The organism is Planctomycetia bacterium (assembly GCA_015200345.1).
In the GTDB taxonomy this organism is placed as follows: Bacteria; Planctomycetota; Phycisphaerae; order UBA1845; family UTPLA1; genus PLA3.
Window position 1 is genome coordinate 461,128 of record CP054187.1, and the last position, 57,671, is coordinate 518,798.

Below are 57,671 nucleotides of genomic sequence, written 5' to 3' on the forward strand. Positions count from 1 at the left end.
CGAAGACCTGTGGGAAGTTGTCACGAAGCGCCGGCCCACCGATTCTGAAATGTCAGATTTGAGATTGGCTTGGCTCATCGCCAAGCACACCAAGTCCAACGCGATCAGCCTCTGCAAGGACGGCATGCTGATCGGCAACGGCGCGGGGCAGATGAGCCGTATCATGAGCTGCCGCATCGCCACGTGGCTGGCCCGTGAGAATGGTCACGCCGACAAGCTCGCAGGCAGCGTGGCGGCTTCCGATGCCTTTTTCCCCTTCGCTGACGGGCCGAACATTCTGATCGATGCCGGCGTGACGGCAATCATCCAGCCCGGCGGTTCGAAACGCGATGAGGACGTCATCCATGCCTGCGACGAGCGCGGCGTCGCGATGATCTTCACCGGCACGCGGCACTTCAAGCATTAACGCGCGGGGATGTCCCGCCGCGTCCACGCAAGCAAGCCGCCCATCCAGAACGCTGCCGCGACAGATAACAGGATCGCAATCTCACGCACCTGCCACGATCCGGCGCGGACGATCGGCAGCGGCCGGTAGTAATGCAGGAAGCTCGTCCACGAAATTCGCTTGGCCGGTTCCCACAGCTCCGCCAGGAAGTTAATCACAAAGCAATAAAAGATGGCCACGAAGCAGATACCCGCCGCCACCCCGCGCCGATTGCACATCGCCGAGACCGCGAGACAACACGCTGATAGTGCTACATACACGACATAAAGATGCCCTCCCACGATCGCCAGCCGCCAGAACTCAATGTCCTTTTGCGGCTTGATGACCAGCCCCAATCGAATGCCCGTGAGGATGGCGGCGATGAATGGAACCCCCAGCGCGACCAGCACCACCGTGTGCGAGCCGTACTGCCTCGCCCGCGAGATCGGCAATGACGCGAGCAGGTCCATCGTGCCGCGGTCCACTTCGCCGGCCATCACGCCGGTGGAAACCGTGATCAGCGTCGCCACGACCAGCGTCCACATCAACGGATGCACGAAGAAAAACGCCGTGACCCCGTTCGGCGTGAACTGCGAGCCGACATCGCTCCCCAGCAGCGCCGCGAGCAGGCTGCGCACCCACTCCAGGTTCAGCATCTCCAGGCTGCGCTCGATCGGCACCGATGCCGTCACAACCATGTACAACGCCGCGAACACGCACAGCAGCAGGTGCGCCCCCACGATCACCACGGCGTAGCCTCGAAGCGTCTTGCCTGTCAACGGAAGACTGATCATGCTCGCGGAGCCTCCTCGTAGTACGTCGCGAACAAGTCTTCCAAATCCGGTGCGCCGATCGTGACATCAGCCACGTCCAGTGTCGACAACCAGCGAAGCAGTTCCTCCACGGACCCCGCCCAGCTTCCGCAAATCACGCCATCGACCGACGGACGCGGTGTGAACCCGTGCGGTATCAAGTCTTCACGAAGCGCGCCTTGTTTCAATCGCAGCTCCACGCGGCGCAGCGCGCGCTGTCGTAATTCGCTGATCGAACTGTCTTCGATGATCCGCCCGGCGCGGATGATCGCGACGCGATCGCAGAGCAGCTCCACTTCGCTCAACGTGTGACTGGAAAACAGCACCGTGCGCCCCTCTCCCGCCGCCGCACGCAATTCCTCATACACCGTCTGCTGCACCAGCGGATCAAGTGCCGTCGTCGGCTCGTCGAGAATCAACACCTCCGGCCGATGCATCAGCGCCTGGATCACGCCGAGCTTCTGTTTCATCCCGCGCGAGTAATCACGAATGCGGCGCGAGAGATCAAGATGAAACCGATCACACAAGCGGCGAATCTCGGCCTCACAGCCGCCGCCTCGCGCCCGATTGCAGAAACTCAAAAATGTGCGCCCGCGCATCCAGTCGTAGAACCGAACATCGCCGGGCAGATACCCGACGTGCCGGCGAATCTCGGTGCTTTGTCGCCATGCGTCCAGCCCGAGCACGCGCGCCGAGCCATCGGTCGCCCGAAGCAATCCGAGCAAAATTCGAATCGTCGTCGTCTTGCCCGCGCCGTTCGGTCCGAGAAAGCCGAAGATCGAACCGGCCTCGACGCGCAGATTCACACCCGCTACGGCCCGAAGCGCGCCGTAGGATTTCACGAGACCCTGAACATCGATCGTCGGGTTGGCGGCGTGAGGATTCGCAGAGGGCATGGCGTTAACGGCTCGCTGGCCTCGACTGTTCGTCAGATGACGAGGTCGGCGTCTTCGTCGCTGATTTCGCGCCGGGCACGGTGCAGCAAGGGGCGATGCGGAAACAGGTGAATGAACGCCATGCCACCGACAAAGCCGCCCAGGTGCGCCAGGTACGCCACCGCGCTCGTGCTGCCTCCCGAACTGACGAAACCACCCAGCACCGGGAAGGCGTTTTGAAGCACAACGTACACACCGAGGAATATCCACGCCGGAAGCTTGACGGTGAACCAATACCACCCTGCCGGCACCAGCGCCAGCACCCGCGCATGGGGGAACAACAACAGGTATCCGCCCATCAGGCCGCTGATCGCCCCGCTCGCGCCGACCAGCGGGACAACGCCGGAGTCGAATAGCGTGTGCGCCAAATTACCGACGAGGCCTGTGGCCAGATAGAAAACGAGGAACAACAGCGGGCCGAGGCGATCCTCAACATTGTTGCCAAAGATCCACAGATACAGCATGTTGCCCAGCAAGTGCCCCCAACCGCCGTGCAAAAACATACATGTGAAGATATTCATCCACGCCGGCAGCGCCGTCGCCTCGTCGAACGGAAGCGGCACACGCCGCGCCAGCGGCCGACCGAACGGATCGACCAGGCGATGGCCGAATTGATCTGTTGCAGGCTGGAGCGGCGCGTCCTCGATCATCGCGCGTCGCAAATCCGTGCGCGATTCCGTCAGTTCCGCCGGAACATAGCCGTATTTCCAGATGAACTCCTGCATCCGCTGCCCTTGACCCAGCTCGACGAAGAACACGAGCACGTTGATGACGATCAGGGCAATCGTCATCACCGGCGTGCCCGCGGTCGGATTGTCATCTCGAATCGGGATCATTCATGGCCCTGCGCAGGCGCGGAACAGTCCGTGACCGTACGGGTGAGAACCCCCAGCGCATGGCGGATGGCCGGCCCGACCAGCTCCAGTCCCATGCGCACGCCGCTGACGCTGCCCGGGAGCATGACTACAAGTGTCTGACCAATCACCCCGGCCCCCCCGCGCGACAGGATCGACAGCGGTGTGCGATCAAACATGGGCGTCTTGGCGTACCCCCCCGTACGCATGATCTCGCCAAAACCAGGCAACTCCCGATCCAACAGCGGACCTATGGCTTCAGGCGTCACGTCGCGCGGGCCGATCCCCGTCCCACCGGTCGTAACGATCAGATTGACCCGGCCGATCAGGGATCGGATGCAATCAGCGATTTGCTCCGCCTCATCCGGGGTCAATCGCCTCTCAACGACCTCGACGCCGAGTGACGAGATCACTTCGGCCGCAGCCGGACCGCTGCGATCTTCCTTTGATCCCGCGGATCGACTGTCCGAAATCGTGACCACCGCCGCCTTGAACATGGTCGGATCGTAGCACGCGCGCTCATCGCCTGCAAAACCCTGAACGAGCCGCTGTCGCGTTGACCGGTTCACACCGCCACGGCCGCCACCGGCACGGTGAAGCTGACGCGCGTGAAGCGGCCTTCTTCACTGGCGATGGAGACCTCGCCGCCCATGCCGTGAACCGCGTGCTTGACGATGGCAAGCCCCAGACCGGTGCCGCCGATGCCGACGCGGCGGGACTTGTCGACCTGATAGAACCGCTCGAAGACGCGATCCAGATCGCCGGCAGGAATGCCACAGCCATTGTCTTCAACCTCCAGCCGGGCCATGCCGCCTTCGTGACGACATCGAATCTCGATCCGGCCGCCGATCCCGACGAACTTGACGGCGTTGTCCACGAGATTCTTCAGCACCAGCTCGAGCCAGCGCGGGTCGGTCTCCAGCGCTTCGACCTCGTTGACAATCTCAAGCCGCACGCTCTTCTGACGCAATGCCTCGGCAAACACCGAGCGAACCGACGCGAAGACTTCGTCTGGCCTAAACCGCCGAACGGAGAGGTCGGGCGACTCGGACTCGACGCGGTTCAGATCCATCAGGTCTTCGGTGAGATTCTGGAGCCGCTCGACGTTGCGCGCGATCACGGACATGAACCGCTGCGTCATCTCGCGGTCCAGCCCGTCGGCATTGAGCGTCTCCACGGCCGCGCGAATGCTGGCCACTGGCGTGCGCAACTCGTGCGACGCGTTCGCCACAAACTCCGTCTTCATCGCCGCCGATTGCGCCAACGCCGTGATGTCGCGAATGCATATCAGCCACGCGATCGGCGTCGATGGCTCGGTCACCCGAATGATCGTGACGCTTAATTGCGCTGCGCCCCTCACTTTGCTTCGCTTCAGTTCTCGGTGCAGTTCATTGCGACCGGCCGCCTGGGCCTCGTTCCACATCTGCTGCAAGGCCTCATCGGTAACCTGCTCCGTCAGTAGGCGGCCCACCAGTGGGGAATCCACCGCGAGCAATCTTCGCGCCGCATCGTTGGCCGTCAGGACCAGCCCTGCACGATCGACGGTGATGATCCCCTCCTCCAGGTGACTGACCGTGACCTCCAGGTCCTTCCGCTGCTGCTGAACTTCATGCACCCGCGCGAGCAGATTCTCCCGCATGGTCTCCAACGACTCGGCCACCTGCCAGATCTCGTCGTCCCCGCCTACCTCCACCCGTTCCTGCAAATCACCGGTCGACAACCGCCGCGCCAGGATGCTCACCCGTTGCACCGGCTGCGCCAACGCCTTCGACAACACCCACGCCCCAAGCAGTGCCAGTGGAATGGCGATTGCCAGACCGATCGTGATCCACTTAATCAAGGCTTCTTCGCGCCGCTTGATGTCCGCCGCCGGCGCCGCCACGCGAACGACGGCCGCCAGCCGACCGCTTTCGATTAACGGCACCGCGATATAGACAAAATTCTCTCCAACCGAACTGCTCCGGCGAAGGTCCTGACCCATGCGGCCCGCCAGCGCCGCAGCCATCTCCGGCCGCTTCGCGTGATTCTCCATCTCCGACGGATTCGCGTTCGAATCCGCCAGCACGCGACCATCCGGCGCCATCACGGTGAGACGAAGCCCCGTAAGCTCGTGCATGTGGTCGCATTCGCGCTGCAACGCGGGTTCGTCGAGCGGCCATTGCCGGTCAATCGTCAACTTCGCAAGGTGCGCCTGCTTGATGATCTGGTCCTGCGTGTAGCCGGCCAGCCAGCGGTGCATGATCTGCCAGGTCACCGCGCAAACCAGCAGCATGCCCAGGCACAGGAGGGCCCCCAGGCGCAAGAAAACGCGCTTGAAGAATCGCCCCTGCCAGTGCATCTCGGAGTTTCGCGGCACAATAAGAATTCTACGCGATCAGGCCGCGGCGATCACGTGGATCAGCCAATTCGTGAATTCGCCTGAAATGCGCCCTCGCTTCGAGCCGGTTCAACATTCAACCGGCTCGCCTTGCCAGACGTCGGCGAACCGATAGCCGACGCCCCGCACCGTTTCCACCAGATCGCGGCAGGAACCGAGTTTACGACGCAATGACGTGATGTGAACGTCGATCGTCCGATCCGTAACCGCGATGTCCGGGCCCATGACCTTGGCCATGAGTTGATCGCGCGACAAGACCCGCGCCCGCGCCGCGATCAGCGCCTCGAGCAGGCGAAACTCGGTTAGCGTCACCGCGATCGGCTGACCCTCGACTTCGACGACATGACGAGCCCGATCCAGCGTCACCGCGCCGGCGCGCAACACCGTCTCGTTCTCGGTCACGCCCGCCCGCCGCCGCAGAACCGCCGCCACCCGCGCCATCAACACTTCCATGCTGAACGGCTTCGTCACGTAATCGTCAGCGCCGATTTGAAGCCCGGTCACGATGTCATGCTCCGCCGTCAGCGCCGTTAGCATGATGATCGGAATGTGCCTCGTCGCGGAATCCGCGCGAAGCAGCGAGGCCACCTCGCGCCCATTGCGTTGCGGAAGCATCAGGTCCAGAACGATAAGGTCCGGTTTCTCACGACGAGCCAGCTCCAGCGCCGTGTTGCCATCGTGGCAACTCATGGGAACCAGTTGGTTCCGCTTCAGGTTGAAGCAAATCAGTTCGACCAGATCGCGCTCGTCATCGACAACCAATACTCGTGATTGCGTCATGTGTTCGCTCCGCCGCTCCCCCGACCTCCGTGTGCACCCTGAATCGTTGCCCAGCACCGGCTGCCGTTGTTCACCGGTACGCCGCCAAGACCAGCATTATAAACCCGCCGAAGCAACTCCTGCACCGACGTTCGCTGTGAAAGCTTTGTTAATTCGCGCTGCAAAAACAATCGCTGGTGCGATCCAACCGCACTCCACCCACGGCACAAAGCGGTTTTTGCGGACGCGTGTTAATTGTTTCTTAATAATCAGTGAATGAGGGCTTCACAATGCGCAACCTCCGTTAGGAGCCTTTGTTACTCCTTCGTACCATGCCTTCGAATGATCACCTCATGAGACCTTAATGCTCTGAACGCTTGCGACACCGGACGCGCCGGGTATGATGCAGCCGTCAGCTGGTCAAGACGACCCAGCCCCAGATAGCCAGGCACGATTCGGCAGGCGCGGATCAGGAGCAGAATCCCCGTGTTCTCGATCATTCCTCGCGATACGGTTTTCTTCGACATGTTTGAGCAGTCAGCCGATTTTGTCGCACGAGCAGCCGTGATTTATTGCGAGTTGATGGCGGATTTTCCCCGGCGCGACGATCACATCAAGCGCATCCGCCAAGCCGAGCATGACAACGATGAAATCGTGCACAAGGCGCTGGCCAGGATGGACACGGTGTTCATCACGCCGTTCGATCGCGAAGACATCCACATACTGCTGAAAAACATGGACGACGTGATCGACGAAATCGACGCAGCGGCCAAACGGCTTGCCATCTACAAGATTGATGCGCCGGACAAATGGCTCACCAAGCAGTCACAGCTTCTGGTCAAGTCAACCGCGCTCCTTCGGGATGCCGTCAATCGGCTGCGCGACCTGAAGCGGCCCAACGGCCTGCAACAGAAGCTCGTTGAGATTCATCTGATTGAGAACGAGGGCGACGAAAACAACCATGCCGCCGTCGCGGAGCTTTTTGAGAACGCCAGCGATCCGCTTCGCGTCATCAAGATGAAAGAAATCTACGATTTCACCGAGCGTGCGATCGACAGTTGCGAAGACACCGCGGACATCATCGAAGCCATTGTTCTGAAGAACACGTGAGATCCTCCGCGGCATGGTGACCTACGTCATCATCATCGTCCTCATCGCCCTGCTGTTCGACTTCAGCAACGGCTTCAACGACGCGGCCAATTCCGTCGCGACCATTGTCGCGACGCGCGTTCTTTCTCCCCGCGCGGCGGTCCTGTGGGCCGCTTTTTTTAATTTTATCGCCGCCTTCGGATTCGAGACTCACGTCGCCGCGACCATCGGCAAGGGACTCGTCGCGCCGTCCATCATCAATCCCGACATGATCCTCGCGACGCTCATTGCCGCCATCTCCTGGACGGTTATCTGTACACAAAAGGGATTGCCCATCAGCGTCTCACATGCCCTCATCGGCTCGCTGGCAGGCGCTGCCATCTGCCGCGGCGGTCTTGACGCGCTCCAGTGGGGAGTCATCGGCAAAACCGCGATCTTCATCGTTCTGTCGCCCATCATCGGCTTGGTCATCGCATGGATCCTCATGATCATCAACCTGTGGATCGTGCGCTATCGAAATCCACACCGCGTCGATCGTGCTTTCCGACTCCTTCAGCTTGTCTCCGCCGCCATCTACAGCCTCTCGCACGGCCTGAACGACGCACAGAAAACCATGGGCATCATCATGGCCGTGATGATCGCCGAGCCGGCCCTCGCCCAGTATGCCACGCACTCCGGGGACCCGGCTTCTGGTGAGCCGGCTTTTTGGATCATTCTTTCCTGCCATCTTGCCATCGCGATGGGAACCTATCTGGGCGGATGGAAAGTCGTGAAAACACTCGGCCACCGCGTCACGAAGCTTCAGCCCATCGGCGGTTTCTGCGCAGAGACCGGCGGCGGCGCGACCATCCTCGCCCTCTCGCAGTTTGGAATCCCAGTCAGCACGACGCACACCATCACCGGCGCCATCTTCGGCGTCGGCCTGACGCATCGCGTCTCGGCCATTCGCTGGAGCGTCGGATCGGAGATCGTGACTGCGTGGGTCTTGACGCTGCCCTGTTCTGCCTTAATTTCTTCAGTAGTCTACTTTATAGTTGCAAAGGTTGCGGGCTTGTTCGGCTGACGCAGGGCATCAGCGCCCGCCACGGCTCCGCCGCAATACCGAATCCAATTCCAAAAATCGAAAGTTGATTAACTGCACGATCACGCCGATGCTCGCGGCGATCAGGCTCATGGCCAGCAGCGTGAACGTCGCCACGATGAACAGCGTCCGTCGCGTCGAATCGGCGCCGGCCTCCCCAAACAACACCCACGCGCCGCATGCCATGCTCAACGCCATCAGCGCAAGACCCATTCCACCGAAAAACGTCAGCGGTTTGTAAGAGCGAAACAAACTCAAAATGCGAAAGATTACGCGAAACCCGTCGCGGAACGTGCTAAGCTTCGACACGCTCCCTTCCGGCCTTTCGCGATACGCTATCGGCACTTCGCGCAAGACCCACTTGCGATACAGGCACTGCACCGTCATTTCCGTCTCAATGTCAAAACCATACGCCATGATCGGCAGGCTCCGCGCCACCTCACGCGTGAAGGCCCGATACCCGCTCAAGATGTCCGTCAGCCTGGCACGAAAGATCATGTTGATCATCGTTCGCACAAGCCAGTTACCGAAAACATGAAACCGCCGATACGCAGCCGCCTCGTTCACCGCCTCGCGCCGGCCGACGACCATGTCGGCCTGACCGTTCAGCACCGGCGCGAGCACGTCGCGAACGCGCTCCGCCGGATACGTGTCATCGCCATCGACCATGACGTAGCAGTCCGCGTCTACTTTTTCCAGCATGGCCGCTACGACGAAACCCTTGCCCTGTCGTTTCTCTTGCACCACCACCGCGCCCGCGTTCCGCGCCAGCTCGCCCGTGCCGTCCGTGCTGTTGTTGTCAAACACATAAACGGTCGCCTCGGGCAGCTCGCGACGGAAGTCCGACACGACCTTCCCAATCGTCGCGGCTTCGTTGTAACACGGCACCAGAACGGCGATTCGCACTGCGTTGCCGCTCACGGGCCTTTCTGGATTGGCTGACTCCATCAATGAACGTCTCCCGGGGTTATGCGGTGCACGGCGGACAACTCACATGAAGAACCTTCACGCAACGTCTCGGCAGTTTAAGGGCAGCAAGCCTTTGCGCCACGTCGAGCAGGCGGGTACAATCACACGGATGAAATTCGCCGGTTCCTGGATTGTCTTGCTGTTCCTCGTGGCGCTGACAAGCTGCACCGACCGCGCCGGAAACCGCGTCGCTACGGACGACTGGTTTCACGGTCGGTCCGCGCATTCCACCCCGGACGATATCGACGCGACGAATCCCGATGCGACCTCATCGCATACAGCGGCTCCTGGACATTCTTCGCTCCACGATCTACCGGCGGATGCCACGCCCGCTCAACAAAGAAAAGCCGACCGCGCCTTGGCCGCCGAGTTTGCCAACGCCGCTCCCGCACCACCACCCGGCGCTGTGCTGCCCGATGTTCTCGTCGTCGATGACGAGCGAATCAGCGTCACCGACATCCTCGAGCCGATCGAGCACCGCCTGGAGGAATTGGCGCGCTCCCTCCCGGCGTCGAACTATTTTGACGAAGCGGCCAAGCTCGTGCGTGCGCAAATCGTCGAACACGTCGCACAGCACCTGATCTGGCGGCGAGCCAAGACGCATCTCACCGAGGAAATGGAACCCCAAGTCGACAAAGCAGTGGGCAAGATGGAGAAGGACCGCATCAATCGCGAGTTCGGCGGCCGTGAGACGCTTTACGAAAAGTACCTCGCCAAACACGGCAAATCCCGCGACGACGTCAGGAAGCGCCTGCGAAAAATCGTGTTGATCGACAGCTACCTGCGCGATCGCCTCCTGCCGCAGATCAACTCACCGCGCAAGCAGGAACTGATGGCGTACTTCAACCAGCATCGAGCGGACTTCTCGCGCCCCGAGCGACGCGAAATGTTCCTGATCGACGTCCCGGTCAACGCTTTTCTCGATACGCGACGCTGGCCGACGCGCCAGGAACAGCAAGAGGCCGAAGCCAAAGCTCGCATCGAGATCGAAGCCGCCCAGGCGGCCTTGCAGCGCGGCGAACCGTTTGAAGACGTAGCCCGTAAATATTCACGTGGTCTGCACACCGAATCCGGCGGCAACTGGGGCCTGATCACGAAACCGGCCGGCAACGAATCCGCTCTCCAAGGGCATTGGGAAGTGCCGTCACGCCGGCTGTTCGAATTGCAGCCCGGGGAGACGAGCGAAATCATTCACGCGGCCAATAGCTTTTTCATCGTTCGCGTCGGGCACATTGATCCCGCCGAAGAAATGACGTTCCAGCAGGCACAGCCGAAGATCGTGGACACCCTTCGGCAGGAGCGATTCATTCGCCTGCGCACCGAGTTTCTCCAGGCGGAACTGGAAAAAGCCACCATCGGCTCGCTGGAGGACTTCGTCACGCGTGTCATGCGGGGGATTCCCAAGCCGGCCCGCTGAACCCTGCACAATCCCGTCTCGTTCGCCTCGGTCCGACCGCCCAGTCGGCTTTCTTTGACAGGAACATGCCGCCTGATTCGTCTTATGGGTACATGCGGCGGTGAGGATTCCCGTTCAAATAGCCGTCGATCCACGTTCCAGGGGAGCGGTTTATGGCAAGCGCCTCCATCATGCGTCATTTGACTGCATCAACGCTTCTGGTTCTTTTCTTTTCGGTGTATTCAGCAAGCGCGGATGAAAAGAAACCTACAGCGTCGCGACCGGCCCCGAAGGGCTGGAACATCGAGTTCACCCGGAATCCCAAATTACCGCCCATGTTCCGGCAATTGGATGCACGCCGCGCGGACGGTAGCAACCTGTCAATCTACCTGGGCGATTTTGACAACGGCCTCGCGAGCAAGAAGCCCCTCCTCGTTTTCGTCGAAGGCTCCGGCGCCCACTCGCAATTCATGGTTCGTGACGGAAAAGTCGTCTACGGTCTGTTCGGCTTCATCGCCGACCGCTTCCGGAACGATTTTCACGTCACCACAGCCGAAAAGCGCGGCATCGAGTTCGGGTATTTCCCGAAAGAACACTTCGGCTCGGCCGAGGACGCTCCCGAGGAATACCAGCATCACGCGACGTACGAAGGTCGAACAGGCGACGTGTGCCTGCTGATTGACACGCTTCTGAAGCAGCCCAACGTCGATGCGAATCGCGTCGTGTTGATGGGCATGTCCGAGGGGGCGGACGTGGCCGCGCACGCCGCGGCGCGCGACCCGCGCGTGACGCACGTCATCTTCATGTCCGGCGGAGGGCCGACCCAATTCTTCGACCTCGTGACACTTCGCCGAAAAGCCATGGCCAGGGACGGCGTCTCCGCCGAGGAGATTGACTCGGCCGTGCGCGAGATGGAGACCGAATACCGCGACATCATGGCCCGCCCCGACGCGATTGATAAGTTCTTCGCCGGGCACGCCTACAAGCGATGGGCCTCGTTCTGCGCTCATCCACCCGTGGAAAGCCTCGCAACGAGCCGCGCCAAGCTGTTCCTTGCTCACGGAACCGAGGATCTCTCCGTGCCCATCGAGTCGTTTGATTTCACCGTCAGCGATCTGATCCGCCGCGGCCGAAAGAACGTAACGGTACGCCGCTTCCCCGGCCGCGATCACAGCCTCGGCGACCCCAAGGCAGAACAAAAAGGACCGCCCATGGTCGACGTGATCGACGAGGCCGTCCGTTGGACTCGGCAATAACGCGCGACCGCGAGTGACAAAAAAACCCCTCCCGCAACTACGGCGTAGACCGAAGTCGCAGGAGGGGTTTGAAACCGACAAGAGTCGTTCAGTCGCCCCGTGTCACGGACCGACGAGCAACTGCACGAACGGATCGACGTCAGCCAACTCCACGGTCCCATTGGCTGACACGTCTGCCGCGCACCGTTCGGCCGGTGTCGCACTCGGAGGATCGAGCAACACACGGATGAAATCGCCGATGTCGCCACCGTCAACCAGGGTATTCTGGTTCACGTCGCCAGGCGTCGTCCCCAGACAGGGTGAGGGAACCAGGCCCCAGATCTCGACGTCGTCGATGTTCCAGCCCTGGTACGTGACCGACGAATCGGTCACGCCCATGCCCCATCGAATGTATACAGTCGGCTGATTGTCAGCCGCCGGCACATCGTAACTCTGCGACGTCCACGCCTGCTCGGTGAAGGACCCGCCCGAGTGCGTCCAGACGGGCGTCCAGGTGGTTCCGTTCGTCGAGACCTCGATGTAAGCCTTGTCGAACGTCGCCGATTCGATGCCCAGCCATCGCTTGAACCGCAGCTGCACTTGAGTGATGTTGGAACAATCAATCGCCGTGGTCGTCAACCAGCGCGTCGGCGTCAGGTTGTTCGTGTAGCAGCCGATCAGGTTGTAGCCGTACACGTTCGATCCGGTGAACCCGCTGGTCGGATTCGCGCGACCGGTACCACAGCTTCCGCCGCTGTTGTTCGGCACGCCCCAGGCCCAGCCATTGCCGTTTGGCCCGCTGCCGCCCGGCCCGGCATCGCCGATCCAGCCCGGATCGGTGTCCAAATTGAAGACATGCACTGGTTGCGGGCCACCCACGGTGATCGTCACCGTCGCCGTATTGGACGCACCACCATCAGGCGCAACACCGCCGTCATTGGCTTGGAACTGGAGACTGTCCAACCCGTTGAACCAGCTCATCGGCTGGTAGTTCACGATATTCCCGCCACTCGCGAGGGTGTACGGCACGGCCGCGATCGCCCCGGCGTTTGGATCCGACAAAGTTCCGTTTGTCGGCAGCGACGTGATGATGTAATCCAGCGCGGCCGGCGGATCCGGCAACCCGTCGTCCGATGCCAGCAACGTGACGAGGACAGATGTATTCATGGCAGTCGTGGCAACGCCATTCGCGGCCGACGGCGGGCGCGGTCCGCACGCGCCATGGGCCGAGAGATCGTCCTCGAAGAAATCCGGTGACAGGCTCGTGCTGCCGGAAAGCCCTGCGAGACCGTCCGTCGCGCTGATCGCCAGCCAAGTGATCTGAATTCGTCCGTCAAAGTACATCTCAATCTGGAACGAATTCGCTCCGCCGGCATTGTGCTCCGGAACGTTCTGATACGTCACGACGGCTCGATCGGCCAGTTGCTTGTGACTGATGGTCCCGCCCTGCGACGGGTTCAAGTCGTCGAACAACGCCGAGATGCGCGGCCGATTGAAATGCGCCGTCAAGCTCTCGGTGTAGGTTCCATCCGATGCCGTGAACGTCAGATTGCCGTTGGAGTTGAGGAAGTACGATCCATACGACGCACCATACAACTTCACGGTTGATCCGCCGGTCAACGTAACCTGAATAGTTCCGTCATCCGACAACGTAACGGGCGTACCACCCGCCGGATCGGTCGGGAAACTTGTGTTGGGATACGAACAGGCCGAGTAGAAATCAATCGAGCCGTTCGGCACAAAGAGAATCGTCCGATTGTCCAGATCATTATCGCCCGACTCAAAAATCTCCGTGAAGAGATTTGGTATCTGCGGCGTGTTAAACGTGTAACACGAACCGCCGTTATCATCGCTTCCGGCATTTCCTGCCAGATCGCTCGCATCGACCGCGAAGTAATAGGTGCTGCTGGGATTCAGCATCGTCAGATCGATGCTGTGCGAAGTCGGCGTGCCTGCGCCGGGAACCGTATTCGTCAGCGCGCCGCAACTGGTTCCCCAGCGGACCGCACCTTGAGCGGCCTCATCGGTGGTAAACGTAACCGTGGCAGTGCGGGCCCCGATGTTGATGACTTGCACGTTCGAGATCACCGGCGGAGAGCAGTCCACCGTCGCGTTGGCGGTCACGTTGACGTTGAAGCCGCCGTTGCCGTCGTCGGCGTCGACGTAGGTCGCCGTCACCGTATCGCCGTTCGCTATGTGCAGCACGCCGGCCGAGTCGCTCGTCGCGAGGTTGATGCTGCCCACGAACGTCGCCGATTCGGCGGCCGTCTCGGTCAGCGTCACCGTCTCGCCGCCCGGTTCGGTCGTCGAGGCGATGCTCACATTCACCGTCTGCACCGAACCGTCGTCGGTGTTCAGATCGCAGTCCACCACCCGCAGCGTCGCCGTGCTGGCACACGCGTACTTCGTCCGATCCAGCGACATCGTCCCCTGGCTCGAGCAGTTCACCAGCAGCGGCGAGGCGCACAGCGAAAACGGCTGCGGACCCTGCGGCACATTGAACCCGTGTACCTCCACCCGGTACGCCCCCGGCGCCGGAGCATCAATCACCACCTGTTCAATATTGTCCACGCTGTTGCGCTGCGTCCGAACCGCCGGCGCCGCAGGGTTCGCGATGCCGCCCAGGGTCCACGGGTAGTACTGCGTGTTGCTCGCATCGAACACCCGCAGGTCCAGATCGTTCACCAGCTCGGGGATCGTGTTCGCCGTGCCCGGAACGTCGTCCCACGCCAGCGTCACCTTCAACTGCGTGTCCAGCGGACTGACGATCACCACCGCCTGGAACGTCTCGCCCGTCCCGCTGACCGTGTTCTCCAAAAAATTCCCCGTCCGCATGAAGTCCACCGCCGGCTGAATCCGAACCGATCCGTAACCCGTCTGATAGTCCGGACCCGGATTGAACAGATCCACGGCCGTATGAGCCAGCAGGATCTTCAGCGTCGAGTTGCGGAAATCGGGATTCCCCGGGAACTGTGCCCGGTAGTCCTGCAACAGCAGGGCCGACAGACCGCAGACCGTCGGCGAGGCCATCGACGTGCCGCACTTGCTCGTGTAGGCCGTGTCGCTGGCACTGCCGCACGAGGTCACCCCGGCATCCCCGCCGACCTGGCACCCCGGCGCCGACAGGTCCGGCTTCATCCGATCGTCGTCGGCCGGACCCCAGCTTGTGAAGCTCGTCACGCTGTCATCGTTCGAGTTCAGCGCGCCGACCGTAATGTGATTCTTGGCGCAGGCCGGCGGGGCCGTCGTGCGGTACGTCGTGCCGCAGCGCCCGCTGCTTCGCTCGTTGCCGTTGGCCCAGACCACGCGGATCGGCTGGCCCAGGCTGCCGCGGACCATCGAGTCGATCAGGATGTCCATCGCGCCGTAGTCGCCTTCCCAGGCGCAGTTGAAGCCGTTGGGCGCGGTGTTCGTGCCGATCGAATTGTTCGAGATGACCGCACCGGCCACGTTGAACGCGTTGGTGTAGTCCACCAGCGCGTCACCCGGATCGGTGTAAAGGAACCCCGCGGACAAGCTCGGGCAGGTCGTGCCCGTCGCGCTCTGCTGGAATCCGTAGCTGACGATGTCCACCCCCGGTGCCATGCCCTTGTTGTTCGCGTTCGCCACCCCCGCCCCGCCGATCGTCCCGGACACGTGCGTCGCGTGGTCGCTCACCGTGCTGCAAGCCGGCTCGCTCGCCCCGATCACCCCCCGACCCTGGAAGTCCTGGTGCGTCGTCCGAATCTTCCCCCCGTCATACACCATCACCTTCACCCCCGCCCCGGTCAGGTTGTACGGCGCGGCCTGAACGATGTTCGCTCCCGTCCGCACGCGGTTCTCCGCGTTCAACTCGCCCATCGGCGGAAGCGGCGGCTCGATCCACTGCACCGAATCCTCCAGACCCAGAACCTTCAGATTCGCGTACGGCAGCTCCACCACCAGGCCGTTGATCGTGTACAGGTACGACATCACGCGGCCATCCAGCTCGTGGATCTTCGCCACGCCGTCTTCCAGCGACACGTCGGGATGGAAGATCACGTACGCCGCCACGAACGGATCCTTCAGGTCGTCTTCCGTCGCCGCCCACAGCCTGCCGGCATCGCCCAGGGCCGGGGACTCGTCCCCTTCGCCCTTCAGCTTCACCACACCGTCCCGCGGCACGACCGACCACGGCACGATCTCCCCGGCCGCCAGATCGGGATGCAGCTTGGCTTCGAGATGGATCGGCGCAACGCGCGAAAAACCCGGTACCTGTGCCGCCAACTCGGCATTCAGCTTCGAGCCATCCACGTGCGCGAAGTACGCATTGTCGCCGAGGTAACTCTGCAACGTCAGGCCCCCGGCCGTCAACTGCTCGCGCATCGCACGCGTCACCGGGGTCTCGAACTGCACGATCACGTGCGCCGAACCCGCCGCGTTCGCTTGCGCCGCCGCCGCGCCCGCCTGCGATGAACCCGCGCCCGCCTGACCGGACCCCTCGCCCGCCTTAACCGCGCCGGTGCTCTGCATGCCTTCCGTCGCCGACACGCCTGCCAGCTCCAGCAGCTTCGCCTTCACCTGCTCGACGCTCTGCCGCGGCAGCGTCTGCGTCCCCGTCCGCCAGCGAATCACCGGCTCCGCCGCCTGGACCCGGCCCCAGCCGACGAGACAAATAAGACAAAAGACTATATAAAACGACCACAATCCGGCGCGGCGATGTTCTGACATGTGAAAAACCCTGTTAAAAGGACCCCACTCCTCCACTGGAGGCTCGGGCGATTTGAACACCAAGCCGCCCGTTATCGTTAAACCTCATCGTACCACAACTGTCCCTGACTCCAAAAGCGAAATCGCCTCCGCAGCCCATAAAAATCTCCATCCCCCCGGCGCTTCATTCTTGTTCTTCGACCCTGCGGCCCTTAGATTGCCTGCAAATGAGCGTTTCCAAGCCTGCCAGCGCTATTTTCGCTCGATCACTCGGTGATGGGCCCCCGATTCTGTTTGTCCACGGATTCCCCCTCACCGGCGACATGTGGCTCCATGTCGCGGAGGCGCTCAAGGAACGATACCTGTCCGTGATTCCCGATCTGCGAGGGCACGGCCGTACGCCGCCCCATTCGCAGGTGTCAATGGCCAGCTTTGCTGATGACCTCGCCGCCTTGCTGGATCATGTAAGAATCTGGGAACCGATCGTCCTCGTCGGCTTGTCCATGGGCGGCATGATCGGGTTCGAGTTCTTCCGGCGGTATCGGCCGCGCGTTCGCGCCCTGGTTCTGTGCGACACGCGCGCGATCGCCGACCCCCCTGACGCGGCTGCGCGACGGGAAGAATTGGCGCGAAAGGTGCTTGCGGAGGGAAGCCACGTCGCGGCCGATGCGATGGTGCCGAAACTTTTCGCGCCCTCCACGCCGCAGGCGATTCGCGACAGATGGCACGCGATCATGTCCGCCAACCCGCCCGAAGGAGTGGCGGCGGCGGCGCGCGCTTTGGCGCATCGTCCCGACTCCACGGCGACGCTGGCGACGATCAACTGCCCCACGCTGTACGTCTGCGGCGAATTCGACGAATTGACCCCGCCGGACATGATGCGCGACCTGCACCTCGCCACGCCCGGATCACAATTTGTCCTGATTCCCCGCGCCGGCCACATGCCGCCGGTCGAGCAGCCCGAAGCCTTCAACCAGGCGCTGGCCGGTTTCGTCGATTCGCTGCCACTGATTTGACACTTTCCGCGTCTTTTCAATCCACCGCGAGGTGTGCTTTCATCGCATCGAGTGCCTTGCCCCAGAACGCCTTCATCTTCGCGGCCGTCTTCGCGTCGGGCAGCTTGTCGTGCTCCACGGCGACCATGCTCTTGGCCGCGCCCTTCGCGTAGAAGTTCACATCCACCCGTGTGTCGTCGGCGTCCCACACGATTCGCATCGACTTGTTCTTCGTCGCCTTGCGAACCGTGAGCCGCGCCTTGCCCAGCCAGCGCGCCCGCGCCCTGGCGTCGTGGAACGCGTCGAACACGCGTCCCACCGGCACCGCCAGCGTGCGACTCGCGCTCACCGAGAACCCGCCCGGCTTCTGGTGCTTGGCCCGCAGGCCCCTCGCCTGTTCGTACCCCACCGTGACCATCTGCCCCCACCACGGACCGACCTTGTGCTTGCTGTGCAACACAGCCACGATCTGCTTGTGGTCCATCTTCCGACAGCCGGCCTTGTCCAGCGCGGCGATCCACTGGTCCCACGTCTTGCCGGTGGCCTTCTTCACGGCCTCGTCGCCGACGCCGAGTTGCGGTTTGCGGTTTGTCGCCATGTGCGCCTCCCATCCAAGGACTTCGCGGGCCGGCTCGGCCGGTCGCGGAGATGGGGATTGTCGGGGATGTTTAGCGAAACTCAAACCGCGCCGGATTGACCAAGCCGCGCATACCCGACCTTAACGTTGCGAAGAATTGTCAAGGGTGAAGAAATGGGTTCGCGCCGGTCCGAACCGCTGCAGTTCCGCCACAGCGGCTCTTCGACATGCTGCGGAATCCATTCGAGCCGTCCTGCCGTGTCGAGTTCGATCCGCGGCGTCACATCTTCAGCGCCGCAACGAAGGCGGATACGTCGGCCCCGTTCACGTCGCCGTCGGCGGTCAGGTCGGCGAGGTAACGCTGGCAGTCGGTCGCAGCGGCCGGGGCGAGCAACACACTGACAAACGTCGCGATATCGGCCGCGCTGACCGCCTGATCGCAGTCCATGTCCCCGCGCGGGCATTCGGGCCGCCACCGCGCCCAGAAGCCCGACACCTTCCCGCCCGCCTTGATAAACTGCCCGCCCGCAATGAGCTCATTCCGAAAATTGGTCAGGGCATTGACCTTGTTGTAATCGACCCCCTCTCCAAGCGGACTCCACACGCCGTCGCGCCATCGCGCGATGAAATTAAAACCTGTGGGCAGACCAGGATTATCAAGAAAGTATCCACCGGCGATGAGATCGCCGTTGTAACTGGCCAGCGACCAAACAGTCACCGGGTTGCCGGCGTTCAGATCGATCCACGTTGATCCATTCCACCGCGCGAGACCGATGCTGCGAAGACCTCCAGCCGTTGAAAAGCCGCCTCCGGCGAACAATTGCCCCTGATGCGAACAAAGTGCCACAACGCCGTCATTCATCCCGGCGCCGATTGGCTCCCAGGTCGCGCCATCCAGGCGAGCGATCCGATTCACCGCCACACCGCCGGCCGTCGTGAAGAATCCGCCGGCGACCAGCTTCCCATCGTGAACGGTCATGCAGACCACGCTCGCCTGGTCGAAGCCGCTGCCGACTGGGTGCCATTCTCTACCATCCCAGCGGGCGATGAAGTTCGCAGGCACGCCGCCGGCCTTGGTGAAGTTGCCGCCGGCGTACAGGCTCCCCTGATGCACGCACAGGGCGAAGGCGCTGGGCGGCGCGCCGTTCCCGGGTGGCGGATCACTCAATCCGCCGCCGACATCCCGCCAACCCTGCTTCGCGTTCCATCGGGCGATCCCGTTGACGGTCAAACCACCCGCCGTCGAGAAGTACCCACCAACGTACACATCGCCATCAAACGACGCGATCGAAAACGGAATGCCGGACAGCCCGCTGCCCAAGGTGTGAAAGTTCTGCCCGTCGAAACGGACAATCCGATTCGCATCGATATCCCCGGCGCTCAAGAACGCACCACCCATGTAGAGGTCGTTTTCATGGACACCTGCGGTCTGCACAAAGTCGTTCATGCCTCGACCCAGCCGCTGCCATGCGCCGGATTCGAAGTCAAACGTGGCCACGTTGACGCCCGGAATCTGAAACCGGCCGCCAAGAACCAGGCGACCCTCGAATACAGCAAGTGCTGAAAACGATGCTGAACCGAAAGATCCACCGAAGACACCGTTGGGCAGTAAACTCCACGCTGCCCCGTCCCAGGCGGAGATTCCCGGTGAAGGTGTGGAGCCGGCGGCAATCAGCTTGTTCTCGAACACGGTAAGCGCGTTGATCATATGAGACGTGCCGCTGCCTATCGAAGACCAAGCCGCGCCGTCCCATTTTGCAATATTTCCCACTGGAACGCCGCCTGCCAATGTCATGCTTCCGCCGGCGACTAACGAGCCGTCGTACTCAACCAGTGCTCGCGGCGTCGTGTTTAAGCCGCTGCCCAGGGCCGACCAGGATGTGCCATTCCAACGTGCAATCCGCGATGCGGACACACCTCCAGCGGTGGTAAAGTCGCCTCCAACGAACAACTCACCGTTCATAACCAAGAGACTCAAGACTCGATTGCCTAATCCCGATCCAAGGGATTGCCAAGCGGTGCCGTTCCAGCGTGCGATGCGATTGAGCGATGTTACTTCGTCCCATGTGGCGGTGAAATCACCGCCAGCTATAAGTTCTCCATTGAACAACGCTAGGACACGGACTTGATTATTGAATCCATTGCCTAGCGGAAGCCATTGTGAGCCGTCCCAAAACGCGATTCGTTGAATACCGCCGCCCGGCTGAAAATTTCCACCGGCTATGAGTTGTCCTTTATACACAGCCGTGCAATTAACTTGGCCCGAGCCCGAATTGCCACCCAATCCACCCGAGAAAGAGTACCAGCCATTACTACACCATGCTCCTATATTGTTGGATACCTTGTTTCCGACAACGGTGAAGTTTCCAGCTAGGAACAATTTTGGCGGGACGGGACCTGCATCATCCGGGTCCCAAGTCATGAGCGAAACAACTCGCCCGGAACTGCCCTCCAGTCCTGGCAGTTCATTCCCGCCTTGCCAATCAAAGGTGCACTGGGCAGCAGCTTTGCAATTCCACATAAGCGCAAGCGCGAGGGCCCACACAATCGAACGAGCTCGCATTGCATGACTCCTTGCCTGTTTTGGAAATCACTCTGTTTTGGCCCGGAATACCCACGTAGTTCCGGTTGTGGGGCCGACGCTGGGGTCGTAGGCGCAGCCGTTGTACGAGTCAATTCGCCACGTGTAGAACTCACCGGGGATCAAATGGCCTTCCTGGAGGAACTGCGATGGGATTTCAAAGATCGCGAAATTCCCCTGGCCCACGCCGGCCACGTCGCCGACCAGCGCCGGGACGTCCTGGGTGATGGTTCCAACTTTCAGATAGACCTTGAAGAACTCCGTCTCGTCGGTTTGCTTCCATTTAAGGGTTGTCACGACAAGTTCTACATCGGGATTGCCGCTGTGCGCCGGCTCGGGGTCGGTGGCAAGGCCGGGCTTCAGGTTGTGTAGTGGGCCGAAATCCCACGGCCATAGACCCGAATCAATTGAGTTTTTCACTTCGTCGTCAAGCATATCAAGTGTAGGTGTCGCAAGTGGTAACCGGCAACCTGCCGAAGCCTTTACGGCAGCAAACACATGCTCTTCCATTCGTACGTCGTCGCTTACGTGATCATCGCTCGTCCACATTGACCAGGCGGATTCCTTTTCGAGCGAGCTTTCAAGATTCGTGGTGAACGAGCCGTTGCGCACAACTTTCCAAGTCAGGTCCCACTGGTTGTTGACGCTGTACGGCTCTTCCCAATGCGGCGTCTGATCGTAGGCGTCCCAGCGCTCGTAGCGATTGCCCGCGAGATGGAATTTCTCGTCGTTGGAGGGGACGTACACATTGCCACACGGTGCAGGGCAATAGTCCGTCGTCGTCGCGGCACGTACCGGATCGCCAAACCGCGTGGTCCCATCGCCCCAGCCGCTGGGCCATTCCTTGGAGGAGCGGTACCAGTTGTGAAGGATGTTGATGCGCGGAGCCTGCGAACCGTTCCCCGACGCCATTTCGGTCATGTAAACGGCGTTGCCGACGACGTTGTTATAGAAATCAACGCGTTCCGGTCCGCTGAACAACATCTGCCGCATGAACGTACCGGCAATCAGGTTGTGGCAGAAGGTGATCCCCTCGTCCGCGGCGAAGGCCCCCACGCCGCCGCTGCCGATGCCGGCCTTGCAGTTCTCATACACACCGCCCCCGATGATGCAATGCTGCACCGTCAGGTGGCAGACCGAGCCGTAAATCGCGAGGTTGTCATCCTGTGACGCACCGATCGAACAATGATCGACGATGACGTTGTGCGTCACACGATACTCGCCGCCGATGGCCAGCGAGCGAGCACAATGGAACTTGCCGTGCGTGTTCACGCCGGATCGAAATCGCAGATACCGCAGAATAACGTGACTGCTGTCCTTCACCGTGAACTGGTTTCCCGTGATGGTGATGCCGCCCTGCGGATAGTTCTGGCTGTACGGCGCGGTGCTGCCGTCGATCTTGACATAATGACCGCGCAAATCGAGCTGGGTGACCAGATTGATCTCGCCCGTCACATCAAACTCAATGAAACCTCCCGTGGGCAACGGCTGTTCGCCATTGAAACAATCGCCTTGATCCTCGGGATCGTGCTGGAGACAGCCGATTTCAAATGTCAGAATGTAGCGAAGCGTCCCATGCAGAGTTGATGGAACAGGCGTTTCGGTCGACGGGTAATACAGCGCTGGATCGTAGTCGGCTAGCGATGTCACGGTATAGGTCGGCAAGTTTACGGGGTAGTATGAAAACGCATACCGGCCGTACCCCGTCGCGCCTGTAAACGCGAGATTCGGATTCTCGTCAAGCTCGGGGCAGGTAATTGTCCCCGCGTCCAGCCTGGTTGACGTTGAAAGCAGCATTGCAATTAAGAGAAAGAGAATGTGTGTGTGTGTGTGTGTGTGCACGGTTGTCTAAATTGCCCGTTATGAGTCATTCGGCTTCTCCTTTGCCCCCAAAGGTGACGTCCGGCCGTCCGCGAGCGACCGGCCCGAGGTCCTTCCAGCCGGCCCATGCCCATGCCCGCAGTGTAACCAAGCACCCCGCACACGTGCAAGAAATTTTGACAAAAAAATGAGTCTGCTTCGTCCCGATCTAAGCTGTCTCAATCGCGAGACAATCGACTTGCATCACGCCCCTGATCCAACCACGCACCCTGCTTTTTCAGCTTCTGCGGCACATGGGTTTCCGACACGAACGAAATACTCCTGGCCATCAGACTCTCAACTTCCACCTTGTTCGAGCAGGCAATGGACGGGCAGCTTCAATTCGTCGTGCATGCGCCAAAGCATGCGACGCATGGCGCGGAACCTCCGGCCGGCAGCCCTTTGTGCCGGTGAGGTTGCGATCGGATGTCCGGATGTCCAATGATTCAGATGATCCGGGACATGGCGTGGTTCCGGTGAATTGTTCCACCAGCTAAACGAATCAATTAGATTTCCCGGAATACCTCATGCAGCGTGCGACGAAGGAAGAAAGACAGAGATCGCCCGACCGCTCAATCAATCGAAAAACGACCAATCCAAGCATGCAAAAACCGACCATTAACCACGGATCGCGGCCCCCTAATTGCTGATCCGCCCCAGCGCCTCATCCACCGAGGGCGACACGTCGAAGAAGCGGTCGAGCTTCGTCGTCTTCAGCACACCGTCCACAAACGGCGACAGCGCCGCAAGAATTACCTTTCCCCCCATCGAATTGGCCTGCGTCACGACGCGCACCAGATCCCCAATGCCCAGCGAACCGATGAAAGCCACATGCGACAGATCGAGCACCAGCCGCATCTTGCCCTGGTCGAGCAGCTTCACCACCTCGTCCACGAGCAGCGACTTGTTGCCGCCGGTCAGGTCGCCGAACGCCCGCACGACGGGAATCGCTCCATGATGTTGCACGTCGATCTGCATGATCGCACGAATTCCTTTGCTCGCTATCCACCGCCGCCGGATTTCGGTTCGGCGGTTTCCACCGTGGGCGGGGTGGGCTTCGGACCGGCGGTCGTGTCCTTCGGCCTCGAATCGCGCCGCGCGGACTCCCGTTCCTGTTGGGAGCGGTACCGCACGATGTTGCGACCGTCCTTCCAGCCCTGATCGTACCCCGATTTGTATTCCGGGTCCATCATCCACAGCCAAAGCCAGCCGCCGCTGTCGTCGAAGAGCGCGTTCTCGGCGTCGCGCTTGCCGTCTTTGTGGCCCCTGGCGTATTCACCTGATGAACGGCGCATCGTGCGATTTGTCTCGCGCTCACCGGGATCGCGTAGTTCGTTCTCGCTGCATGCGCCGCCGCACCACACCGCGAGGGAAATCCACGCGATGCGAGACCAACTCCATTGCGGCGTGCGGCGGCTGATCGTCCGGCGCTGCATGCTACTTTCCCTTTCGCGGTGCATACCGGCCCGCTTCGCACGTCACGACAAAACTCTCCGCCATCGTCTTGAGCTGCTCCCATTCGGTTCGGATCCGCTTGGATTCTTTGTCAGAGATCGCTCCGTCATCCGCCACCGCCCGGCTCACTTCGTTCAACAATTCACTGAAGCCCTGCACCAATTGCTGCGTCGATTGAAGCAGGTCGGCGTCGATGTCTTTGAATCCCGCCGTGGGATTAAACACGAAAAAACCGCCAGCCTGCTGGCACAACCATGCAATCACTGGAATGTGCCCCGTCACGCGGACGATTTCGCGCACCCGGTCGAGCGGATTCTTCGCGCCGCTCGCGTCGGGGTCGTTCGGATCGGATTCCTCGCACCACTTATAGACCAGCGCGGTACTCAACTTCAGCTCGGCGGCGAGTGCCTTCACGCCGACCTTGTCCGCCGCTTCACGCAGCACTTCGTACGATTCCATCGAACAGACTCCTTCGCAGCCGAACGGGGCCGATTCATCGCTCGCCGCGTCCCGTGGCGGTCGGGATTATAATCGTCGCGCGGGTTGCCGGTCGAATCGCCGCCGGCCTCCCACCGCGAGGATCGGTAATACGAATGATGTCTAAACAGGCCGATCCCTTTCAGACCCTGACCATGCTACGGGAGACGCTGGCGGCCGCCGGCCTCTCGCCGCGCAAGCTCTACGGTCAGCATTTCATGATCGACCGCAATCTGCTGGAGAAGCTCGTCGAGTCCGCCGAGCTGACCCGCAACGATGTGGTGCTGGAGGTCGGTGCAGGCACTGGAAGCCTGACCGGGCATCTCGCGCAGCGCGCCGGCCAAGTCATCGCCGTGGAAATCGACCAGCGATTGGCTCCGATCGCAGCGGACAAGCTGGCGGGATATGACAATGTGCAGTTGATCGTCGGCGACGCGCTGGCGCGCAAGTCACAGATCGCTCCCGACGTGCTGACCGCGCTTCGCGACGCACAGGCTTCCATTGGTGGTTCGATCAAACTCGTGGCGAACTTACCCTACGACATTGCGACGTCGCTGGTGATCGATCTGCTGATCGGCGAGCCGCAACTGGCGCGGCTCTGCTTCACGGTGCAGGACGAAGTCGCCCGGCGATTCCTCGGCAAGCCGGATACCGATGATTACGGCCCGGTGAGCATTCTGACGAATGTATTAACCATGGGCCGGCGCATCGCCAAGGCCCCGCCGCAGGCCTTCTGGCCCGAGCCGAAGGTGGACAGTGCGCTGGTGCGATTGGACGTGACGGCAAAGCCGGACGCGGCGCCGACCTTGACGCACGCGGAGCGCAGCGAATTCGCCTCGCTCGTGCGGCATTTCTTCCAATACCGCCGAAAAACAATCGGGGGAATCGCCCGCAAATCGCCGTGGGCGGTTCGATTGCCGGACGCGCTGGTGGATTTGAAAATCGATCTGAAGGCCCGGCCGGAGACGGTCTCGCCGCAACAGTGGCTCGCCTTGTTTCAATGTGTGGCGGAGCGAACAGCCGACTGACCGGGCCGACCGCCAAAAGCCACGACCATGCCGCCCTGATTCTCGCGCTCGAGCGGATTACTGTTCGAACTGTCGCACGGCGATCGGGCCGCGCTCGAGGCCGACGAAGTTCAGGAAGCGCTCAAGCGGCAACCGCGGGATTGACAGCTTTTCCGCACGGCGGACGGCCTCGTCGTACAGCTCGCGCTCGCTCATGGCCTTGCGCGTTCGCACGTCTTTCGTGACATCGACCTCGGGCGATTTGACAATCGTCGGGACGGCCGGAGCCGCGGGAGTCGGTGTGGGTTTATCTTCCGCCGCTTCATCGCCACTCGATTCCTCGCTGCCGGTTACGTCGTCGCCGCCCGAATCATCGGAATCGGCTGATTCATCGCTCGACTCGCCGGCATCCGCGGACTCGTCGCTCGAAACGTCGTCGGACTCGGCCGAGTTGTCATCGCTGATTTCCGTAGCGGCCGACTCGTCGGTTTTCGCGCTGCCTGCATCATCGGCGGCTGCGCCGGGCGACAGCGTGTCCTCCGGCGGCGACGGCTCGGTGCCGAGCACGACGTAATCCGTTGACGCATCGACGCGATCCACGATCTCGCCGCCGAAGCGCCTGATCAGCGCCTTGACCGCGTCAGCCCCGCGCAAATCAGGCGTGCCGTCGAAGTCCGTATCAAACCGGCCGATCACGACAAACCGCTGTTTCTTGCTGCGGTCCCGGCTCAACACGATGTTTCCGACCTTGTCACCCTCAAGGATCGGATCATCCGGCGAGGGTACGCTGATGACGCGACATTCGCTCGTCCGCTCGCCGACGCTGACAACTTCGATGAGCCCCTTGCCGCGCCCGTCGCTCGGAACCCGCGCCACCCCTGAATACACGGCAAACGTCAACCCGAGCACGACGCGATCGCGCCGCCCCAGGTCGATGTGAACCAGCGAATCACCCGGCAACGCACGAAGAATTGATCCGACCGGATTCCTCGCCACGGCCAATTCCTGTGCGCCCTCGGCGCCCGGACCGCGCAGCGACGCCAGCGCCGCCTTCTGTTCGTCCAGCAGCGCCTCGCGGTGCGAAAGCTCCTCGATCAGCTTGCGCCGCATCGACGCCGTGTCCCGCCGCATCGCGTCCAACTCGTCGCGCTTTTCGCCGATCTGCGCCGCCAGCTTTTCCACCTCGCTGGACTTGGTCTTCTCGTATTCGCTCTTGGCGTTCTGGAGATCCTCGACCTTCGCGTTGATGGCCGCGAGCTGATCGCGAAGCTCCTTATCGATCGCTTCATTTCGGTCGAGCGCGCCCTTCAAATCGGCCAGCGCCTTCTCCTGCGCTGCTTCGGCCTTCTGACGCGCATCCTTCTCCCCCGCGTACAACTCGTGCAGGTTCTCGATGACTCCGACGGCGCCCAGGGCCGGGCTGACCTTGTCCGGCGAGTCGATCTTGCCTGCATCCACAATCTTCTTCAGCGCCGCGTCCAGCTTCGACAGCGCGACCGCGGGAGGATCGTTCTGATTCCCCGAAAGACGACCGCTGGCCATTTGCAGGGCGCGGTTCAATTCCCCGATGACGGATTTCCCGGAGGCCCCGGCATCGGGCACCAGTTGTCGTGCGACCGATTCATCGTTGCCCTTGGCGAGCTTGGCCTTGGCCGCCGTGGCCTGATCGGCCGCGGTCCGAAGCGATTCCTGATTCGTAAATTGCCAGATCGACAATCCGGCCATGATCGCGGCCACGACAATGGACACTACCATGCCGATCGTGGAAGCGTTCGACCCGCCACGTTGTGGGGCGACACCCGCCATGGGCAACTCCTGCATTTGCGCCGTCTTTCGGCGTCTGAATCAGCCGGGCTTAACCTGCACGGCCCCCGTGGGATGGTAAGCAACCAGTTCGGTACTTCGCGTTCGGTGGGATTGAGTCCGGTATGTCCTTCCCGACATCACGCGGCACGAAGCACAATTAAGTATCTGCGAACCAAGGCCGAATGTCAACGTTCCTCCCCCAAACAACCGTCTCCCCGACCCCCTCCGTTTGCGTCCCGAAACCCTCGCGGTTAAAGGGTAAATCCGCACGCCCTTATGGGCCATGCGCCGCGCGGCGCCGGCCCCGGCCTGCAAGAGACCCGGACCCGGTCCGAAAGACCCGGCCTCCCGATGTCCAAGTCATCGCTCTACCTGATCGACGGCCACTCGCAAATCTACCGGGCCTACTATGCGCCGTTTGGAAATTTGACCAGTCCGACCGGTGAATCGACCCGCGCGATTCACGTCTTCGTGCAGATGCTTCTCAATCTCCTGCGCGATCGCAAGCCGACCTACCTCGCCATGGCGCTGGACGTGAGCGATGAAACCGTTTTCCGTGTGAACATCGACCCGACTTACAAGGCCCACCGCGACCCGCCGCCCGAAGACTTGCCCCCACAGATCGAACGCATCATCGCCATCGTCTCGGCCATGGGCATCCCCATCCTGCGGAAGAAGGGTTTCGAAGCCGACGACCTCCTCGCCACACTCGCGGCACGACACGCCGGGCCGGACCTGGATGTCTTCTTCGTCAGTCGCGACAAGGACCTGGATCAACTGCTGAATGACTATATCCGCCTTTACGATCCGACGAAGGACATCGAGATCGATGCCGCCGCCGTCGCCGCCGAAAAAGGCTACGGCCCGGAGCTGGCCGTCGAGGCGCAGATGCTGATGGGCGACGGCACCGACAACGTCGTCGGCGTACACGGCGTCGGACCGAAGAAGGCCGCGCAACTCCTCCAGAAGTACGGCAGCGTTGCCGGGATCATCGCGCATGCCGACGAATTGACACCCAAGCTTCGCGAGAACATCCTCGCATTTCGGGATCGAATGGACACGGTGCGGCAACTGGTCACACTTCGCCGCGACGTCCCGATTGAATTCGACCTCGCCCAGGCCGATGCATCGCGATTCAACCCCGCCGCCGCCGAACCGCTGTTGCGCGAACTGGGGCTGAATCGGCTGCTGGAACGCATCGGTGCCTCCCGAATCGGCCAGCCGATCGCACGGACCACTCCATCCGATGACGACGCACCGCCAAGTTCGCGAACGAAGCGAGTCGGACAAACCTCCTCGCCCGAATTGTTCGAAGACCCGGACATCGGGCCGGAACAACCCGCGATGGCAGCGCCTCCCGCCGCCGAATCGTCGCCTCCGCGCGAGGTCTCCGGCACCCTGTTTGACATGCTGCCCGCACAGTCATCCGCCGCGCGTTACCAACTCGTCGACACCGACGAAGCCCTGCACAAACTCGCGGAGCGGCTCACCCGCGCCGGCGCATTCGCCTTCGACACGGAAACCACCGGGCTGAATCCAACCACCGCGAAGCTGGTCGGCATCAGCGTCGCCTGGGCCGATGGCGAGGCGGCGTACGTCCCCGTGATGGGCGTCGGCCGAACCGTCTCGTTGGAGACCGCGCGCGGCGTGCTGGGGCCGATCTTTGCCGACGCGAGAATTAAGAAGTGCGGGCAGAACTTGAAGTACGACTTGACCGTGCTGCACGGCGCGGGGTTTGAGGTCCGCGGCGTTGAGTTTGATTCAATGATCGCCAGCTTCGTACTCGATTCCACGCGCCGCTCACACGGCATCGACGCCCTCGCCGCGGATTTGCTCGGCATCCGCAAAATCGCCACGCACGAATTAATCGGCAGCGGGAAAAAACAGACCACGTTCGATCAGTTGCCCACCGACCGCGTCTGCGAATACGCCGCCGAAGACGCCGACGTGGCGTGGCGGCTGCGCGGGCTGCTCGGCGCGCGGCTGACCGACCCGGAACTCAAGCGCCTGTTCAACGAGATCGAAATGCCGCTCGTCGAGGTCCTCGCGCGCATGGAACAGGCAGGCGTCGCGCTCGACAAACCGCTGCTCGCGAAAATGAGCAATGACTTGGCCGCGCGGATGAGCGCTCTCGAGCACGCCATCCACGACGCCGCCGGCCATCCCTTCAACATCAACAGCACCCAGCAACTCGCGGAAGTTCTCTTCGACGAGCGCAAGCTGCCCGTCATCAAACGCACAAAAACGCTCCGCTCCACCGATGCCGACGTGCTGGAGCAACTCGCCGACCAGCACGACGATCCCATCCCCAAGCTGCTTCTTGAATACCGCGAACTGGCCAAACTCAAAGGCACCTACATCGACAGCTTGCCGGAGATGGTTCACCCGCGCACCGGTCGCGTGCATCCCTCGTTTCATCAGACCGGCGCGGTCACCGGTCGCCTTTCGTGCAGCGACCCGAATCTGCAAAACATTCCGATCCGCACCGAGCTGGGAGCGGCCATCCGCCGCGCGTTCGTTCCGGGCGATGCCGACTCCGCGCTCATCAAAGCAGACTATTCGCAGATCGAGTTGCGCGTGCTGGCCCATTTCTGCAAGGACGAGAACCTCATCGCCGCGTTTCGCGAGGACCGCGACATTCACGCGTTCGTCGCCGCGCAACTCGCCGGCGTGCCCATCGACCAGGTCACCAAGGATCAGCGCGCCCGCGCCAAAACCGTCAACTTCGGCATCATCTACGGCCAGTCCGCCTTCGGACTGGCCCGGCAGACGGGCATGTCGCAGGCCGAGGCCAAGGCGTTCATCGACCAGTATTTCGCCCGGTATCCGCGCATCCGCGCATTTCTCAATGAGTGCATCGCGCAGGCGAAAAAGCACGGCTTCGTCAAGACGATGCTCGGCCGCCGCCGCGCGATCACGGATATCGCCAGCCGCAATCCTTCGGCCCGCGCCGCCGCCGAACGCTTCGCCGTCAACACCGTCGTACAAGGCACCGCCGCCGACCTCATCAAGCTGGCGATGATCCGCATCGACCGGCGCATTCGAGAAGAGCGACGGCCGTCGCGCATGATCCTCCAAGTTCACGACGAACTGGTCTTCGACGTGCCGAAACGCGCACTGCGCGCCGAAGCCGACATGATCACCGGAGAAATGTCTGCCGCGCTCGCGCTGGAGGTGCCGATCAAAGTCGACGTCGCCGCCGGGCCAAACTGGCTTGACGTCTCGCCGATCGAATAGCCACTCGCACCGCAATGGGTATGGGCGAGTCGTATTGGGCGGCTCCAGGAGATACGCCGCATCGACCTTCTGGTCAGGAATCCCTAGTGCCCGATCGTCGCGCGCTGAAATGGGCATCGGCGAGAGACGCGCACCGCAGGCTCACCCGGGCCATACGATGGACCGTGCGAATCCCCGCTGCCGCCAGACTCAACATTTAAGGATCATGGCTCATGGGTTAGCGCTTCTCCCATCCCGTTGACATCCCAATTCTGCCCGCCAATACTCTCTCCGCAGTTTCGCCCCCATCGTCTAGAGGCCTAGGACACCGGCTTTTCATGCCGGCGACCGGGGTTCGAATCCCCGTGGGGGTGGTTCTTTCGCCGTTTTTAGTTGTCCCAGGGCGATTCCACAACTTCCTGCGGTTTTTTACTATCAGGTTCCCCCGTTCGCGGCTAAGATGCCCCGCGATTGGGCGGCGCGGTCCCTCGTCGAATCGAGGCGCCACGCGAACCGCCAGAAACCTTCAGGAGAACGGATTGGAACTGCCACGTCGCAAACCAGATGACATTTACCTTCCGGACGGCGAATTCCAAGCCATCCTCAATCGTCTGCGACAGCGCACGGACGCGCACGACCTGAACATCGGCATCGTCTATGCGTTCGACTTTCGCACACGCATGCTCCCCTACTGGTACGCCGACAAACGCATGGCCCCCGGGTGCGTGCGGATCCTGGCGGACTGTCTGACCGTCGCGGGCTTTCGCAACGTCCGCGTCGTCCTCCAGCAATGGACGCCCAACTTCACGCCGAGCCTTGCGCGGCTGAACGGAAAACCGCTCGACATGCTCCTGGTCTCGGCGATGCAGATTCACGCCGAGCCGGCCTATGACCTCATCCGCGAAGCGCATGCCATGGGCGTGCGACGGCCGCTGATTCTCGCGGGCGGGCCCAAGGCCGTGTACGAACCGGCCGATTATTTCGAACTGGGTCCGCAACCGGGCGTCGGGGCGGATTGCGTCTCCACCGGCGAAGTATACGTTTTCCTTGCACTGCTTGAGCGCATTCTCGATCTGACGCGGCCCGGCGAGAAACCGCTGGCGGGCTTTGAGCGCGCCCGGCGCTGCGGCGCACTGAAAGACATTCCCGGCCTTGTGTATCTCGATCCGACGCGCCCGGCGGACAAACCGGTCGCGATCAACACGGGCGTCCAACGCCTGCTGCGCGACCTCGATGAGATGCCCATGCCCGACGCGGGCTATCGCCTGCTCGAGCCGCCGCACAAAAAGCAGACACTCGCCCCGCAGCCCTTTCCGGCGCACAAAGTCGGCAAGGTCTCGATGGTCGCCTCGGTCATCTCGACGCAGGGCTGCAAATTCGCCTGTTCGTACTGCCCGATTCCGGCCCTGAATCAGCGCACGTGGCGGCACAAAAGCCCGGCGCGCCTTGCCGCCGAAATCAAGCACATCTACGAGAACTTCGGCATTAAGGAATTCTTCAGCACCGACGACAACTTCTTCAATACGCGAAGCACCGTCATCGACCTGATGACCGCCATGGCCAACACGACCACGCGCGGCCGTCCGCTTGGCGAGGTGATCCGCTTCTACACCGAGGCGACCGAGTACGACGTCCACAAGAACATGGACATCCTGCCGCTCTGCAAAAAGGGCGGACTGGCGGCCATCTGGTTCGGCATCGAGGACATCACCGCCGAACTGGTCAACAAGGGCCAGACCCCTGGAAAAACGACGGAAGTCTATGACCGCCTCCGCAGCCTCGGCATCGAACCGATGGCCATGATGATCCACAACGACCATCAGCCCCTCCGCTCGCCGCCCGGCACACTCGAAGGCGTCATCAACCAAGCGCATTACATGTTCGAAAAGGGCGCTGTGTCATATCAGTGTACCTACCTCGGCCCGGCCGTCGGCACCGTCGATTTCGAGGCTGCCGCCAAGGGGCGCGTCATCTTCAAGTCCGTCGGCGGCAAGCCGATCCCGCAGGCGTTTCAGGACGGCAATCACGTCGCCGCGTCGCGCCATCCGCGCCCGTGGGAGCGGCAGCTCAACATCATTCGTGCCTACTCGGCCTTCTACAACCCGATCAACGTTCTGCGCATCCTCGGAAACTGGCGAAACGACCGGCTCTCGGCGCGGCGATTATTGTTCCAGGTGATCGGCCTCATCGGCATCGCCATCACCGCCCCCGCCCTGTGGAAATGGTCGCGCCGGCTGAAGAACGGCCCCATCGAAGTCTGGGACGGTCTCCAGCTCGCCCGCATTCCCATGATCGACGCCCAAGCCGGCCACGAGATCAACTGGGGCATCGAGTACCTGCCCAATCCCGAGCTGCCGCAGAAGGACGAACGCCGAATCGTTCGCGAGACCTCCTCGTTCCGCGACGCCGCGCGCAAAGCAGAACGCGAGTCGGAAGCGGTCGCGGTCTGACCCGAGGCACGCGCGGACCGCCGCGTGCGCATCTCTGGTGCCGCTATCATTCTCGGCATGCCCGACGCAATCCTTCAAGATCGACCGCGCGGGTTTCGCGCGGCGCGACTCGTTCTCACGCTGATCGCGCTGGCGGCCGCGCTTGTTGCCGCCCTCTGGTGGTACATCGGCCGCGCCGGCTCCACGCCGCTTGAACGCTGGATCGGTCGGCAACTCGTCGCTGCCATCGAGCAGCACATCTCGCCGCGCGTCGTCTTTTCCGATCTCGATTATCTGGCCCCGCTGACGATCGTGATCGACGATCTCGCTCTGCTCAATGGCGAAGAGCGCATCCTCGCGGTCCATCGCGCGACCCTTTCCCTCGCGGAGATTCCCAAGGAGGGCCGGCCGATCCAGATCCGCGAGATCGACCTCGACCGCCCCATCCTTCGATTCGTGGCCGACGAAGCGGGCCGCATGTCAGGTTGGAGCGGTTTCGCGCGAACGCACGGCCCGATCACATCCGCCGCGTCGAAGCCTGCGCCGGACGCCGACTCCCCGCGATTGAGCGACCTCCTCGTCCTGCGACAGGCGTCGATCCGCAAGGGCCGCATCCTCTACGACGCCGGCGAGGGCCACCCCGCCATGATCCTGCCTGGCATCGAGCTGTTCCTCGCCACGCCGCCCGCTGCGAACGCCGACGGCTGGTACGAATGCGACGGGCATCTCGACCGCACGCCGCAGATGAGCCTGCGATTTGATACTCAAGTCAACATCAACACAGGCGACCTGATCCTTCAAAGCGTCCGCCTCGATGCCTCGCTCGATGAGGCAACCTACAACACCATGCCGCCGGCCGTGCAGCGGTTTCTGGCGGACCGCAACATTCGCGGGCGGTTGACCTTGACCGCCAAGGGGAACGTGCCGCTGGCTCATCCACTCGACACCACGATCGACGTGGAGGCCGATTTCGACCGCGTCTATTTCACCCTCGGCGAAACAGCCTGGCCTGCCGAACGGATCGATCTGGACGTGTCGCTGGCGGATCGGCGCCTCCGCACGCTTTGCGAAGCGCGATTGCTTGGCGGCGCCGCGAACATCCGCACCGGTCTGCATCTCGACGGCGATCGCGCGTTTGATGCGCAGTGGCTGGCAACCGGGATTCGGCTCGAAGAGACGCTCCGCATCGCGCAAGGCCGCGCCCCGAAATACTCCGGCCGAACCAACTTGCAGGGACGTGTACAGGGCACGATGGGGCCGGTTGTTTCGGCGTCCGGAGCCGGTCGCGTCGAGATCACCGAGGGCGTGCTGATCGCGCTGCCGATCCTCGCCGAACTGCACGCCCTGATCGGCGGCCCGCGCCCCGCCGAGGAAGGCACAACGAAAGGCGGGACGGATCACGCCACGCTCGATTTTCGCGTCACGCCGACGCACCTCGACGTGACTGACATCGAGGTCGTCTCCACGCTCGCCGCCATGAAGGGGTCGGGGCGAATTTATTATGACGGCCGTCTTGATCTGCTCGTTAACGCCGGGCCGCTCAAGCGCCTGGAGAAGCTGCTCGGCCCCATCGGCTCGCTCCTCGGCGCGATCACCGACCGCGTCGCGCCTTATCAAATCCGCGGCGTCATCGGCAACCCCTCCGTATCCGTCCGCCCGCTCGGCTTGTAGCGCTCACCCCGCGCGACCCCATTATCCGAACCGTGCGCTCGCGCAAAAAGAAAAGTCGTAGGGTGCGTCCTCGACGCACCGAATGAGACGTGTCGGGTCTGTGGACCCGACCTACACGATTGACTCACTCATCTTGCCGCGTCGGTACGCGCGATGCCGCGTCCTGCGCCGAGGCCACAACAGCATCGCCGGGGCGAGGAGCAGGGCCGAGGCCGGCTCGGGGACGTAGTTGATGTGAATGACCGGGTTGGGCCATTCGCCTCCGGCGATTTGGAAACCGGGGTTGGCGCCGAAGGCCACGTTACGCCGCGGGTCGGTAGGGTCGAACGGCTCAAAGCCGAAGAAGCCTTCCGACCCGGCGCGAAGCTGCGTCAGCGTGCCGGGGGCGACGCCGGCCTGCGAGGTCAAAATATAGCTATGCAGATTGTAAACCGTCGGCCCGGCCGGGATCGGGCTTCCGCCCTGCGGCAAACCGACAATGAGCGATGACAGCACGCCGTCGGGGCGGTTCTCAACTGGGGGCAGAAGATGATTGGTAAAGGGCGCCCCCGCCACGCTTGTTTCAGAGAGGCTCAACTGCGTGGCCCCACCGGCCGGGTCGCGAATCCAGAGCGAATAGGAACCGAGCGTGCCGTCGTCGATGACTGTGCGAGTTCTAATGCGCCATTTGCACTCATTAACCGTCGCGTCGCAGCGGAGAAACAGGGAATCGCCTAGGTTTCCCTGCTGGTCAATAAATGAGTTGGGCGATAATGCCTCGGCGCGCTGCCAAACCCATATTGCTGCGTGCGCGTACGGAATTGCAGTGAACGAGATTATTGTACTGAGTAGAGCCCTTCCTAAGCGCATTATACGACTCCTTGCGAGAATCCCTATGAACCTGTTGTGAACGAACGCTGAACACTTGATGTTGTATGTCCGCAACTGTCGTTTGAGATGACTCGCCAGTAGTACGTTGTGTTGGGTTGTAATGAGGGTGTCTGCCATTGATTTGCTGTGATACAGCCTGGGACTGCCGGCGGGTCTTCCGATGAAGTGCCGAAAAGAATCTGATAGCAATCCGTCTCATCACTCGCGGACCACGTAAGCGTCACGTTGGTGGATACACCGGTCGCATTGTCCAAGGGAAGAAGCAGCGTCGGTATTCCGGGGTTGCCGTCGTTCGTTGGAAGGTTATCGGGGAACACGACATTGCTCGGCGAGTTGCCGGTGATGAGCTGCGCGGCACGGAGCGCCTGATCGTACGAGTCCAATGCCGGGTTGGACAGCGGGAGTCGACATCCCGCGTTGGCCATGACCTGATCGAACACCTGTTGCGGCATCAATGTCAGGTCAGCCCCGTCGTTGGGCATGGGCCACGTCGATGATCGCTCAAGAACGGCTGCGGGTCGAAACGAGCTACGCCGGTCCTTTGGTCTGGCCTCCTGCGTCATACGACGCGCCAACGGCTCACTGCTCGCCGCCCGCTTGCCCGGTGGACGTCCCGTCCGGCCCCACGACGAGATGACATGAGTATAACACAAAAGCCACGGGCATGTCAAGCGAATTAGAGGAAGCTTATAGCCATTAGCCGGAAGGGAGTGGTCGGGGGCCGGTGGTCAGTTGCTAGTGGGCAGTGGACAGTGCTTGGTGGGCGATGCCCACACTACTTCGGCTGCCGGCTCTTAGCCGGAAGGCTGTGGCTCGTGCCAACTGAAATAAAGGCAATCGCCACAGGGCGAGTGTCTGCGCCTTTCACCCGCCGCAACTGCCGCCGGTTTCGATGGTCTGGAACGGCTGGCTCGGCTGGGGATTGCCCGGCGCGGAGAGAACTTCACTCGTCCACGTTCCGCAATCGGGTCCGCCGTCCGACCAGCGAAGGATGACCGTGTCGCCGCAGTGGAATTGGTGCCCGATCTGGCCGCCGAACTTCTGATCCTGCAACTGCAATGACTCGGCGGTGTCACCATATCGCCAGCCGCACAGGCCGATCATGAACTGCGGCGAGGCGTTGGTGCAGTCCCCCTCGGTGCCGCCGATCTGACGCGTCGTAAACGCGTACGACTCCCCCGGCGCCAGCACCGGCGGCTGCTCGATGAACCGATGCGGTTGAACTTCCAAGCCAAGCGAGCACAGGCCGAGATTGCCCGCGACGTAGCGCGCGGCGCTGGTGTTGACCAGATAAACACGCACGCTTCCCGCGTCGTTCGCAAACAGGCTGAACCACGGATCGGTGCAGCCTCCGGCCAGCACGAGGATCGCCACCAGGCCCGCCGATGCGATAAATACGGATTTCTTCATGATGCCCGCTCCGGAACCCGGGCGAGTCGCAGGTCAGCACGCCCAAACCCACCGAGTACGACCCGCCGCGACAGGTTTCCGAGCGGCAATTCTCGTGCCGAAGTCGGCACCGGCCTGAAGCCCACGCTGCGGATTCCGGCGCAGCGCTGCGCGATGTTCGCCGCAGGCCCGACGAGCCGGTAAGATGCGGCAGCAGGAGTGCTTGAATGGCGCGCTACAGCGGCGAAGTGGTTCGTGACTGCGATGGGTGCAGCGACCCCGTGGCGTTTGCCGTCGGAATTGACACGGAAAAGGATGTTCTGAACGCCCTGCATTTCGGCCCCGGCGGTCCGCACACCGTGGCGATTTCGGACTGGTCCGCGAAACTCGTCACCGAGGCGCAAGTCGTTTTGAGCGTGTCGTTTGCGTGCCCGTTGTGCGGCGCGGAGCAGACTGCCCCGGTGACTTGTCAACGCATTCCCATGCCCGGAGAAGACACCATTATGGGATGACCCGCGTCCATTGACGTTCTGATGGAAATATCCGATACTTGCTTCGTTCGGTGGTCTCGTTCGACGCCTGTTGAACGTTTCGAAGCAGTGTTTGTTTTGAGGACACGTGCCGGCCGAGGCCCCCCAGAAGTTGAGGTTTGGTAGCATGCCGCAAGGGACAGTCAAATGGTTTAACGACTCGAAGGGTTTCGGCTTCATCGCCACCGATGACGGCCAGGACGTCTTCGTCCACCAGAGCGAGATCAAGATGGACGGGTATCGCCGTCTGGATGAGGGCGCTCGCGTCGAGTTCGAGGTGACTCAAGGCCCCAAGGGCATGAAGGCCACCGAAGTCAAACTGGTCAAGTAAAGCGATCCCAGCGTTCGCTGAAGAAGTCATTCTTGGGCACCGTCGCGAATTGCGGCGGTGTCTTTTTTTTGCGCTCATCGCGCCGACTGGAAGAATTCCAGTGCCGCCCGCCGCGCCGCGGCATGATCGACCAGCGGGGCTGGGTATTCGCGACCGATTCGGCATCGCGCCGCGGACTGGATCGCCGCGCTCGCCTTCCACGGCTCGTGGATCAGGCGATCATCGAATCCCGCCAGCTCCGGCACATGCTCCCGAATAAACGCCCCGTCCGGATCGAATCGCTGGGATTGCGCGACCGGGTTGAAAATGCGAAAGTACGGCTGGGCGTCCAGGCCGATCGACGCCGCCCATTGCCAGCCGCCAACGTTCTGCGAGAGGTCGTAGTCGAGCAGCCGCCGCGCGAAGTAGCGCTCTCCCCACCGCCAGTCGATCAGCAGGTGTTTCGTCAGGAACGACGCCGTCACCATGCGCAGCCGATTATGCATGTATCCCGTCGCATTGAGCTGCCGCATGCCGGCATCCACGAACGGGTAGCCGGTCCGGCCCTCGCACCACGCATCAAACATCCCCCGTTCGCGCCGCCACGGAAGCGTCGCATAGTTCCGCCGGATCGGCTCGGTCTGAGTGTGCGGAAAGTGGTGCAGGACCATGTTGTAGAATTCGCGCCAGATCAATTCGTCGATCCATTTTTCGGCGCCGGTAGCGCCGACGTCGCGCGCGGCGCGGAGGGCATGGCGAACCGAGATGGTTCCGAACCGCAGATGGGGACTCAGGAACGATACGCCGCGTTGCGCGGGGAAATCGCGCGCGGACCCGTACTCGCCAATTCGTGCCAGGAACGCGTCAAGGGTTTTTCTCCCCGCCTTCGTCCCGCCGGTCCATTTCAAGTCACTCTTGACGAAACCCAGGTCCCCCAGCCCCCACGCGTCGCTCTTCACGCACGCCGGCGGCATCGCCAGGCGCTTCAAATCCGTTCGCGATGACCGCTCGGATATATCGTCTTCCGTCAATTTGCCACGCCAGGCGTTGCGATAGGGCGTATAGACCTGAAAGGGCCGCCCCGCCGCCGTCAGGATTTCATTTTCCTCGAAGACAACGTGATCCTTCGTGGTTTCCAGCCGCCTGCCTTGCCCTGCCAGCGCTCGACGCACACGATCATCACGCTTGCGCCGCGCTGGTTCGTAGTCATGGCTGGCGAACACGACGTTCACATTCAATTCGTTCGCCAGCGCCGGTATGACCTCGCTCGCCGCGCCGTGACGCACAATCAACCGCGATCCGGCAGCTTCCAGCGCATCCTCCACCTCGGTAACGCATTGATGAATGAAATCCACGCGGCGATCGTCTCGATCCTCCAGATGATCGAGGATCTCGCGGTCGAAGACAAAGCAGACATACACCCGATCGCACGCGGCCGCCGCTCGGCCCAGTGCGGTGTTGTCTTCAAGCCGAAGGTCTCGCCGCAGCCACACCAGCCCCGTGCTCATTCTTGCGCGCTCCGCGCACCGGCCGGATGTAGCGTTTGCGCCAGACCGACCAGATGAGCGAGCGTGTCGCAATACGCCGTGTACTTCATGCCTTGACGGATCGAGTCGGTCAGCGCGCGTCCGCCGACGACGATTGGAATGCCGCGCGCGGCGGTTTCCTGCTGCAGCATCCCGAAGTTGTTCAGAAAGAGCTCCGGCGAATCGATGTAACCGGAACTCACCCACACAAGCCGAGGCTGGACATCGCGGACCGCGGCAATGAACGTCTCGACCGGCAGGCCGATGCCATAGCTGTCGGCTCGCCATCCCACCTCGCGCAGGACGAGCGCCACCATCGTAGTAGGAATAAAGTACGGGTCATTCCCCAGCGTCGCACCGATGGCAACGGGCGCCTCATCCTCCATTGGCGGCAGAATGCTCGTCAAATTGACCAGTGTCGTCTTGCAGACTTCCCCCGCGCGTCGCTCCTTGTATATCTCCGTTTCACCGTGCTGCCAGCGCTCGCCGATCTCGTGAAACGCGCGGGCTATCAATTTGTCACAAATATCGCATGCCGTATGGCCCGCCAGGTACAGATCAAACGCCATGCGCCACACGGCATCGCGATCCCCCGCCTCCAATGCCTCGCGAAACGCCGGCAGCGCCCGCTCCAGCGACTGCTCGCCGCGACCCGACGCCGGAGGCAAGCCCAGAATCTCCGGCCGCACCAATTCGTGCCCGCTCGCGCGCAAGTACCGCACCACCCCGGCTATCGTCAGCCTTCGATGCCCCCCGGCCGTGCGCGTCGCCGCAAACATCCCCTTGTCAGTCCAGCGCTTGACCGATGCCTCGCTGACGCCGATCGCCTGCGCAACCTGCTTTGGGGTGAGTACCTGCTTCATGAACGCATCTCCTCCCGTGCTTAAACAACTGAATAGAATCAGGAGAGCATATGCACGTTTTGCACGAAAATCAATTCGATAGAAAGTAGGTCCCCAGACGAATAAAGTCGGTGATCGCCATAATATAATTTTTTTAAAGGTTTTATGGCGATAGCCTGCAAGGCAGCGAATTCAGCATTGAACGAATTGCTTATTTCCAGGACCTCTCGGCTGGGGCCGAAGCGCCCGCAAGGTAATCAGCCGCAGCGGCCGAAACGTGCTCATAAAGCGACGCCAGAATCCCCATCAACGGCACCGGTCCGCGCGGAAACGGCAAGGGGCCAAGGTGTTTCAGAGCGGTCTGCGCCGGTTCGTCTTGCGGCCAGCGGGTCGGACAGGACCAGGTCGCGCGCAGGAATTCCTCCGCGGCGGCGCGCAGATAATCCGGCGGCTGACGTTCTGCGGATTCCGCGTGGGAGTCCTTGCCCGCCATCAATCCACCTCCGCCACGGCGTCATTCGACAACGTCAGATACTCGCTCAATTCCACCGTTGAAAGACTCGTCAACCAATCATCGCCGCTGCCGACGATGTTCTCCGCCAAGGCCGATTTCTCGGTCAACAATCGGTCGATGCGCTCTTCCACCGTTCCTATGCAGACGAATTTATGAACCTGAACTCGGCGCGTCTGCCCGATGCGGTGCGCGCGATCGGTCGCCTGCCCCTCCACCGCCGGATTCCACCAGCGATCAAAATGAAACACGTGATTGGCACGGGTGAGATTCAAACCAAACCCGCCGGCACGCAACGACAGGAGAAAAATCCTCGCCGAGTCCTTCTCATTCTGAAACCGATCGATCAGTTCATTCCGCTTCTTCATCGGTGTGCCGCCATGCAAAAACAGCACTTCGGTGTTCAGCCGCTGCGCCAGCATTTGTTCCAGGATCACGCCCATTTCACGGAACTGCGTGAACACCAGCGCCGCGTCGCCCTCCTCGAGCACCTCTTCCATCATCTCCATCAACCGTTCGCACTTTCCGCTGCGGCCGTCAAGCTTGCCCGTGGTCTTGAGGAATTGAAGCGGGTGATTGCAAATCTGCTTCAGGCGAGTCAGCGTGGAGAGAATCAGCCCGCGCCGGCGGATCCCCGTCGCCCGGTCCACCTGTTCCAGCATCGACGCCACGGCTTGTTCATACAACGCCGCCTGCTCCGGCGTCAGGTTGCAATAGACACGCATCTCCATTTTCTCGGGCAGGTCGCAGGAGACCGTCGGATCGTTCTTCAGCCGCCGCAACACAAATGGCCGGATGAACCGTCGCAACTGCTCGGCGCGGGTTGCGTCGCCGTTGCGCTCAATCGGCGTCACGTACCGAGTGCGAAAGCGCGCCAAGGTCCCGAGCAATCCGGGATTCAGCGCGTCCATGATCGACCACAGCTCCGACAGATGATTCTCCAGCGGCGTGCCGGTCAGCGCCACGCGATGCGGCGCGCCGATGGAGCGCAGCGCAATCGTCTGCGCCGCCGAAGGGTTCTTGATCTTCTGGGCCTCGTCCATGGCCACCCGATGCCACAGCACACGTGAAAAATCCTCCAGCTCGCGACCGGCTAGCCCGTACGTCGTGATGACCACGTCACTTTGCATCGCCCGTTCGACAAACGCGTCCCCCCCCAGCCGCAGCGCGCCGTGATGTACCAGCACGCGCAACGACGGCGCGAACCTCGCGATCTCCCGCTCCCAATTGCCCACCACCGACATCGGAGCGAACAGCAGGGTCGGACCGATGGCCTCTTCTCCTGACGCGGCACCACCGTTCGATCGCGACGCAACGCGCTCGCGCTCATGCAGCAGCAGCGCGATCAACTGGATCGTCTTCCCCAAACCCATGTCATCTGCAAGACACGAGCCGATCCCCAGCCGATCCAGGAAATCCAGCCACGCCAGGCCGCGCAACTGGTACGGCCGCAATTCGCCCTTGAACCCCCTCGGCTGTGGCAACGGCGCGAGCTGCTGCTCGGGTGTCTCCGCCAGCAACCGCCCCAGCCAGTCGCTCCCTGACAGGCCCATCACCGGCAAGTTCAGATCGTTGTCTTCCGCCCCGCCAGCCAGCCGCAGCGCCTGCGCCAACGACATGCGCCCGCCCTGCTGTTTGCGCACGAACTCCAGCGCGCGACGTGCCTCATCGGCATTCACGCCGATCCACTGATTGCGAAATCGAACCAGTGGGGCATTCTGCGTCACGAGCTTTTCGAACTCATCCGCGCTGAGTCGCTCCTCCCCCACCGCAATGCGCCAGTTGAAGTCCACGAGCGCACCAAGTCCCAGCGCCGGGCCACCGGCGGCGGTTGAAACGCCTCCTGGCGACGCTTCTCCCGAAATCCCGGGGGCCGACAAGTCGAGATACAGTCCGATCGCACGATCCGCTCCCATCGCCCATTCGGGCAATAGGACTTCGAAGTCGGCCGCGGACAGCGCCGAAACCGCTTCACGAAGAAACTGATGCGCTTCACGCGTGCTCAACAAAATGATTTCCGGCTTGGGCATGTTCACCGCCCGGCGAATTGGCGCGAAATGCGCAGCGGCCTCTTTCAACCGCAACCGCAATTCCTCCCACCGTCGCGCGGCCCGACCACGCAGTGCCGTTCGCCCACTCAACGCGGGACGCCAGAAACCGGCCGGATCGAGCAGTTCGCCCGTCTCCGACGACTTCACCAGAACACGCAGCCCCCAGCCGCTCGGCGAATCGCCATCCGTCGCCGGATCAAGCGACGCAGCCGGCTCGACCAGTTCAAACCCGACTCGATGCGGGGCCGCCTCCACGGAATCCAGCAGTGGTGCGGTCCAAGCCGTGAGATGTTCCGCGATACCGGCCCAGTGCTCGCTGTCCCCCTTCACGACGTCGTCGCTTGAGACCAGCGCCGATAAGAAGACCAGCTCCCAGTGTTTTTCCCGGCGGGCGCGACAAGGAAGCTCGCTGAAAAACTCATCGCGATGCAGGAACCGGCGACTCAAGCCGTCGATCGTCGCTTCGAGAAACGACTCGACGAGCCATACCGGTTCGACACCATGCGATTCATCGGTGACCATCACGCGGCACCCCGGCGGCATCGTGGCCACCACGCGTTCCAGCCACGCCACCTCGGCTTCATCGCAGATCGCCGGCAGCCAGCGCGCCCGGTAGCCGCGCTCCGTCTCCTCCAAGGCGGGCATGAAGCGCTGGCGCGCCAGCAGTTCGACTGCGTATCGCGCCAGCGCAGACCAATACGCGACCGACGGGCTGACCGGATCATTTCCACGTCGGCCCCGTATCAAGAGATCCGCCGCAGACGACGCAGTGAAGCCGGCGGCGCGCACTTCGCACTGGACCCATTCCGCCCGCTGGGCTTTGCCAGTACCGGCATCGACCGAAAGAACCTCCGCTGGAAGCCAAACACGAAGGTTGCCAAGGCTTGGCTTCTCCTGCGTCGCGGAAAGATCGAACTGGTCCGCAATCGCGGTGCAAGTTTCGGCTTCGCCGGGCAAGTTGAAGTTGGTGGCTTCAGCCGATCCGCCGAACTCCGGTCGCAACCAGAACCACATAACGCCATGCCACCAAGTGGCCTGAAGGCGCATCGTTGCGAGTTGGTGATGGTCCTGTCCCGGGGTCACGCTCACGCGATTCCAAAACCACTTATCCGATGGGCCGAAAAATCGAACGGGACATTGTACCAATTTCCAGCCTCCCATGTCAGTTCTCCGGGGCATGGGTTATATGATGATTTTGACCCGCCGAATTGAACGCATGGCTGCCGAATCTAACAGGAATGTCGTACGGGCAATGTTCGATTAGGATTGAGTGCCTGCCGGACGGAGGCCCCATGGACCCCATCGACTGCTATCGACTCGTCGGCCGTCGCGCCATCGTCTGCGGCAGCACGCAGGGCATCGGTCGCGCGTGCGCGATGCAGTTCGCCACGCTGGGCGCTGCGGTGACGCTGGTCGCGCGGGATGAAGCCGCTCTCCAGCGCGTCGCGACGGAACTTCCCACGGGCGAAGGGCAATCGCACGATTTCGTCGTCGCCGATTTTGATGACCCGCCGGCGGTCGCCGCCAACGTCATCGAACACCTCGGCCGCATCGGTCCCGCGCACATCCTGCTCAACAACTCCGGCGGGCCGCCATCCGGACCGATCGTCGCCGCCGAGCCGGACGCCTTCCTCCGCGCGTTCAACCGCCTCGTCATGTGCAATCAACTGCTGGCCAGGGCGACGCTCGAGGGCATGAAAGCCGAGGGCTACGGACGCATCGTGAACATCATCTCGACTTCCGTCAAAGAACCCATCCGCGGGCTGGGCGTCTCCAACACCATCCGCGCCGCGGTCGCCAACTGGGCCAAGACCTGGTCGATCGAAGTCGCTCCGTTCGGCATCACCGTCAACAACATCCTCCCCGGCTACACCGCCACCGGCCGCCTCGACGAACTGATCGCCGCGAAAGCGAAAACCGCCTCGCAATCCGTCGAACAAGTCACGCAGGAAATGATCGACCGCATTCCGATGGGCCGGCTGGGGCGACCGGAGGAGATCGCCGCCGCCGCGGGCTTCCTCGTTTCGCCCGCCGCGTCATATGTCACCGGAACGAACCTCGTCGTCGATGGCGGTCGAACCGGGAGTCTGTGAGGTCTGACGTGAAGATTGCGAATTACATCGGTGGAGAATTCGTCGCCCCGATCGGCGGAGCCTATTTGGACAATTTCGAGCCGGCCACGGGCAAGGTCTACTCCCATGTACCCGATAGCGACGCGCGCGACGTGCAGGCCGCCGTCGACGCCGCCGAGAAAGCCTTCCCCGCGTGGTCACGCACGCCGGCAGCCGAACGCTCGCGCATCATTTGTCGCATTGCCGATCTGATCGAATCGAAGCTCGACGAACTGGCCCGCGCCGAGACCATCGACAACGGCAAGCCGCTTTCGCTCTCGCGCTCGCTGGACATCCCCCGCGCGGCGGCGAACTTCCGCTTCTTCGGAACAGCCGTGCTGCATTTTCATTCCGAATCGTACATCACCGACGGCCTCGCGATGAATTACATCCTCCGCGGCCCGCGCGGAGTGTGCGGAATCATCTCGCCGTGGAACCTGCCGCTCTATGTCCTGACGTGGAAAGTCGCACCGGCCATTGCCACCGGCAACGTGGTCATCGCCAAGCCATCGGAGCTGACTCCGATGACGGCGTACCTGTTGTCGCAAATCTGTCGCGAGGCGGGACTGCCGCCGGGCGTGTTGAACATCGTCCACGGGCGCGGCGCGACGGCCGGCGGCGCCATCACGGCGCACCCGAAGATTTCGACGATTTCGTTTACCGGCGGCACGGTCACCGGCGGCGAGATCGCCAAAGTCTGCGCTCCGATGTTCAAGAAGGTCGCGCTGGAACTGGGCGGCAAGAACCCGACGATTGTCTTTGACGACGCCGACTTGGACGCGGCGATCAAGGGAAGCGTGCGGGCGTCGTTCGCCAATCAGGGGCAGGTCTGCCTGTGCGGTTCGCGCATCTTTGTTCAGGAAACGATCCACGACGAATTCGTCCGGCGATTCGTCGATGCGGCGAAGGCGCTCAAAGTCGGCGACCCGCTCGTCGAAGGCACCGACCAGGGTGCGATCGTCTCGAAGACGCAACTTGAGAAAGTGAGGTTCTACGTCGACCTCGCGCGCAAAGAAGGCGGCACGATCCTCGCCGGCGGCGGCCCACCCGGCGACTTGCCGCCGCGCTGCCGCGAGGGATACTTCCACCAGCCGACCGTTATCACCGGGCTGGATTCGTCGTGCCGCGTGAACCAGGAAGAAATCTTCGGCCCGGTCGCGGCGATCCTGCCGTTCAAGGATGAACTCGAAGTGATCACGCAGGCCAACAGCGTCGAATACGGCCTCGCGTCGAGCGTTTGGACGAGCAGCGTCTCGCGTGCGCACCGAGTCGCAGAGCAAATTCAATCGGGCACGGTCTGGGTCAATTGCTGGATGATCCGCGACCTGCGCGTGCCGTTCGGCGGCATGAAAAAGAGCGGCGTCGGACGCGAGGGCGGGCTGGAGGCCCTGCGGTTCTTCACAGAACCGAAGAATGTCTGCATTGGAACCTCGACCCCATAAGCGCGACTCGAGAAACCATTTGGCCGGCGAACGTGCTCGCTTATGAGGACGAAAGAATTGTCATTCATGAGGGATGTTTGGAGGAAACCGTGGCAGACAACGTTCAAATCACAAGCTCCCGGGCACCCGAACCAGTCGGCGCGTTTCCCCATGCGCGGCGCGTGGGCAACCTGCTCTTTCTTTCCGGTATCGGCCCGCGCAAGCGAGGCAGCAAGGAAATTCCCGGCGTCACGCTCGACGCAGCCGGCAACATCACTTCATACGATATCGAAGTGCAGACACGCGCCGTGTTCGAGAATGTCCGGCTCGTGCTGGAAGACGCCGGTTCTGCATGGGAAAACATCGTCGATGTGCAAGTGTTTCTTACCGACATGAAGCGCGATTTCCCGGCATTCAATCGCCTCTATGCGGAATTTTTCTCCAGCAACCAGCCGACCCGCACGACGATCGAAGTCGGCTCGCTCCCGACTCCCATCGCCGTCGAACTGAAAGTCATTGCGACGATCTGATTCGGCCCGCGATGTGCGGGCCTGTTCTCCCCCCGCGCAATAGTTCATTGCAGCGCGCAATGACCCATTTGGGTTTGTAAGTCCTTAATATTGAGAGCCGACAGGTCCGATATGTCCGTATCCTCACCACGCCATAACTCGTTATTTATACGAACACTTATGGATGAGCCGTCTATTCACTGCCTGTGATCAAAAAAAGTGAATGCCCTATGGACGCACCCATTGGATTGGGGTATATTTCTCTCGGTCCCCTAGAGAGCCTCCTTTCAATTCTCTACTCTCCGGCCCGAGAGGTGGGGACTAAGGACTCGCAGCCCTGCGAGTCCTTTTTATTGCGCGAATCGCCCGGTGTCAACCCCTGACACCTATCACGATGATCCGCGCCAATCCACTTTTCGTCCAGCAGCGGGTTTTCAAGCATGGGGTTAACTCCCTATGCCAGGGACTCTTCGATGACACCGTACAATCACCATTATGGAAATTCACTCAAGACCGTTTAAGACCTCTCATGGCGATAGTATCGGCCGAGCGTTTCGTCCTGCTGGTTCGCCAGATTCGGAGGATACGACACATCGGGTTCCGAGGGGACCGGCGTTTCAGCAACTTTTTCGAAGACAATGAGCTGAATCGGCCGCGTGCCCGCACTGGTCATCTCATGCAGCCGGTGATAAGCGGGATTGTGGTCGAACAACTCGAGCGGCAGCCGGTGATAATCGCTGGCACTGTAGATTGAATCCCAGATCACCAGCGTCCCGACCGGCATCGACGCCACAAGTCGACGACCTTTGTGCGCGCGGGGGTCTTCGGCCCAGTCGAAGAAGTAAGCAAACCAGGAGTTTGTCGCGAAGATCGGGCGGTCGTTCAGCCCTCGGGTCCGGATCCAGTCGACCAAACGCGCCACGGCTCGCGCCGGATCGTTCAATCGCAGCGGTCGGATCATGGCGGCATTTTGCACAAGCACGAGTGCAATCAGCCACACCATCGCGATGCGAGACAGCGCGTGCCGCGCCGCGCCGTGGCGCAGGAATGCCCCGGCGATCATCAGCACAAGGGTGGCCCCCGCAAAAACGCGAACCAATACGAGAAATCGCCCGTCGCGAATGCCGAGCCGACCGGCGCGAAACTCGATCTCGACCGCGAGCCATGCGAGCGCGGTCATGCCCGCGAAAGAAAGCCATGGGGGCGCACCGCTCGCAGGCGACGTCACGGCTCGCGCACTGGAACTCATACCGGCTGCGGCGAGAATCGCCATGAGCGGGGCGATTGTGACCATGAAGCGCGCGTAGCCGCCGCTGGCGAAGACCCCCGCCGCCATGACGACGATGTGTATCATGACAAATGTCGCCGCCAGCGCGGGGATGATCCAGGCACGTGGCATCGCCTCGCCGCCGTTGGGATGCGTTGTCGCAGCGACGGTTGAATCCATGAAACGGGCCGTCGCCACACGGCGCACACCGAGCAGCGCGAACGTCGCGATCGCAAACGGAACGGCCACGAACAGATGGGGCAGGTACGCGAACGGTCCGGTGGGAGGATACTGCGTCGAACCGGACGGCGCGAGAAACAGTTGAAACGGCCAGGCACGATAAGCGACGAAAAAGACAACATTGTGCAGCGCCGGGGCCGCGATTGAAGCCGCGAGCGCGAGGCCGCGCCGACCAACGCTGCCGCCCGCAATCCAAATGCCCAGCCACCATACGGGCACAAGCGCCACGGTTTCGTGCCGGCTCACCAGCACGAGCGAGAACACGGCGGATGCGGTTACCGCCCGCCCTCCAAGCAGTAAATAGACCGCCGCCATCAGATACAACGCCGCGAAGTTCTCCGTCAGCGACGTCGCAGCAAGCACCGTATTGAGAGGCTGAACGTAGCAGATCAACACGACCAGCCAGCCGGGAGCGATACCCAGTCGCCGCGCGGTGCGCGCCGCAAGCAGCGCGGATGCCGCAGTGACCAGGGCCGACAACACGCGGACCGCGTGCCAGCCAGTCTCTGGCGAGCCGATCCAGGCGACCGCCGCCGCAGGGATGGTGAAGCCGGGCCGGCCCCAGATGTTCAACAGGTATCCGGGAAAAACCGCCGCCCAGCGGGCCATGAGAAAATGCGTCAGGTCGTCGTCGTGGTAGGCGCCATCGGACCACGCACCAAGAAGTATCGTGCCGAGCAGCGCGCTGGCCAGTACGGTGCGCGTGCGGAAGCGGTCGCGAAAGTCCGTCGAGGTATCAGCAGGAATGGCAATCAATTGGATCAATTCGCATGAAGAAGCGCAGCGCGCCCACGGCTCGGGTCTCGGTCATCACGCCGGACCGGTCAAGCCCTGCCCCCATTTGAGCTTCTGCACAAGCAAATCCCACTGGTGGCGATGGGGATTCATCACAAGCTGCACCTGCTCGGCCGACCGATGCACCAGGAGGCTCGCGCCGCCCGGTACAGGCCGAACGACCTGGCCGTCGAGCACGACCGCCACGCCGGCGCTGGTCTTGCGCACGTCGACCTTCACGCGCACATCCGGGGCGACGACGATCGGCCGATGAGTCAGCGAATGGGGACAGAGGGGTGTCATTACTATGGCACTGACGTCGGGCTGCACGATCGGCCCGCCGCAGGCCATGTTGTGCGCCGTCGAACCGGTCGGCGTGGCGATGATCAGGCCGTCGCCGACGATTGTCGTCACCGGGTGATCGTCGATGCTGACCGAAAGCCCCACGGTGCGGTACGGGTCGCCGACCCGCAGCACGCAGTCATTCAGCGCGATGCCGCGCCAGGTGCTCCCACCGGCGTCCACGAGCAGCACGTCGAGCAACATACGGCGGCTGATGCAATCCGGATCGGTCAGAATGCGGTCAAGTTGCGATTCGAACTCGTTTTCGTTAAAGCCCGCGAGGTAGCCGAGCTTGCCCAGGTTCACGCCGATGATCGGCACCTGCCGATGCTGCATGGCCTGGACGACGTTCAGAATCGTGCCGTCCCCCCCCAGCGCCACGACGTAATCGGGCTTGGCCTCGTTGATGGCCGCCGGTTTGCCGTCGAGATCGCTGCCGACAAGCAACCCCCTGCCGTCCAGCCAGCGGGCTAGGCGGTCAAACGAGATCTTCACGTTGGGTTTCTGTGCATTGCCGACGAGGAAGAAACGCGGCGTCTGGTTTCGATGATTGGCAGCCATGCGGACCCGCACCCCGGCTCGAATGCTAAGTGAAACAGGATCAACGTGTTATAGCATGTAACGAGTCAGCCTGTCCAGCATGGCCACGCATGCGGCCGATGCGGGGGTGCTGCGAGCGTCGCCAGCCACTGCCGGAATTCAGGTGCCTGGCAACCGCTCCAAGCCACGCGAATTTCAAGCGATGTCTGCCCCCAACGGGCAAGCGAAGACTCCTGTCTTGTCGCTCGGTGCGCCCGCGAACGCCGTCGGCGCTTTCAGCCGCTGGACGGCGGCTTGGACTTTCGATCCGGAATCGCTAAGATAGGGGAACTTGGGCATCCAAGGTTGTTTTTGCACGTTCTACGGTCCAGCGACGACGAGGCAACAAGTTGATTCGGCGCCAGGCAAGTTGCCGCAAGTCGACCGAAGGCATCCCGCGATGAACGAACTGTTGAGACGCGGGTAGGGATTGGTGCACCATCGGGCCGGGAGAGAGGAAGAAAGCCATGCGCGGTTCGCGAATAACGCTGCTGCTCATGTCTTGGTTCGAGGCGCTGACCCTCTTCGGCGTCGTTCACGCCGCCGAAGTCACGCTCACGCCCGTCAAGGACAACACGCTGATCGAGTCCACCGACGACCCGCTTAGCAACGCCCAGGGCGATGGCCTTTATTGCGGCCGCACCTCCTCGTTCGCGGGGTTCACGCTGCGCCGACCGGTGCTGGCGTTTGACGTGGCGAGCGCCATTCCAGCCGGCTCGGTGATTCAATCGGCCTCGCTGCATCTGTTTTTGCTACGCACGCAAAGCGTCAGCGATTCCCACTCGCTTCATCGACTGCTGGCCGACTGGGGCGAGGGCACGTCGCTAAGCCCCGGAGGCGGCGGCGCCCCGGCGACCCCCGGTGACGCGACTTGGCTGCACAGGTTTTTCCCGAACCAGATGTGGACGACGCCCGGTGGCGACTTCGATTCGACACCCAGCGCCACGTCCATCGTCCTCAACTTGCAGGATACGTACACGTGGGGGTCCACGACAAGGATGGTCGCCGACGTACAGGGCTGGCTGGACAATCCCAGCGGCAACTTCGGCTGGGTGCTGCTCGGCAACGAAGTCAACTTCCAAACCGCACGAAAATTCGCCAGCCGGGAATACATCACCCCCGCAAACCGACCACGGCTCCAGATCATGTTCACTCCGCCGTGCGGACTTGGCGACATCAACTGCGACGGCTTCGTCAACGAGACCGATCGCGACCTGTTTGTCGGTGTGCTGCTCGGCACCAACGCCGACCCCTTGCACCTCGCCCGCAGCGACCTGAACGGCGATTCGCTGGCGAACGGTCGGGACATCCCGGACATGGTTCAGCTGTTGTTGAGTGGGCCTTGAACCGATCGTTCGGCATTCAACCACCGCTGGGGTTGACGCATCAACGATGCTCCAATGCGACTACGCCCCGGCTGTAGGGCCGATAGTTACGGATGCAAGCCCGGTCGGTCAGGGCATCGGGGACGAGCTGACCGAAAAGGTCCCCCCTTGCCGCCGGCCCCCTGCTGTGTGGTCAGACACCTTGCCGAGTTGAATAATGTCTGTGGTGATTAGGCTTTGCGCGGACCGTGCGGGAGGCCCGCGCTGCCGGGACCACGGGTCCGGTCAGCAGCCGACCAGTGCAGGGTGGGATCGGCCGGCCTGGGGAGGAGACGAGTTCGATGCCGACGTTCCAGTTCGAAGCGATGAATGCCGCGGGGCAGGAGATCAAGGACGAGGTCGATGCCCCGACCTCCGAAGACGCGATCGCGAAGATTCGCGCGCAGGGCTACTTCCCGACGAAGGTGCGTCAGAAAGGCGGCGCGAAGAAGACGGCGGCAGCCGGCCCGGCAAGGCGTAAGAGCACGGGCGGCATCGGCGGCGTGTCGCAGAAGCAGTTGACGCAGTTTACGCGACAGTTGTCAACCCTGATGGACGCCGGTCTGCCGATTCTGCGATCACTTCGCATTCTGGAGCAGCAGCAGAAGCCCGGGGTATTGCGGGTGGCGCTGCGGTATGTCGCCGAGGACGTGGAAAGCGGTTCGACGCTCTCGGAGGCGATGGCGCGGCACCCGAAGGTGTTTGATCGGCTGTACTGCAACATGGTCGCCGCGGGCGAGGCGGGCGGTGTGCTGGACGTGATCCTCCAGCGTCTGGCCGATTTCATGGAAAAGGCGCAGAAGCTGAAGCGCAAGGTGATCGGCGCGATGGTGTACCCGGTGTGCGTCATCACGTTCGCGTTGCTGATCGTGTCGGGCATCATGTATTTCGTCGTGCCGAAGTTCAAGACGATCTTCGCCGATTTCGGCGCGAAACTGCCGGGGCTGACCATGCTGCTGCTGGGCATGTCGGATTGGATGATCGGCAAGACGACCGACGCCAACGGCAAGGAAGTGGACATGCTGATCCCCGGCTGGGCGTACATTGTTGTGTCGCCGATCGGGTTCTTCGTGGCGTACAAGCTGATCCGTCAGTTCAAGGAAGGGCGCTACGCCATGGATGTGGTGAAATTGAAGCTGCCGATTCTGGGGACGATTTTGTCCAAGACATCCGTCGCACGTTTCACGCGCACCCTTGGCACGCTCGTGGCGGCCGGTGTGCCGATTCTGGAGGCGATCACCATCACCAAAGACACGTCGGGCAACGAGGTCTATGCCCGGGCCTTGTCGAAGGTGCACGACGCGATCCGCGAGGGGGAATCGTTCGCGGTGCCGCTCAAGGCGACCAAAGTGGTGGACAACCTCGTCGTCAACATGGTGGACGTCGGCGAAGAAACCGGCGATCTCGACAAGATGCTCATCAAGGTCGCGGACAACTACGATGACGAAGTCGAAACGCTCGTGGCCGGCCTGGTGAGCCTGCTCGAACCGGTGATGGTCATTGTGCTCGGCGTGATGGTCGGCTTTATCGTGATCGCGCTGTTCCTCCCGATGGTCAGCCTGGTCAACAATCTGACTGGTGGCGGTGGTGGCGGTGGTGGCGGCGAGTTGTAATCCGGCGGCGGAAAGCGGCGGAAATGAGAGCGCCCGACGATGTTCAATCGGTTGATCGCAATACGCAGGCGAGCCATGACGCTCACCGAGATACTCGTCGTGGTAACGATCCTGTCGGTGCTGGCCGGCGCGGTCCTGGTCAGCAGCCGGCTGATTGGTGACGCGCGAAAGATCTCCCGCGCGCGGATGCAACTCAATCTCCTCTCGCAGGCCATCGAACGCTATGCCGAGTTCTGGCCTGCCTGGCGATTGTTCGACCCCGCGGTCAATCAATACCGGCCCATCGCCGACAAAGGCTGGCCGGATTTCATTGCTTCGCGGCAGTTCCCCTCGCCGCCCTATTCGTCGGTGACCAACTTCAACGACGGCCCGCCCTCCATCACGGTCCCCTTGCAGGAATGGAGCCTCGCGTCGATGAATCGCGATCTGCTGGCGTCCAACGCATGCCTGGTCTTCGCCCTCTCCGCCAAGACCGGAAAAGGGCCTTACTTCGACGCCGATGATTCCCAGCTGCTGGACCTGCGAACGTACAAGGGCGGCATCGCCGAGCCGCTTTATCCCTCGCTGGGCGCCGCGCCGGCTTCGTCGCGCAAGCTCATCATGGACCCCTGGGGAACACCTCTCCGCTATTTCTGGGTCTATCGCGACGCGACGCCGGCTTCGGGCAATCGCGCGCACCTCGGCTACCTGCCGGTCGATTACGGCCCGTATCACGTCGGCGCCGGCGCGGGAAACATCAACGACCCGGCGTTCTACCAGCCGACGGGCGAAGCCAAAGTGGCCGTGGGATACGTCCTGGAATCGGCCGGACCGAACCGCAAATTCGGTAATTTGTGGAAATTCAACCCGACGCCTGCCGAACTCGATGACGCGTCGGACAATCTGATCCTTAAACCGTAGCGTGGATTCATGAACGCCTTCGATCAACACCCCCGATCCAAGCGTGATGCGTGGCGCCCGCATCGCGCGCCGGGGCATTGGGCCGGTGGGTTCTCGCTCGCCGAGTTGTTGATCTCGCTGCTGATCGTTTCCATCCTACTGGGCATCGGCGCGTATGCGTTTCAGCGCACGGTCCGATCGAACATCCTCGCCCAGGCACGGAACAATCTACTGACCTACGTCAAGGTGGCGCGTGCCTACGCCATGGCCAACAACATCGAGACCATGCTGGTGGTCAATCCGTACAACGGCCGATTCGAGCTTTGGCATCTGAATCCTCCTGCCGACGGCGGTCCGTTCGATCCCTTCAGCAGCGGTCTGAATCCGCCCCAGACCGACGGCTATGCCTTCGCCAACGTGCTGGATCCTTCAGCCAGGCTGCCGCTCAACGCCCGTGGCGTGCCGGCGGCGGCCGTCAATCCGATCGACTACAACGATGAAGTCTACCGCCCCACCCTGGACGATCCGGAAGAAAAAAACCTGGACAACCTGACCTGGACAGCCATCTGTTTCGCCGCCGACGGACAACTCGTCGTGCGAACGCGCCGCATTGCCACGCGAACGTACACCCGCCGCGACGGAACCTTGCGCATGCCGATCTCGGCGCGAAACCGTCTGCTGGACGAGACCCCGGATTTGTCCCTCTCAAGTATCGTGACGGCGGACGACGCTCCGATCACGTCCACGCGCGGCGTCGTCATTTCCGAATTCACGCCGATGGCAGACGCCTTGCGCGGCGCGCCCTTGAACCCGGTCAATCTGATCAATCGCTGGCTCCTCCGAACCCGTCCGGGGCAGCCCTTCGAAGCTTTTGCCACGACGATTGTGCTGAACCGATTCACCGGGCAGGTCGAACAACAGGCAGGAGCGCAGTAACGTGGACCCGATGATCGCGCCAACCCCATCCCAGCCCGCGCGGTGTGCCGCAGCGTGCGCCGGCCCGCGCGCTGCCTGCGGCGGCCGACGGAAGGGATTCACGATTCTCGAAGGCACCATCGCTCTGACGATCCTGGGCATCGGCCTCATCATGATCGCGGCGATTTTCCCCGTGGCGCTGTCGCAGCATCGAGACAGCGTCGAGCTGGCCCGCGCCGCGGAACTGGCGACCAAGGCCGAAGCACTCATCAAAGCGCGCATCGATCCGACAACGCTGTGGGTCAAGACCCCGCCGTCCGACCCGAACTGGTACATGCTGGGGTCGCTCAATCTGGAGGCCGGTTCCGTCAGTTGGGACGAAATGCCGGTCGGCCTGCCGCCGAATTACCTGATCTCGACGCAATACGCCAACGTCATCAACGGCGTGACCGAGGCGGACATCGCGTCGGCCAACCCGACGGTTCTGACGGCCATGGATATCCTGGGGGATCGCCTCGCGCCCTTCACGCTGGGTGACTCGCTCTCCCCGTTTACCGACGATGAGTTCGGTGAGTCGGCGGGTCGGTTGGTATGGACGGCTTTCTATCGCCGACAGGCCACGACAACGTTCTGCACGGCGCTGTGCGCGCAGCGCCGCGGGCAGTTCTTCGCGCAGCAGGACCTCGGCCCGCAGACGCTGAACTGGGCGCAACTCGACGCGGCCGCGCGGAATCCTTATTCCACGCCGATCGCCAACGTCGCGGGATTTCGGCGGCTGCCGGTGCCGTGGCGCGTATCGGTGGGCTACGCGCGGCCGGCGGGACCGATCGTCGTCGGCGATCCGAGAAATCGACAACTGGCAAACACGATGACGCAGATGTCCGATCCGCCTCGAATGCTGGGCGGCGGCGTTCCGCTCGGGGTGCTGGCCCCGCGCGGCTCGCGCATCATGATTCAAGGCGCCGTCAACAAAGGTCCGGCGCTCGGACCGATTCCCACGGTTCCTTCGGGACGGCTGCTGACCGTGGCGGACGTGCTGTATGACGTGACGGGGTCCCCGACCATCATCGAAGTCCTGGAAGACATCACCGATTTGCCGTCCTTCGATTTTGAACCCGGGGCGCGCGTCACGTTTGACGTCTGGATCTTCCCGCCGAACGTCCTGCTGTCCGGCACGCCGACGTTCGGGCGTGCTTCGCCGCTCGTGGAATGGAGGTTCCAATGAACCTTCGCACCACCGGCTCTCTGAATCGAGCACGCCGTCGTGGTCGGCGCGGCTTCACGTTGGTCGAGCTGATGGTCGCCCTCGGCATTCTGCTGGCGGCGATCCTCGCCGTTTCGCGCATTTTCTCCATCAGCTCGGACGTCACCAGTCGCACCGCGGCGCACGCGGAACTGCTCGAAGCAGCCGCCGGTGTGCGCGAGCGGCTCGCCGCGGAACTGGCCCGCCTTGCACCCGACAGCCTATTGATCATCGATTCGCCGAGGCCGACGCTGGCACGAGGCGACGTTCCAAACGACCGCCGATTGTTCCGAATGCGACACGATCGCCTTGTCTTCGTGACGCACAGCGCGAACCAATCTGCCTACCAGTCGCAGACCCACCGCTGGGCGGTCACGCCCGCGACGGTGGATCGCTCACCGCCGACTTCCGGACAGGCCATTGTTTATTTCGGTCCGACCCTCGCGGTGCAGGCCGACGGACTGGAGTACTCGTTCGAGGACGACGCAACGGCCCTGGCCGCCTCGCAGTGGATCTATGGACACCGGAATACGCTGTTCTTCAGCGAGATTCCACCCAACACCGATCCAACCTGGACACCCATGACGACCAATGCGTTCGAGGCGATGCTCTCCGGCGGGCCGCTTGCCCCCACCCTGCGCGATGGCCGCACCGACGTCCTCCTCGACAGCGATCCCGCCTCGATCGAAGGCAGCTACGTCGAACGATTCAGCGAATTCATTCGAAACAAGACATTCGCAGATATTCTCTCCGCCGCACCCAGCATTCGAGCGCTCTGGGAACCGCACCTGGCCCCGACGACCTTCAGCCTCGCCGATACCGCCGACCGCGACTTCTACACGCGCCTGGGCAGCATCCTGCGACACGGAATGGCCGACGTGCGAATCGAATGGACCGACGGCCGCCGTGTGAACCCGAACGACCCCAATCCCGCCAATCGCAACTTCAACACGCGCTGGTTCGGACTCTTCCCGGATGGAACGCAGAACGTGGACCTGACCCAGCCGGACAACCTCACCTTTTACGCCTCGCGCAGACAAAACGCCCTCGGCGACACGACCCCGTCGGAAAACCAGACGTTCGCCGACCAAATCGAATGGGCGCCGTTTGCCAACGCGGCCCATGTCGACGCCGCCTATCGCGCGATCTGGCGCGCCGATACGTGGTCCTTCCGACCCAAGGCCATCCGTGTGACCATGCGGCTGTACGATGGCACCAACCGGCTCAAAGACACCTCCACGATCGACCTCGATGAAGATGGTGATCCGGATCCGGACGGGAACATCCTGCCGCCGTACGTTGTGACGCGATATGGCATCGAGCATTCGTTCGTCCTTCCAGTACCGTAACCTATTGAAATTACGAGCCTTAAAAGAAATCCGGTGCGTCGCGCCGGCACTATCCGATATCCGCCATCGGAATAATTTGAACTGCCCATAAATCCCGTACTTGCAACAAGTTCCATGCCGCCGCCGCACTTGCCGACGGTTGGTGGCTCCCTACATTTCATGCGAGAGAGGACCGCACATGCTTGGTAAGTCGTTGCCAATCAAGGACCTGCGTTCACGCATCCGGTTGCGCCGGGGCGTGATCATGGTCTTTGTGCTGGCGATCCTTACCCTGCTGGCGCTGGTCGGCTTTGTCATGATCTCGCGGACGCACGGCGAAGCGCGGCGCGTGGCGATGGAGACCGACGGCGGCGCGATGCAATC

At 62.2% G+C, this 57,671-nt stretch carries 46 protein-coding genes and 1 tRNA gene (2 of these 47 only partly in view); 23 read left to right on the forward strand and 24 right to left on the reverse strand.

Annotation, left to right across the window (positions count from 1 at the left end; genetic code table 11):
* Nucleotides 1-406, forward strand: the end of a protein-coding gene (locus tag HRU71_02125; GenBank protein ID QOJ02347.1) for a transposase. It extends 2,126 nt beyond the left edge of the window; the window shows 406 of its 2,532 coding nt (coding positions 2,127-2,532); its start codon lies beyond the left edge, outside the window; it ends in the stop codon at nt 404-406.
* On the opposite strand, the gene HRU71_02130 is transcribed toward HRU71_02125, so the two are convergent.
* The 6 genes from HRU71_02130 to HRU71_02155 form a co-directional block, all read right to left on the reverse strand.
* Nucleotides 403-1,218, reverse strand: a complete 816-nt coding sequence (locus tag HRU71_02130; GenBank protein ID QOJ02348.1) for an ABC transporter permease subunit — start codon at nt 1,216-1,218, stop codon at nt 403-405. The two genes, HRU71_02125 and HRU71_02130, sit on opposite strands and share 4 nt — an antisense overlap.
* Nucleotides 1,215-2,132 carry an ABC transporter ATP-binding protein gene (locus HRU71_02135; protein ID QOJ02349.1) on the reverse strand — a complete coding sequence of 306 codons (918 nt, stop codon included), beginning with the start codon at nt 2,130-2,132 and terminating at the stop codon, nt 1,215-1,217. The genes HRU71_02130 and HRU71_02135 overlap by 4 nt, the downstream gene beginning before the upstream one ends.
* Before the next feature lie 32 nt (nt 2,133-2,164).
* Complete coding sequence (locus tag HRU71_02140; GenBank protein QOJ02350.1) at nt 2,165-3,007, reverse strand: rhomboid family intramembrane serine protease; 843 nt, start codon at nt 3,005-3,007, stop codon at nt 2,165-2,167.
* Complete coding sequence (locus HRU71_02145; GenBank protein ID QOJ02351.1) at nt 3,004-3,522, reverse strand: MogA/MoaB family molybdenum cofactor biosynthesis protein; 519 nt, start codon at nt 3,520-3,522, stop codon at nt 3,004-3,006. Before HRU71_02145 ends, HRU71_02140 begins: the two co-directional genes overlap by 4 nt.
* 68 nt (nt 3,523-3,590) lie before the next feature.
* Nucleotides 3,591-5,381 carry a HAMP domain-containing protein gene (locus HRU71_02150; protein ID QOJ02352.1) on the reverse strand — a complete coding sequence of 597 codons (1,791 nt, stop codon included), beginning with the start codon at nt 5,379-5,381 and terminating at the stop codon, nt 3,591-3,593.
* A 90-nt stretch (nt 5,382-5,471) separates the two neighbouring features.
* Nucleotides 5,472-6,182, reverse strand: a complete 711-nt coding sequence (locus HRU71_02155; protein ID QOJ02353.1) for a response regulator transcription factor — start codon at nt 6,180-6,182, stop codon at nt 5,472-5,474.
* A 465-nt stretch (nt 6,183-6,647) separates the two neighbouring features.
* On the opposite strand from HRU71_02155, the gene HRU71_02160 reads away from it, so the two are divergent.
* Both HRU71_02160 and HRU71_02165 read left to right on the forward strand, forming a co-directional pair.
* Nucleotides 6,648-7,271, forward strand: a complete 624-nt coding sequence (locus HRU71_02160; protein ID QOJ02354.1) for a DUF47 family protein — start codon at nt 6,648-6,650, stop codon at nt 7,269-7,271.
* 13 nt (nt 7,272-7,284) lie between these two features.
* A complete protein-coding gene (locus HRU71_02165) occupies nt 7,285-8,313 on the forward strand; it encodes an inorganic phosphate transporter (GenBank protein ID QOJ02355.1) in 1,029 nt (342 codons plus the stop codon).
* Between the two features lie 9 nt (nt 8,314-8,322).
* Here the strand turns inward: HRU71_02165 and HRU71_02170 are convergent, their stop codons facing one another.
* A complete protein-coding gene (locus HRU71_02170; protein QOJ02356.1) occupies nt 8,323-9,279 on the reverse strand; it encodes a glycosyltransferase in 957 nt (318 codons plus the stop codon).
* 130 nt (nt 9,280-9,409) lie between these two features.
* Between HRU71_02170 and HRU71_02175 the strand changes: the two genes are divergently transcribed.
* Together HRU71_02175 and HRU71_02180 are read left to right on the forward strand one after the other, a co-directional pair.
* Nucleotides 9,410-10,717 (forward strand): peptidyl-prolyl cis-trans isomerase, encoded by a 1,308-nt coding sequence (locus HRU71_02175; protein QOJ02357.1) that lies wholly within the window; start codon nt 9,410-9,412, stop codon nt 10,715-10,717.
* A gap of 314 nt (nt 10,718-11,031) precedes the next feature.
* Nucleotides 11,032-11,952 carry a hypothetical protein gene (locus HRU71_02180; GenBank protein QOJ02358.1) on the forward strand — a complete coding sequence of 307 codons (921 nt, stop codon included), beginning with the start codon at nt 11,032-11,034 and terminating at the stop codon, nt 11,950-11,952.
* A 102-nt stretch (nt 11,953-12,054) separates the two neighbouring features.
* Here the strand turns inward: HRU71_02180 and HRU71_02185 are convergent, their stop codons facing one another.
* Nucleotides 12,055-16,620, reverse strand: a complete 4,566-nt coding sequence (locus tag HRU71_02185) for a S8 family serine peptidase (protein ID QOJ02359.1) — start codon at nt 16,618-16,620, stop codon at nt 12,055-12,057.
* 206 nt (nt 16,621-16,826) lie between these two features.
* Here HRU71_02185 and HRU71_02190 point away from each other — a divergent pair, with 206 nt between their 5' ends.
* Nucleotides 16,827-17,615, forward strand: coding sequence for an alpha/beta fold hydrolase (locus HRU71_02190; GenBank protein ID QOJ02360.1), 789 nt, complete (start codon nt 16,827-16,829; stop codon nt 17,613-17,615).
* Between the two features lie 16 nt (nt 17,616-17,631).
* On the opposite strand, the gene HRU71_02195 is transcribed toward HRU71_02190, so the two are convergent.
* From HRU71_02195 to HRU71_02220, 6 genes are all read right to left on the reverse strand, one after another.
* Nucleotides 17,632-18,192, reverse strand: coding sequence for a hypothetical protein (locus tag HRU71_02195; GenBank protein ID QOJ02361.1), 561 nt, complete (start codon nt 18,190-18,192; stop codon nt 17,632-17,634).
* Nucleotides 18,193-18,451: 259 nt separating this feature from the next.
* Nucleotides 18,452-20,716 carry a hypothetical protein gene (locus tag HRU71_02200; protein ID QOJ02362.1) on the reverse strand — a complete coding sequence of 755 codons (2,265 nt, stop codon included), beginning with the start codon at nt 20,714-20,716 and terminating at the stop codon, nt 18,452-18,454.
* A gap of 45 nt (nt 20,717-20,761) precedes the next feature.
* Entirely contained in the window at nt 20,762-22,549 is a 1,788-nt protein-coding gene (locus HRU71_02205; protein QOJ02363.1) for a hypothetical protein, read from the reverse strand.
* Nucleotides 22,550-23,251: 702 nt separating this feature from the next.
* A complete protein-coding gene (locus HRU71_02210) occupies nt 23,252-23,590 on the reverse strand; it encodes an STAS domain-containing protein (GenBank protein ID QOJ02364.1) in 339 nt (112 codons plus the stop codon).
* 23 nt (nt 23,591-23,613) lie between these two features.
* Complete coding sequence (locus HRU71_02215) at nt 23,614-24,048, reverse strand: hypothetical protein (protein QOJ02365.1); 435 nt, start codon at nt 24,046-24,048, stop codon at nt 23,614-23,616.
* Nucleotide 24,049: 1 nt separating this feature from the next.
* Complete coding sequence (locus tag HRU71_02220; protein QOJ02366.1) at nt 24,050-24,526, reverse strand: hypothetical protein; 477 nt, start codon at nt 24,524-24,526, stop codon at nt 24,050-24,052.
* 134 nt (nt 24,527-24,660) lie between these two features.
* On the opposite strand from HRU71_02220, the gene rsmA reads away from it, so the two are divergent.
* Nucleotides 24,661-25,572: a ribosomal RNA small subunit methyltransferase A gene (gene rsmA / locus HRU71_02225; protein ID QOJ02367.1), complete on the forward strand. Its 912-nt coding sequence runs from the start codon at nt 24,661-24,663 to the stop codon at nt 25,570-25,572.
* 57 nt (nt 25,573-25,629) lie between these two features.
* Here rsmA and HRU71_02230 read toward each other — a convergent pair whose 3' ends face one another.
* On the reverse strand, nt 25,630-27,357 hold the full coding sequence (locus tag HRU71_02230; GenBank protein QOJ02368.1) for a hypothetical protein: 1,728 nt from the start codon (nt 27,355-27,357) through the stop codon (nt 25,630-25,632).
* Nucleotides 27,358-27,708: 351 nt separating this feature from the next.
* Between HRU71_02230 and polA the strand changes: the two genes are divergently transcribed.
* The 4 genes from polA (at nt 27,709) to HRU71_02250 (ending at nt 34,673) form a co-directional block, all read left to right on the forward strand.
* A complete protein-coding gene (polA, locus tag HRU71_02235) occupies nt 27,709-30,594 on the forward strand; it encodes a DNA polymerase I (GenBank protein QOJ02369.1) in 2,886 nt (961 codons plus the stop codon).
* Between the two features lie 280 nt (nt 30,595-30,874).
* A tRNA-Glu gene (locus HRU71_02240) sits at nt 30,875-30,947 on the forward strand.
* A gap of 165 nt (nt 30,948-31,112) precedes the next feature.
* Complete coding sequence (locus HRU71_02245) at nt 31,113-33,023, forward strand: radical SAM protein (protein ID QOJ02370.1); 1,911 nt, start codon at nt 31,113-31,115, stop codon at nt 33,021-33,023.
* 57 nt (nt 33,024-33,080) lie between these two features.
* Nucleotides 33,081-34,673 (forward strand): hypothetical protein, encoded by a 1,593-nt coding sequence (locus HRU71_02250; GenBank protein ID QOJ02371.1) that lies wholly within the window; start codon nt 33,081-33,083, stop codon nt 34,671-34,673.
* A 111-nt stretch (nt 34,674-34,784) separates the two neighbouring features.
* Here HRU71_02250 and HRU71_02255 read toward each other — a convergent pair whose 3' ends face one another.
* From HRU71_02255 to HRU71_02265, 3 genes are all read right to left on the reverse strand, one after another.
* The gene (locus HRU71_02255; GenBank protein ID QOJ02372.1) at nt 34,785-35,249 is read right to left on the reverse strand and encodes a hypothetical protein; all 465 of its coding nucleotides are present in this window, start codon (nt 35,247-35,249) and stop codon (nt 34,785-34,787) included.
* Nucleotides 35,250-35,545: 296 nt separating this feature from the next.
* Nucleotides 35,546-36,025, reverse strand: coding sequence for a fibronectin type III domain-containing protein (locus tag HRU71_02260; GenBank protein ID QOJ02373.1), 480 nt, complete (start codon nt 36,023-36,025; stop codon nt 35,546-35,548).
* A gap of 382 nt (nt 36,026-36,407) precedes the next feature.
* Nucleotides 36,408-36,953: a hypothetical protein gene (locus HRU71_02265; protein ID QOJ02374.1), complete on the reverse strand. Its 546-nt coding sequence runs from the start codon at nt 36,951-36,953 to the stop codon at nt 36,408-36,410.
* 206 nt (nt 36,954-37,159) lie between these two features.
* On the opposite strand from HRU71_02265, the gene HRU71_02270 reads away from it, so the two are divergent.
* Both HRU71_02270 and HRU71_02275 read left to right on the forward strand, forming a co-directional pair.
* Nucleotides 37,160-37,444, forward strand: coding sequence for a hypothetical protein (locus HRU71_02270; GenBank protein ID QOJ02375.1), 285 nt, complete (start codon nt 37,160-37,162; stop codon nt 37,442-37,444).
* A gap of 145 nt (nt 37,445-37,589) precedes the next feature.
* The gene (locus HRU71_02275) at nt 37,590-37,793 is read left to right on the forward strand and encodes a cold shock domain-containing protein (protein QOJ02376.1); all 204 of its coding nucleotides are present in this window, start codon (nt 37,590-37,592) and stop codon (nt 37,791-37,793) included.
* A 74-nt stretch (nt 37,794-37,867) separates the two neighbouring features.
* Here the strand turns inward: HRU71_02275 and HRU71_02280 are convergent, their stop codons facing one another.
* From HRU71_02280 to HRU71_02295, 4 genes are all read right to left on the reverse strand, one after another.
* Nucleotides 37,868-39,280: a deoxyribodipyrimidine photo-lyase gene (locus HRU71_02280; GenBank protein QOJ02377.1), complete on the reverse strand. Its 1,413-nt coding sequence runs from the start codon at nt 39,278-39,280 to the stop codon at nt 37,868-37,870.
* Nucleotides 39,277-40,161, reverse strand: coding sequence for a cobalamin B12-binding domain-containing protein (locus HRU71_02285; GenBank protein QOJ02378.1), 885 nt, complete (start codon nt 40,159-40,161; stop codon nt 39,277-39,279). The genes HRU71_02280 and HRU71_02285 overlap by 4 nt, the downstream gene beginning before the upstream one ends.
* Before the next feature lie 190 nt (nt 40,162-40,351).
* On the reverse strand, nt 40,352-40,633 hold the full coding sequence (locus HRU71_02290) for a hypothetical protein (protein QOJ02379.1): 282 nt from the start codon (nt 40,631-40,633) through the stop codon (nt 40,352-40,354).
* Nucleotides 40,633-43,716 (reverse strand): DEAD/DEAH box helicase, encoded by a 3,084-nt coding sequence (locus tag HRU71_02295; GenBank protein QOJ02380.1) that lies wholly within the window; start codon nt 43,714-43,716, stop codon nt 40,633-40,635. The genes HRU71_02290 and HRU71_02295 overlap by 1 nt, the downstream gene beginning before the upstream one ends.
* 278 nt (nt 43,717-43,994) lie before the next feature.
* Here HRU71_02295 and HRU71_02300 point away from each other — a divergent pair, with 278 nt between their 5' ends.
* The 3 genes from HRU71_02300 to HRU71_02310 all read left to right on the forward strand — a co-directional run bounded on the left by HRU71_02300 (nt 43,995) and on the right by HRU71_02310 (nt 46,764).
* Complete coding sequence (locus HRU71_02300; protein ID QOJ02381.1) at nt 43,995-44,795, forward strand: SDR family oxidoreductase; 801 nt, start codon at nt 43,995-43,997, stop codon at nt 44,793-44,795.
* Between the two features lie 8 nt (nt 44,796-44,803).
* Nucleotides 44,804-46,255 (forward strand): aldehyde dehydrogenase, encoded by a 1,452-nt coding sequence (locus tag HRU71_02305; protein QOJ02382.1) that lies wholly within the window; start codon nt 44,804-44,806, stop codon nt 46,253-46,255.
* A gap of 89 nt (nt 46,256-46,344) precedes the next feature.
* A complete protein-coding gene (locus HRU71_02310) occupies nt 46,345-46,764 on the forward strand; it encodes a RidA family protein (GenBank protein QOJ02383.1) in 420 nt (139 codons plus the stop codon).
* A gap of 496 nt (nt 46,765-47,260) precedes the next feature.
* On the opposite strand, the gene HRU71_02315 is transcribed toward HRU71_02310, so the two are convergent.
* Together HRU71_02315 and HRU71_02320 are read right to left on the reverse strand one after the other, a co-directional pair.
* Nucleotides 47,261-49,006 carry a hypothetical protein gene (locus HRU71_02315; GenBank protein QOJ02384.1) on the reverse strand — a complete coding sequence of 582 codons (1,746 nt, stop codon included), beginning with the start codon at nt 49,004-49,006 and terminating at the stop codon, nt 47,261-47,263.
* A 54-nt stretch (nt 49,007-49,060) separates the two neighbouring features.
* Nucleotides 49,061-49,927, reverse strand: a complete 867-nt coding sequence (locus HRU71_02320; GenBank protein ID QOJ02385.1) for an NAD(+)/NADH kinase — start codon at nt 49,925-49,927, stop codon at nt 49,061-49,063.
* Nucleotides 49,928-50,412: 485 nt separating this feature from the next.
* Between HRU71_02320 and HRU71_02325 the strand changes: the two genes are divergently transcribed.
* The 7 genes from HRU71_02325 to HRU71_02355 form a co-directional block, all read left to right on the forward strand.
* Entirely contained in the window at nt 50,413-51,291 is an 879-nt protein-coding gene (locus tag HRU71_02325) for a DNRLRE domain-containing protein (GenBank protein QOJ02386.1), read from the forward strand.
* Nucleotides 51,292-51,611: 320 nt separating this feature from the next.
* On the forward strand, nt 51,612-52,922 hold the full coding sequence (locus tag HRU71_02330; protein ID QOJ02387.1) for a type II secretion system F family protein: 1,311 nt from the start codon (nt 51,612-51,614) through the stop codon (nt 52,920-52,922).
* A 75-nt stretch (nt 52,923-52,997) separates the two neighbouring features.
* The gene (locus tag HRU71_02335) at nt 52,998-53,822 is read left to right on the forward strand and encodes a type II secretion system protein (GenBank protein ID QOJ02388.1); all 825 of its coding nucleotides are present in this window, start codon (nt 52,998-53,000) and stop codon (nt 53,820-53,822) included.
* A 9-nt stretch (nt 53,823-53,831) separates the two neighbouring features.
* The gene (locus HRU71_02340) at nt 53,832-54,737 is read left to right on the forward strand and encodes a prepilin-type N-terminal cleavage/methylation domain-containing protein (protein QOJ02389.1); all 906 of its coding nucleotides are present in this window, start codon (nt 53,832-53,834) and stop codon (nt 54,735-54,737) included.
* A gap of 1 nt (nt 54,738) precedes the next feature.
* Complete coding sequence (locus HRU71_02345) at nt 54,739-55,941, forward strand: hypothetical protein (GenBank protein QOJ02390.1); 1,203 nt, start codon at nt 54,739-54,741, stop codon at nt 55,939-55,941.
* Nucleotides 55,938-57,308 carry a prepilin-type N-terminal cleavage/methylation domain-containing protein gene (locus HRU71_02350; GenBank protein QOJ02391.1) on the forward strand — a complete coding sequence of 457 codons (1,371 nt, stop codon included), beginning with the start codon at nt 55,938-55,940 and terminating at the stop codon, nt 57,306-57,308. The genes HRU71_02345 and HRU71_02350 overlap by 4 nt, the downstream gene beginning before the upstream one ends.
* A 178-nt stretch (nt 57,309-57,486) precedes the next feature.
* Nucleotides 57,487-57,671: the 5' end (the start) of a hypothetical protein gene (locus HRU71_02355; GenBank protein QOJ02392.1), read on the forward strand. Its footprint extends 3,895 nt past the window's final position; the window shows 185 of its 4,080 coding nt (coding positions 1-185); its start codon is at nt 57,487-57,489; its stop codon lies beyond the right edge, outside the window.

Bases quoted from the DNA above. Each gene is read 5' to 3' on its own strand.
- HRU71_02300 (QOJ02381.1), top strand. From the start codon at position 43,995: ATGGACCCCATCGACTGCTATCGACTCGTCGGCCGTCGCGCCATCGTC.
- HRU71_02330 (QOJ02387.1), top strand. From the start codon at position 51,612: ATGCCGACGTTCCAGTTCGAAGCGATGAATGCCGCGGGGCAGGAGATC.
- polA (QOJ02369.1), top strand. From the start codon at position 27,709: ATGTCCAAGTCATCGCTCTACCTGATCGACGGCCACTCGCAAATCTAC.
- HRU71_02205 (QOJ02363.1), bottom strand. From the start codon at position 22,549: ATGCTGCTTTCAACGTCAACCAGGCTGGACGCGGGGACAATTACCTGC.
- HRU71_02290 (QOJ02379.1), bottom strand. From the start codon at position 40,633: ATGGCGGGCAAGGACTCCCACGCGGAATCCGCAGAACGTCAGCCGCCG.
- HRU71_02190 (QOJ02360.1), top strand. From the start codon at position 16,827: ATGAGCGTTTCCAAGCCTGCCAGCGCTATTTTCGCTCGATCACTCGGT.
- HRU71_02135 (QOJ02349.1), bottom strand. From the start codon at position 2,132: ATGCCCTCTGCGAATCCTCACGCCGCCAACCCGACGATCGATGTTCAG.
- HRU71_02285 (QOJ02378.1), bottom strand. From the start codon at position 40,161: ATGAAGCAGGTACTCACCCCAAAGCAGGTTGCGCAGGCGATCGGCGTC.
- HRU71_02220 (QOJ02366.1), bottom strand. From the start codon at position 24,526: ATGGAATCGTACGAAGTGCTGCGTGAAGCGGCGGACAAGGTCGGCGTG.
- HRU71_02210 (QOJ02364.1), bottom strand. From the start codon at position 23,590: ATGCAGATCGACGTGCAACATCATGGAGCGATTCCCGTCGTGCGGGCG.
- HRU71_02165 (QOJ02355.1), top strand. From the start codon at position 7,285: ATGGTGACCTACGTCATCATCATCGTCCTCATCGCCCTGCTGTTCGAC.
- HRU71_02280 (QOJ02377.1), bottom strand. From the start codon at position 39,280: ATGAGCACGGGGCTGGTGTGGCTGCGGCGAGACCTTCGGCTTGAAGAC.
- HRU71_02295 (QOJ02380.1), bottom strand. From the start codon at position 43,716: ATGTGGTTCTGGTTGCGACCGGAGTTCGGCGGATCGGCTGAAGCCACC.
- rsmA (QOJ02367.1), top strand. From the start codon at position 24,661: ATGATGTCTAAACAGGCCGATCCCTTTCAGACCCTGACCATGCTACGG.
- HRU71_02270 (QOJ02375.1), top strand. From the start codon at position 37,160: ATGGCGCGCTACAGCGGCGAAGTGGTTCGTGACTGCGATGGGTGCAGC.
- HRU71_02325 (QOJ02386.1), top strand. From the start codon at position 50,413: ATGCGCGGTTCGCGAATAACGCTGCTGCTCATGTCTTGGTTCGAGGCG.
- HRU71_02170 (QOJ02356.1), bottom strand. From the start codon at position 9,279: ATGGAGTCAGCCAATCCAGAAAGGCCCGTGAGCGGCAACGCAGTGCGA.
- HRU71_02130 (QOJ02348.1), bottom strand. From the start codon at position 1,218: ATGATCAGTCTTCCGTTGACAGGCAAGACGCTTCGAGGCTACGCCGTG.
- HRU71_02320 (QOJ02385.1), bottom strand. From the start codon at position 49,927: ATGGCTGCCAATCATCGAAACCAGACGCCGCGTTTCTTCCTCGTCGGC.
- HRU71_02175 (QOJ02357.1), top strand. From the start codon at position 9,410: ATGAAATTCGCCGGTTCCTGGATTGTCTTGCTGTTCCTCGTGGCGCTG.
- HRU71_02230 (QOJ02368.1), bottom strand. From the start codon at position 27,357: ATGGCGGGTGTCGCCCCACAACGTGGCGGGTCGAACGCTTCCACGATC.
- HRU71_02140 (QOJ02350.1), bottom strand. From the start codon at position 3,007: ATGATCCCGATTCGAGATGACAATCCGACCGCGGGCACGCCGGTGATG.
- HRU71_02335 (QOJ02388.1), top strand. From the start codon at position 52,998: ATGACGCTCACCGAGATACTCGTCGTGGTAACGATCCTGTCGGTGCTG.
- HRU71_02195 (QOJ02361.1), bottom strand. From the start codon at position 18,192: ATGGCGACAAACCGCAAACCGCAACTCGGCGTCGGCGACGAGGCCGTG.
- HRU71_02155 (QOJ02353.1), bottom strand. From the start codon at position 6,182: ATGACGCAATCACGAGTATTGGTTGTCGATGACGAGCGCGATCTGGTC.
- HRU71_02260 (QOJ02373.1), bottom strand. From the start codon at position 36,025: ATGCCCAACGACGGGGCTGACCTGACATTGATGCCGCAACAGGTGTTC.
- HRU71_02350 (QOJ02391.1), top strand. From the start codon at position 55,938: ATGAACCTTCGCACCACCGGCTCTCTGAATCGAGCACGCCGTCGTGGT.
- HRU71_02340 (QOJ02389.1), top strand. From the start codon at position 53,832: ATGAACGCCTTCGATCAACACCCCCGATCCAAGCGTGATGCGTGGCGC.
- HRU71_02185 (QOJ02359.1), bottom strand. From the start codon at position 16,620: ATGTCAGAACATCGCCGCGCCGGATTGTGGTCGTTTTATATAGTCTTT.
- HRU71_02275 (QOJ02376.1), top strand. From the start codon at position 37,590: ATGCCGCAAGGGACAGTCAAATGGTTTAACGACTCGAAGGGTTTCGGC.
- HRU71_02215 (QOJ02365.1), bottom strand. From the start codon at position 24,048: ATGCAGCGCCGGACGATCAGCCGCCGCACGCCGCAATGGAGTTGGTCT.
- HRU71_02250 (QOJ02371.1), top strand. From the start codon at position 33,081: ATGCCCGACGCAATCCTTCAAGATCGACCGCGCGGGTTTCGCGCGGCG.
- HRU71_02180 (QOJ02358.1), top strand. From the start codon at position 11,032: ATGTTCCGGCAATTGGATGCACGCCGCGCGGACGGTAGCAACCTGTCA.
- HRU71_02145 (QOJ02351.1), bottom strand. From the start codon at position 3,522: ATGTTCAAGGCGGCGGTGGTCACGATTTCGGACAGTCGATCCGCGGGA.
- HRU71_02265 (QOJ02374.1), bottom strand. From the start codon at position 36,953: ATGAAGAAATCCGTATTTATCGCATCGGCGGGCCTGGTGGCGATCCTC.